Below are 54,951 nucleotides of genomic sequence, written 5' to 3'. Positions count from 1 at the left end.
ACTCCCGCAAGCAGGTGCAAGCCTTCTTCACCGATTGCTTGCCGGGATAGTCCAGGTTGCACGATGCGGACGTCGAACTCGAAGCGGTGATCTTGCCACCCGACCTTGAGTTTTTTGAGCGCGGCGGCCGAGCCTTGTTCAATTCGAGAGCTGAGACCACGGTCCCGGCGCATCTTTTCGCGCCTCAGCATGTGTTGAAGCATGCGGCCTGGCCGGTCGCGCCACCGAGCAGACTTCTGAGACTGGCCGCAAACCTCGTAAAGGTCGCTGAGCCGCGCGCCTGTTGTATCCGCGCCCGAATACTTGCAGTGATACAGGGTCACGGAAACGACGCTGTCGGTTATTCGCAGCGCCACGACATCAGCGATCTCGCCTTTGCCATCATCGTCGAAGATCACATCATAGGGATCGGGGTCCGCCAACAGCGTGTCGATGACGAGACGTTGGACTGAGTCTGGGCGCTTGCTCGCGCCTTGCGACTCGACGCGGATATTGGCCTTCGACCAATCCCAGGCTTCGATCTTGTCGGACGGGTATGGTTCGATCGTTTCGCCTTCGGGCAGGGTGTAGAGGTGGCTGTAGATGAGCAGCGAGCCATCGCCGAAGTCGATCTGTGGCGAATCCTCGCCGAAGGATTCCGAAAGCGTCTGCACCTTGCTGCCGATCTTGATCGTCGCCTTGGGGCCGGCGCGCTGAGGGTAGCGGGCATGCCCGTCGCTGAAGACGATCTCGAACTCGGCCGTGTGGTCATCGCTCCGCACGGCGAAGCGTAGCGGTCCGGAACGAGCGTTATCGAGCAACTCGATATCGCATTCCGCGAAGGTTACGGGCTCATCGCCGAACGAGATCTCGATCCGCTCCTCGAACTGCGTGATCAAAGATTCAGGCCAATGGATCGCCACGGGCGGAACAGCCGGGCGCTGGCTGATCTGGTGGGGGCGCATCGCGCTCTTGAAGACGCCGTCGGTCGTGATGCTGGGATCGTTCACCGTGCGACCCACATCCTGACACCAGTCCACCCAGTCGGTCAGGTCATGGACCTTGGCGCTGGACCAAAACTTGCCCTTCGCCGAGCAGCCGCGTGAGGCCGGCACGCCGTCGAGAAAGCCGGTGGCGAAGATGTTGTTCTTGATCCGCGACTGGGATTTCGCGCTGTCGAGGCCGTCGGCGACGTCCACGCCCATATACATGGAATAGCGGACGCCGCGCCCCTGATGGTGGGTGAGGCCGAGGTTGCGCAGGATGAGCCGCTTGAACCCATGGAGGCTGCGGAACACCTCCTCGCCTTCCACGCGGCGCGTCGTATCGCCGCAAACCGCCTTTGCCAGGCGATCGAACGGTCCCTTGGCGGAACTGCTGACATAGAGCAGGCCACTGGCCTGATCCCAGTGGAGCATGTGCAGATCCCAGGTGACGTTTACCGCCTGCTGCGCCGAGGTCCAGCGCGCCTGTTCCTCGGCCCTAGTCACGAAGATCGCGACCCGTTGATGCGGGTTCAGTTTCATGCCGAGATAGACGCCGGGATTGTAGAGTTCCTCCGCGCGGAACGGATCCCAAGCATCGCAGGACGTCCGGTAAAGGACCGCGTTCATTTTCGGCTCGAGGGTCTGGAGCGGAATGTCGCTCAGATCGCCCGAAAAGCCTTTGAACATCTCGGCGCGGCGAACCTGTCGTTCGATCTTTGCCGAACTGAGCGCCTCCACCAGCGCGTTCCAGTCGGCGTCCTCGGCGTAGAGCTTGGCCAGCGCGCGATCGACATCGTCGATGCCGGTATTGGCGATCACCGTCGCATCACCCAGGGTCGGATCCTGGCGGGTGAAGCGGCCGACGAACTGGATCGTCACCGCCACGCTCTTGTGATGATCGTGCAATGCAGCAATCTTCAGCTCGGGCAGGTCGAAGCCCTCGCCGAGCATATCGACGCATACGATGATCCGGCTCTCAAAGCGGCGTAACGCTGCCAGATTTTCGCGCCGCTCCTTCAGCGATTGCTGGCTGTGGACGATGACAGGCCGGTAGTCCGGATAAGCCGCCGCATAGAGGCTATGCAGGTGTTTGGCGCGTTCGATGGTGCTGCAACGTGATCGGCCCCCACTGAGTGGTCCGGTTAGAAAGTTAGTTCAGGGTTGGTCTTTGCACCAGCGTTAGCTTGGCCGGCGAAGCAGGTCGGGTCAGCGCAGCCGGCCAAGCGGCGAAGGCTGACACGAACACTTCTGGTGCCGGCGGTTTGTAGCCGATCGATCCATGCGGTCGGATCGTATTGTAGTGCCGCCGCCAGCTTTCGATGACGATCTGCGCCTCTTGCAGGCCGTAGAAGATCTCGCCGTTGAGCAGTTCATCGCGAAGGCGAGCGTTGAAGCTTTCGACAAAGCCATTCTCCCACGGTGATCCTGGGGCGATGTAGGCGGTCTTAACGCCAACGGCCGTGATCCAGTCCTGCACGGCTTTCGCGATGAACTCGGGCCCGTTGTCAGAACGAACGTGGCCGGGCACACCGCGCAGGACGAAGAGGTCTGACAGGACGTCGATGACATCCGTCGAGTTGAGCCTGCGAGCGACGCGGATCGAAAGGCATTCGTGCGTGAACTCGTCGATGACGTTGAGCATGCGGATTTTGCGGCCATCATGCGTGCGGTCTTCGACGAAGTCGTAGGACCAGACGTGGTTCGCCCGCTCGGGCCGCAGCCGAACACAGGAGCCATCATTCAGCCAGAGCCGTCCGCGCTTGGGCTGCTTGGCGGGCACCTTCAGACCTTCGCGACGCCAGATCCGCTCGACACGCTTGTCGTTCACCACCCAGCCGGCATCCCGCAGCAGCACGGCGATCTTGCGATACCCGTAACGGCCATACCGGCGGGCCAGTTCGATGAGGTCGGCCGTGAGTTGCTCTTCGTCATCTCGGCCCCGCGGTACCTGGCGCTGTGTCGAACGGTGCTGCCCGAGGGCGCGGCATACTCGCCGCTCGGACAGCTTCGTCATCGTCATGACGTGATCGACACAAGCGCGTCGGCGCGCAGGGCTCAGTAGTTTCCCCGGGCGGCCTCGCTGAGGATCAGCTTGTCCAAGGTCAGATCGGCGACCGCCTTCCGCAGCCGCTGGTTCTCGGTCTCAAGATCCTTCAGCCGCTTCACCTGGTCGACCTTCAGGCCGCCGAACTCCTTGCGCCACCGATAATAGGTGACCTCCGTCACGCCGATCGAGCGCACCGCGTCCGCTACCGTGCGTCCCTGCGACACCAGAACGTCAACCTGCCGCAGCTTCGCGACGATCTCTTCGGGCTTGGGGCGTCTTGCCATATCCGTCCTCCTTCAGGCTCTCAAAGCCATACTTCAGGGCGGACCATTTCAATGGGGGTGGATCAATGATCGGGAACGGCCTCAACCCGGATGGAGACGCCGCCCGCCGAGAAGTCGATCGGCGCTATGCGGTGCGATTTCGAGAGTGAGAAGAGGATAGGCCATGAGATCCTGCGCGTCTCGTGGCGCGAAGTCGCCGGGAAGCGCGCGAAACAGGTCGAGCTGCCCACGCTCCGAAGGGTCACGACGACGCACCACCATGAAAGGGACCAGCCACGATCAGCGTGCGTATCGGCCGGCGAGCTGGCCGGTCGGTAGCGTTTGGCGCTTTGCGGGAAGCACAGAGCCGCGCGGATCGGACGTCGAGGTCACAGCGCCACGCTCGGCCCAGGTCTCCAGATCGTCGACCGAATAGACGACGCGCCCGCCGAGTTTGTGATAGGCTGGACCAGTGCCGTAGGTGCGATGCTTTTCTAGGGTGCGCGCGGACAGGCTGAGAAATTCAGCGGCTTCCTTGGTCCGCAGGTAGCGTGGCGGGAGCGCGGCGGTATCGGGTCGCATGGGGCGGGCCTCCGTGGGGTTGCTGGGGGCCGCTGGCGATCAGCGGCTGACAGCGACAACGGCGGCGGAGAACCTCCGGCGGGATGGATGGGGGACTTGGGATGGCTAAATTCCCCACCCCTGTTGTTGGCGCAGGCTAGGTGCGCCGACGATGCCGAAGCAGGTGCAGATAGCCGCCATTGATGAGGGCCAATCCGGCTTCGGCGAAGGCGATCACGGTATCCCGCAGCGGCGAGGTCTTCCAAGGTTCGGTATCGATGCGCGCCGCGCCATAGATTGCGATGGCGATGTCGCGATAGGTCGCGCCGTTCATGCGGCCGTCGGCAGCTCGAAGTTTGAGGCGAAAGCGGCGGCGCTGCTCGGCGGTCATGCGCGTGTCGCGCAATGGCGGACGCTGGAGCCAGGCGCGCGCGAGGCGTGTCAGCGCATCAATGCGATCGAGGATGTCGTCATCGATGGGGACGACCGCCGCAAGCTGGTCGTTTGCGGATATGCCGGGTAGGAAGAGTAGCTGGAGGTCGTGCTCGGGAAGACCGGCATAGGCTCCTTCAGGGCTATCACGGCCCGCAGCGAACCTGTCGGCGAGGCTGTTTGAGCTGGACGGCAGAAAGGTCGGCCGTGCTGTCAGAAAGAGGACGGCGGGATCGCTCTGCGGCGACCACACCACCTGTTGCTGTAGGGCAGAACGACCTGGTCTTGCAGGGAAATCGCAACCCCCAGCGCTGCTGCCTGTCGTCAGGCAGCGGCTGAGTCTCGGCGCCAGCATCGACCAGATTGGCGTAATCGTCCTGATAAGGGCGGTATCTGCGAAGGCACTCCCAGGCGAGACCTTCGATCGGCAGTGTATCGAAGAAATCGTAGCTGCGGTCGTCTCGCCAGTTCGATGTATCGGGCCTCATCGCATCAACTCTCCCGCTTTGTGCGCGTAAGTCGAGCGTGTGATTTTTCGGGGCGCGACGAGGGTGTTGGAAGCCCGGAGGAGGGCATTGCGTGATGTCGAAAGGGCATCACGCCGGTTCGCAAACCTCTCAGCGGTGAGCCGGTCGCAGGAGGTGCCGATAGCCGGTGTGTGTCATCCAGCGGGCGCGTTCGAGGTGGCTGTCATGGATGCGGCGGCAGCGTTCGGGTTCGCGGGCGGGATCGAGGTCGAACAGCACCCGCACGGCTTCCTCCCAATGCGCGCCGTCAGCGGCCGCATCCAGCAAGCGCATGTATAGTTTGGCGTGCGACTTGTCGTAATCGGTGAGATCTTGCCCCGATGGCGCTAGGTCCTGGAATGGTGCGGTCATGGTGCAGACTCGGCGAATATGCGGTGCCTGTCTATTATCCATGTTTGATCCGAAATGGAGGCAGTGCGAATGATGAGGAACCTGGCTGCCCACAGGTCAGCGTAAGCCTGTAGATCGGTTCGGCTTGTTTCCGCGATCATCGACCAGCAGCACTCCTTGCCCTCGGTCGGTCGACAGGAAGACGATGCCGGCAGCTTCCAAGGCCCTGCGTGCCTGATCGCGCGTCGTCTCGTACACATCGAGCCCGCTTTCGGATTCGAGGCGCTTGAGCGCGGTCAGCGATAGGCGGGCCTTGTCAGCGAGCGTCTCCTGTGTCCAACCCAGCAACGCGCGTGCGGCCCGTGATTGTCGGGCGGTGATCATGCATGATCACCTCCCATCGCAACCGGCGCGCGCTCCAGAACTACGGCTATTTTAGTCGTATTGGCCCGTTTCTGCCAGCTCAAAGAGGTTGACGAAGGGCCGTGTTGGGCTGGCGCCGATTTGCTGATTCGGGCAATCGAGGCGTTGTCGTCAGTGAAGCGAAGGTTCTGCGGGCTGGCTTTTGCAGTAAAGCTGGAAGAGTGCGCCTTCGGTGTGACCCAACTATTTGGGGCACGCATCTGCGATCGGGTGCGATTTGAGCAGGAAGGCGGCCCCGACCTTTCGGCCGGGGCCTCGTGACGCCGCCTCAGTTTGCGCGGCGGCCGTTGGGGCGGGACCAGATCAGCGAGTAACCTTCACCGTCCTCGTCATCGAAGATGTTGGCGTAGATCGGAGCGTTGAAGCTCGGATCGTCGAGCTTGAGGCCCAGATAGTCGCGGCCCTCGTTGGAGCGCTTGGACCAGGCGGCGCCGATCTCGGCGCGGCCGACTAGGACCCGGTGGCTGGGGGCGTTCTCGCCGCTGGCGCGCAGGTCGGAGACGATGCGCACGCCCTTGGCCTGGACGCTGAGGGTGACGATTTCGCCGCCGAATTCGTTCGAGCCGGTCTTCTTGAAGGTGCCGATGGTCGCCATTGTAAGTCTCCATTTTCCGTTTCGAGCCCGCACCATTGCGGCCTCGATGGCGATCGACCGGACGGAGGCGAGCGACGGCACATCGCTTGCGACCGCAGCAAAGCGGAGGATGGCGCAGGCGCGACTTTGTTGTTTCGCGAGGAATGACGGCGCAGCCGGCAGGGGAAGAAAGTCGGGGCCAGCCGTTGTGGCTTAGGCGCTCGAGGCACAGCCGTCCTTCGGCCAGATCAGGCCATTGAAGAGGCCGTTTTGGCGCGGGTGCTGGACGGATCGACGGCGGAGACGGCGGCGACCTTCGCATTGGCCTGGGAAGTCCGACCGGCGATCACAGGCGTAGACCTCCCTTGAACAGGCCTGCGCCGCGCATTTCGCCATTCCGCCAGCTCTGACGAAACGCCTCGACGCTGAGGGGCTGCCGGCCACGATGTCGTTGCCGCCCCGACGCGCTCCATCCTTCCGTGACAGGTGGGCGCAGCCGATGCTTCGCGATGCCGCTTCCTCATCGGGCGACCAGATGGCGTGGAGGGCAAAGGTATGTGCCGCTGGATCCCGCCGCGATGGGCGCTGCGGGTTTAGGCGTGGGACACATGCCCGGCAGATGGGTCGGAGGCCGCCATTCCAGTGATGCGCACGAAGGCGACGATGCCGACCGCGATCGCTCCGATGACGGAGAACACGGTCTGCCATGTCTCCGATGGCATGGTGTGTTTCACGATCCCATGGGTGGCATGGAATCCGGCGACGACGGCGGGGGCGACGAAGGCTGCGGCGATGAGCAGGCGTGCCCAGGTCGGACGGACGGTGGCGAGCAGGAATTGGCCGATGCCGAAGGTCAGCCCGGCGGCGACAAAGCCGACGACAATCGCGCCGAGCCAGCCCGCGCCGGTGCCGTAGGCCCATGTGCCGGCAGTCACGCCCGCGAAGAACGGAAGAGCGAACACCGCAAGCGTGAAGAGGAGCCAGCAGAGGAAACCGATGGCGGCGATGCTGAGGAGAATACCGATGAAGATCATGGTGGTGTCTTTCGTCAAATGTCAGACGGACGCGCCTCCACCACCACCACGGCGCACATGCGAGATTAGCAGAATTCGAGCTGCGGGGGGAGCAGAAGCGTGAAGCGTCCGCCGACTGCGCGACCCGGTTCGCCTCATGAGGCGAAGGGGTCGATTTCGCCGACGATGGCGTTTTCATCGCCGTCATATTCCGACGCCGGGGTGACGGAGAGCGTGCCGTCTCCGGCGCGATAGATGACGATGGCCGCCATCAGGGTGGTGGCGAGGCTGAAGGCGAAGGCGTGAGCGGTTTGGAAGGACATCGACCTGGCTCCTGTTTGAGCGGAGGTCCATCCCCCGCTGACAGGCGCCCGAAGAGTTCGGCCGGTGGCCGCAATCACCGTGCAGGCGAAGCCGGAGCGGCGGCACGCTATGCGTAGTCCGACCCTTTAAGGGTTGATGGCGTCAGGCCATCGGCTGAACCCAAGGATCAGCGTCTTGAAGCGGAGGTAGTCGTCCGATCAGGAGACCGGGTTGTCTGCATGCCGCGTGGACTATTGCTGCCGGCTCGGCTGGCGTCACTTGCGCTGCCGGTGGCCGGATGTCAGCGCCCGGCCTTCCAGGGATCGATGACCGTGACATTCGCGGCCTCGAATGCGCTGCTGTCGCGCGTGGCGACGGCAAACCCCTTGGCGGCTGCGATCGCTGCCATGTAGCCGTCGGGAGTAGGGAAGCCTTTCCCGGCCGTTCGGGCTTTGACGGCGAGATCCGCATAGCGGCGCGCAGCATCGATATCGAACGGGAGGACGCGGTCTGCGAACAGTTCCATCACCCCATCCAGGGCTTCGGTGAGACGCTCCTTGCGCTTGCCCTCGGGGAGCGCGCCGATGCCGAACATCAGCTCGGCGATGGTGACGCTGGAGAGAAAGAGCGTTTCCGCTGCCTGCTCGTCGAGCCAAGCGCGTACGGCCTCGTCGGGAGCGGGCTTCATCGCCTCCGATATGACATTGGTGTCGAGGAGGATCATTCGAAGCTCATCGGCTTGGCGGGCGCCTTGTCACGAGCTTGGTCGAGGGCGTCCACATCCTCATTGGTCAAGCCGAGGCGACGGCTGCGTTCCGCGAGCGCCGTACCGAGCCGGAGGCGCGTATCGGGACGAACAGCCATTTCGAGAATGTCGCGCATTTCCGCTTCGGCGCTGCGGCCGTGCTGCGCCGCCCGCACCTTGAGGGCACGATGCGTTGCGTCGGACAGATTCCTGATCGTCACTGCGGGCATGATAGCGCCTCCTACAAGTTTGATAGCGATGATAGCATCATATAAGAATTGCCATCATTTTTCAAGGCGGCCGGTCCCGGCGGCGCTTACGCGCCGCCCGAGCCGAACCTATAGACCGGGATGCCCATCTTGCGGGCCTTATCGGCTAGGTTGTCCTGAATGCCCGTGCCGGGGAAGATCACGACCCCGATCGGCACGATGCCGAGCATCTGGTCATTGCGTTTGAACGGTGCGGCCTTGGCGTGCTTCGTCCAGTCCGGCTTGAAGGCGACCTGCGGCACCTTGCGGCTGTCGGCCCAGCGGGAAGCGATCTTTTCGGCGCCTTTCGGCGAGCCGCCATGCAGCAGCACCATGTCGGGGTGCTTGGTATGGATCTGATCGAGCTTGGCCCAGATTTGCTTGTGGTCGGCGGTGTCACCGCCCGAGAAGGCGATCTTCGGGCCGGCTGGTACGAGTACCTCGGTATCCGCGCGCCTCCTGGCGGCGAGGAAATCCCAGCTGTCGATCAGCGACGCGGTGAGGTGGCGATGGTTGACCCGTGATCCGGTGCGTTGCGACCAGGGTGAGCCGGTGGCGATACGATAGTGTTCGGCGGCGGCTTCGCGGAAAGCTTCCATGCCGTCGCGGCGGTCGATCAGGTTCATGCCGATGTCGATCAGGCGCTCGAGCTGGAGGGATTTCACCTCGGAGCCATCCTGTTCGCGCTGAAGCTGCTTTTGCGCCTGCTCGTTGTCGTCGAGCTTCTGTTCGATGCGGTCCACGGCGCGGTGGAACATATTGACGGTCGACCAGAGCAGATCGGGGAGATCGAAGTCGAGGCTGGTGTCGGTGATCGTGGCGACCAGGGCGTCGAAGATGTCGGCGACAGCGCCTTCGATGATGCGGTCTTCCGGTGACGGGCGCTGGTCCAACTCGTCCTCTGAGGGACGGTAACCGTGGAGCTGCAAGTCCTGGATCAGATGGTCGGTCGGGGATGACTCGTGGTGTGGTTCGTAGTCGTCGTGCTCGCTCATGGGATGCTCCGTCGGCAAGGACCGCGACCGTCGCGGCCTTCATGGCGACGAAGCCGTCGGGCGGGACGGACCTGCACCCTGAGCGTGGGTCGAAGGGCCGAAGCGTCAGCGGAGGATGGCGAAGGCCGACGATTTTGTTTCGCGATGGAAAGACCCAAAGGGTCGCCGGAAAATCGTCGGCCGCAGCCATTGCCGATCCGGCTCGGCTGATGGCCGATCGCCCTCTCGAAGGCCGAGGCGCGTTCCTCTTGCCGTCACTGGCGCATCGTTGCGGCATGGCGGCTGCGCGCCACCTGTCAGCCCCTGCCGGCTAAGCGGCCACGTCCATGAAGCGTGCGACGTCCTCCGGAGCGAGCTGTACTCGAACGCCTGCCCGAAGCGCATCGATACCGAGCCGCCGGAGATCCTCGTTGAAGTCCCCGAATGCTGGCGACAATGGGATGGCCTCGATTCCCTCGGCGTTCGCCCGTTCGATCAGCATGTCCCGCGCGCCGTCACCGGCCGGATCGTCGTCTCGGACGATATAGAGTCGTCGAAGCGTTGGCGGGAACAGGATGGCGGCCAGATGTGCCGCCGAAAGCGCCGGCGCCATCGCCATATCGGGCAGGACCTGCCGGAGCGACAGCATGGTCTCGATACCTTCGCCTGCCGCCATCACGCTGCCGGGCGCACCGATGCGGACGGCATTGCCGAGGAGATCGCCCATCGCCTTGCGCGGAGTGTCTATGGGGGCTTTGTCGGAGCCGTCAGGCGCAAGCCAGGTGCGGTGCGCGCCGGTGATCTTGCCAGCGAGGTCGGTGACGGCGGCGATCATGGCGGGCCAGGTCTCGGTCGGGCCATCGTCGGGCTTGTAGTAGCAGCGGGGGTGGAAGCGCAGGTTTCCGGTTCCGTGCAAAAGCGCAATGCCGCGTCTGCGCAGATAGGTCTGCACAATGGTCCCGGTGATCGGTTGCGTCATGGCGATGAGACGGCGTGCCGCCTCGGGCGACCCCGATGGCGCTGGTGCCAGTCCGCGGCGTGATGTTGGCTCCGGTTCGGGGTGCGGCAGGCTGAGGAAGGTGCGCGCCTCTTGAGCAACGTCTGCGAAGTCGATGAGGCCGAGCGATTCCCGGATGATGTCGAGAAGGTCGCCATGTTCGCCGGTGGCGGCGTCGGTCCATTTGCCCGCTGGTCCCTTCGGGGTGTCATGCAGGCGCACGAACATGGAGCGGCCTGCGGCATTGCGCACATCGCCAACCTGCCAGTAGTTGCCCTGCCGGTGGCCGTTGGAGAGATGGTGACGGCAGACCGCCTCGGCCTGTCGGCCGAGACGGTCTGCCAGTTCCGAAGCGTCCCGCCGAGCCATCACGCTGCCTCACGCTCGCTGATCCGCTCGACCGGATAGGTGGCGAGCAGCTTGCCGATGATGGCGGGACCAGAGGCATCGACCGGGACGAAGAAGCGCAGCTTCCACGAGATGATCTCGCTGAAGAGGCCATAGGCGCGCAGGCGATCCCGCACGGTGTCGGTGAAGCCGGACAGTTCGATCCGGTTCGCGCCCATGACGCGCGCGCGGCGAAGCTGGAGCCCGCTGGCCAGGTCGAGGATGGTGCGACCATCCACCAGAGCGGCATAGGCATCATCGCTGCTGAGGTTGGCCGTTCCCGTCGAGGCGGCATTCAGGGCCCAGGCGGACGAAACCCGCCGCCCGATGATGCGTTCGCCATCGTCGGTCTGGAGCCGATAGACGCGCGTCGACTCGTTCGGCAGGCGCTTCCACACCGGCAGGAGCAAACCGCTGACCATGTGGATGGCGCCATCGGTATAGGCCGGCACTTCGGCGACTTCCCGTTGCCAGACCGCTGCAAAGCTGTCGCGATCGGCTTCCTGCCAATGGCTGTCTTCCATCATGGCGAGGGTTGCGTGGTGCTGTTCCATCGGCCGGATCAGGCGGACGCGACGTTCGATCTCGCCGTCGTCAAACATGATGGACGGCGCCGGCACCTGGACAGCACCGCGTCCCGAACGCGCGTTGATGAGCAGCCGGGCATGCGGATCGTCGAGCCAGTCGAGCGCCGTATCGAGCGTGGTTGGCTGGTTTCGGCGGCGCTCGGTGATGGTGAGCAGCCGCGTCTGCGCGCCCGTTGCCGGATGGGTGTAGATAGTCGTGCGCTCACTAACGACGAAACTCTCCGCCGTCAGCGTTTCCAGCCCGACATCATAGACGCCGCTGGCGATGGCTCCGGCCACCTTGGCGTCGAGCAATTGCTCGAAGGCGGTGAAGAGGATGCCCTGAAGCTCGATGGTCAGCGCCAGCAGACGGTTGAGGAATGTGGTGATCGGCGGCAATTCGTCCTTGATGCCGCTATCGTCCGTCAGTTTCAGGCCGGTCGCGGACTCGAAGCGCCCCAGCGAGCAGCCCTCGACCTTGCCGCGTACGATCAGGAGATAGAGCTGCCGCAGCGCATCGCGGGCGTAGCTCGATTCCAGATTGTCCTCGGGCCGGAACAGGCCCTGGCCGCCGGTCTGGCGCTGACCGCGCGTGATCGCGCCCAGCGTATCGAGCCGGCGCGCGATCGTGGACAGGAAGCGTTTCTCGGCTTTGACGTTCGTGGCGATCGGGCGGAACAGCGGCGGTTGCGCCTGATTGGTGCGGTTGGTGCGGCCCAGACCCTGAATGGCGGCGTCGGCCTTCCATCCGGGTTCGAGCAGATAATGCACGCGCAGACGCTGGTTCTTCGCCGATAGTTCGGCGTGATAGCTGCGGCCGGTGCCGCCGGCGTCGCTGAACACGAGAATGCGCTTCAGGTCGTCCATGAACGCAGCCGTCTCGGCAAGGTTGGCGGATGGCGCGCGGTTTTCGACCGTGAAGCGTTCCCCCTTGCGGACGATGCGCCGGGAGCGGCCCGTCACCTCGGAGACCATATCTGTGCCGAAGCGCTGTACGATCTGGTCGAGCGCCCCCGGAACGGGTGCTAAAGACGCAAGACGTTCGATCAGCTCGTCACGGCGCGCGACAGCTTCGCGGCTCTCAACGGGGTGGCCGTCGCGATATACCGGGCGCGAGGACAGATTGCCCTCGCCATCCGTGAACGGCTCGTAGAGCTGGACCGGAAAGGAATGGGCCAGATAGTCCAGGACATATTCCCGCGGCGTGATATCGACACGAATATCGTTCCATTCCTCTGTCGGGACTTCCGCCAGCCGGCGCTCCATCAGCGCTTCGCCGGTCGAGACGATCTGGACGACAGCGGCGTGGCCATCATTCAAGTCACGTTCGATGGACCGGATCAGCGTGGGCGTTTTCATCGACGTGAGCAGATGGCCGAAGAAACGCTGCTTGGCGGACTCGAAGGCCGAGCGGGCGGCGGACTTGGCCTGCCGGTTCAGTGTGGCTCCCCCACTATCTGGGCTGCCGGTGATGTTGGCCGCCTGCATCGCGGCGTCGAGATGATTGTGGATGACGGCGAAGGCGCTGGCGTAGGCATCGTAGATGCGCCGCTGCTCGTCGGTCAGGGCGTGCTCTATCAGCTCATATTCGACGCCATCGTAGGAGAGCGATCGGGCGGTATAGAGGCCCAGCGCACGCAGATCGCGGGCGAGCACTTCCATGGCCGCGACACCGCCGTCCTCGATCGCCTCGATAAATTCGGCGCGGGTGGCGAACGGAAAATCCTCACCGCCCCACAGGCCGAGCCGCTGGGCATAAGCGAGATTGTGGACGGTGTTCGCGCCGGTAGCCGACACGTAGACGACGCGCGCGTTGGCCAGGGCGTGCTGAAGCCGAAGGCCCGCGCGTCCCTGCTGTGAGGCGGCAACGTCGCCGCGTTCTCCCTTGCCGCCTGCGGCATTGGCCATGGCGTGGCTCTCGTCGAAGATGATCACTCCATCGAAATCGGAGCCCAACCATTCGACGATCTGCCGGACACGGGAAACCTTCTCACCACGGTCGTCGGACCGTAGCGTGGCATAGGTTGCAAACAGGACGCCTTCCGACAGCGTGATCGGCCGGCCTTGCGGGAAGCGCGACAGCGGCGTGACCAGCAGGCGCTCCATGCCGAGCGCGGACCAATCGCGCTGCGCGTCCTCGATCAGCTTGTCGGATTTGGAGATCCAGACCGCCTTGCGGCGACCGCGCAGCCAGTTGTCGAGGATGATGCCGGCAGATTGACGGCCTTTGCCGGCCCCGGTGCCGTCGCCGAGCATGAAGCCGCGCCGGAAGCGCACGGCATTTTCGGCATCGGGCTTGGCTGCCTGCACGAGATCGCAGGTCGCATCGACGGTCCAGGAGCCGGCGAGGAAGTCCGAATGGGCTTCGCCGGCATAGATGACGGTTTCGAGCTGGGCGTCCGACAGGAGATCGGTGATGTTCGCGGGCAGCATCGGCCGATAGGCGGGCTTGGGCGGTGCAACGCTCGCCATGGCCGCCGATTGCACGAGCTTGGTGGGGTGCGCCTGAGAACTGGCAATACGGATCGACTGCAATCCATATTCTTCATAAATCGCGTCCGTGAGGTGGGCGCCTTCCGGTGGCGTCCAGTCCATCGTGTCGTAGGCGAGTTCAACGCCCTGCGGGTCCATGGTCGAGCATGCGGTCGGACGCTCAGTGGCGGTGCGTGCGAGATAACCCCGCACGGTGCACGGCGCCGAGGCCGACACGGGCGGCGTGATGTCGGGCAGTGCGACCGGCAGGCGCGGTGGAATCTGCGCTTCGATCCATGCGAGCAGCGTGGCGACGTCGGGCGCAACGTCGGCGGAGCCAGGGAACGCGGCCGGGTCTTCGGCCGGTAGCTTGTCGATGACGGTGAGCCGCGTTTCGATGCTCGTACCATGCTTGGCATAGACCGAGCCGTGGATCGCCGCTGTGAAGACGATGCGCCCACGCTCCTGAAGCCGAATGAAAGTGTCGCGCCAGGCCGGTTGCTCGGGCCCGAAGTTCGCGCCGGTGATCGTCACAAGACGCCCACCATCGGCAAGCCGCGCCAGGGCCGAAACAACATGACGCGCAGCGGCGTCGGCGACCCGACCGGAGACGTGCGCCATCACTGAGAAGGGCGGGTTCATCACGATGACGGAAGGGACCGCGCACGCCGGAAGGTGGTCGTCGATCTGGGCGGCGTCACACCGCGTGACGGCAAGGGCTGGAAAGAGCTGGCCAAGCAGATCGGCGCGGGTTTCCGCCAGTTCGTTGAGGAGTAGCGAGCCACCACTGATCTCGGCGAGGATCGCGAGAAGACCCGTGCCTGCCGACGGCTCCAGCACAATGTCGTGCGGTGTGATCGCGGCGGCCGCGATAGCAGCGAGGCCGAGCGGGACCGGCGTCGAGAATTGCTGAAGCGCCTGGGATTCCTCGGAGCGACGGGTGTGCGTCGGCAGAAGGCCGGTGATTTTCGACAGGGCGGACAGCCGTGCAGCCGGAGTGCCGGCTTTACGGAAAAGCGCACGTCCGTATTTGCGCAGGAACAGGACGGTCGCGCCTTCACAGGCTTCGTAGGCCGTCTTCCAGTCCCAGGCGCCACTCGTGTCGGAAGCCTCGAAGGCCGTTTCCATGGCGATGCGAAGATCGGCGTTGTCGATCCGCTGGCCGCGTTCGAGCAGGGTGAGAAGCTGATGGGCGGCGACGATGAGGGCGGACGCGCGGGCAACGGGCGCAGCCGGACCGGCTTCGGGGGACGTGATGTTCATGGATCGGAACCTCGGGAGAGCGGGAACGGGAAGCCCGGACGGTGCTCTCTCTCGACCGCACGGACTCAAACCCGTCCCGGCGGCCCTCTCACTCTCGAACACGTCGCTGCCGACATGAAAAAAGCGCCTCGGCCGAGCGGCAGAGGCGCTTTGAGAGGTCAGGCCCAGTGTCCGTCGGTGATCTCGCGGGCGACGAGCCTGCGCGCCTTGCGGATCAGGTCATCGCCGCAGGTGTCGATGTGCCCGAAGAACCGGGCGCGCGCGCCGTTCGCGGTCCAATCGGCATAGGCGCAATACTCGCGAGCCTCGGCCCGGAAGGCCCGCATGTCGCTGGCCCAATGGGGCTTGGGTTCCACGACGACGGTGATGCCGTCTCTGGTCTCCAGCCAGGGAAGCGAGCGCTCGGCGGGCGGACGCTCGGAATCGGCGGCGAAGATGGCGTCGATGTCCATCATGGCGCTTCTCCCGGCGTGCCCGGATGCATGAAGCCGCGAGGATCGCCGGGGTCGGGCGGCAGGTAGGCGTCATAGGGATCGCCGTCGGCGAGGTGGCCGAAAGGCGTGAAGACGAAATCACCATCGTTTCGTCCCACCGCGCAGATGACGTAACGCGGAGCGCCGGTCACGGCATCGAGGCATTCCATGAGCGCAAGGTTGCCGTCACCGGCAGCGCGCAGCAGCGTCTGAAAATTGCTCTGGGCATAGGACGGGATGCTCATAGCGGGCCTCCCTCGTCGGACAGTGTCTGGTTGAGCCAGCCATCGGTGTAGATCCAGTCCACGGTCTCTCCGGTGGCGAGATCGAGGACATGCGCACCGCCGCCGAAGCCGTCGAGCCGGGGCTTCGAGCAGGTGTTGGCATATTGGAAACCCCAGCGGCCGCTCAGGCGGAATTCCGTGGCGCAGTGCTTCACGAACTGGATCAGACGCTCGGGATCGCCAGTGACGTCGTCGTGCATCCAGAGCTGCGTGCCGCCATGCTCGGGCTGGATCGAGAGGAGGAAGCCCTCGGAAGGCGGTTCCTCCGATGCGCCGGCGTCGGAAAGGCGGTTGTAGAGGTCGAGCTCGCGGGCGGCGTTCTCGGGCGTGCCGACATCGAGCAGGCACGAGAAATGGGTGAAATAGTCGGCCATGACAGGCTCCTGAAACGAGAATGCCCGGCCCGCACGGCACAGCCGTTCGGGCTGCCAGCCGTGGGACCGGGCGGTGTGGAAGATCGGGGTGAGATGCGCGGGACGAACGGCGCCGCCCCGCGCGATCCGCGCTATTCGGCGGCGACGGCGTGCTGGACCTCATCCTCGTCGGTGTCTTCGTCCTCGCCGTCCTCGGTGAGGAAGTCCGGCAAGGCGGTGTCTTCGCCGGTATCGGCCTGATCGTCGGGACCAGACTGATCGCCATCGAAGGACGCCAGGCGTAGCGGTTCGGGCAGCCAGCCGCTGTCGCTCAGCAGTCGCTCGGCTTCCTTGGCCATGTCGCCCTTCTTCATGTGGTCGATGAGCTGCGCAGCCCGCTCGCCGGCGCCTTCGCGGACGGCCTCGAGAATGCGGGGCTTGGTCACGCGGCCGAGATAGTTGCTGACCGTGGGTTTCCAGCCTGCGGCCACCATGTCCATGCCTGTAGCCCGCGCTAGCCGGTCGGCCTGCGCCAGACGCACGTCGAGCCCATGCTGGCTGACGCCCGAGCCGGAATAGGGGTTCGGACGCTCGAACAGCGCATTGACGCCGTAGCTGACGCAAAGCGCCAGAAGCTCCAGGCGCGTGCCGTCATCGAGATCGGTCAGCCAGGCCCAGAGCGCCTGATCGTCAGCGGGGATATGATCCCCCCAGCGTTCGTGGCGATCGTTGACCGCCTGCGCCGATGGGCTGTCCTTCAATTCCTCGGACTGGGCCGAGAAGAAGATGTGGCGGACATTGGCCTCGAGGCAACCGGACGGGTTGGTGTGGATGAAGGTGTCGCTCAGAAGCTTGTGCAGCAACATGGTCATGGCGACGTGCGGATGCTCGGCCAGCGCGTTGCGCAGCGCCAGGGTGCGATGGGCCGTCAGCTCGATCACGAGACGCTCGGGCAAGGGCTTGACGCCGTCTTCCTCATCGTCCTCGGGCTCGGCGGGCTTGCCGCCGATGGTGATGACCGCGCGTTGGACGGCCGGCGTATCGGGCTGGTCGCTCCCGGACGCCTCGCTATCGGGCTCGGCCTGGGGCTCATCCTCGGCGCGGACATAACCGCGGTCGATCGACAGCGAGCCGTCGGAGTCCAGGCTGACGAAGGCGCCGGCGATTACGATGTCGGCCCGATCGTAGCTGACCGGGCGGTTCTCGAAGGCGTCCAGTGCCTGCTCGATCTCGCCGAGACGTTGATCGATCGCGTCGGGCAGTTCATCGGCCTCGGAATATTCCGTTTCGATCCGGTCATATTCCTCGCGCAGCGCTTCGCGGGTCGCACGCTCCTCGTCGGTCAGATCGACCGCAACGCCGGAGAGTTCACGCAGGCCGTGGTCGTGGCCATAGGGGAAGCTCACCGCGACTTCGATCCACTTCCAGCCTTCCTCGGCGATCTGATCGGCGGTGGCTTTCAGCTTCTCCGCCACCATACGGTCGAGCAGGACGGGGTCTTGCAGCCAACCGCCGTCGTCGGACTGGAACAGATCGCGCAGTACGATGCCGCCTGCGGCCTCATAGGCATCGACACCGACGAAAATGGCCCGCTTGTCCGAGGCGCGAACCGCGGTCTCGGTCAGCATGCGCCGGATCTGATAGGGCTCCTTCTGCCAGCTATCCTTGATCGCGTCCCAGACCTGCTCCTGGCGGGCATGGTCGGGGCTGACGGTGAAGGCCATGAGCTGTTCGAGGGTCATGCCGTCATCGGCATAGATTTCGAGCAGGGTCGGCGAGACGGAGGTGAGGCGCAGGCGCTGCTTCACCACGGCGACGTTGACGAAGAAGGCGGCGGCGATGGCCTCCTCGGTCATGCCCTTGTCGCGCATCGCCTGAAAGGCGCGGAACTGGTCGAGTGGATGGAGTGGTGCGCGTTCCATGTTCTCGACCAGCGACACTTCGTCGACGAGGATGTCGCTGTTGGCGTCGCCGATGACGCAGGGCGCCGTCGCCGTCTTGGCCAAACGCTTCTGCTTCACGAGCAGTTCGAGTGCGCGATAGCGGCGACCGCCGGCCGGCACTTCGAACATGCCGGTCTCCGCGCCATCACCATCAAGGACCGGGCGGACATGGAGGCTCTGGATGAGGCCGCGCCTGGCGATGGACTCGGCCAGCTCCTCGATCGAGACGCCGGCCTTGACGCGGCGGACGTTGGACTGGCTTAGCACCAGCTTGTTGAAGGGGATGTCGCGCGCCGACGACAGGGTGATCTTCTGGATGGCTGTTGCCATGTTCGTTACTCCGCGACGGGCGGCCGCGAGACTCTCTCTCGACCTCCAACCCGTCACGAAGCGAAGCGCCGCCCTCTCACTCTAAGGAGGGCAGCGCCAGGCGGGCGGAAAGGCGTAAAGCCGTAAGTCCGCTTCTCCGCCTTTCCGGTGTTCATATTCGATCACGCCGCCTGCCGTTCGTCGCCGGCCATGGTGTCGTCCGGGCCGAGATCGGTGTCGGGCAGGAAACCGAGCAGCCAATCGGCCGCCTTGCTCGCTTGGGAGGCGGCGCGGACGATGGCGCGATTGTCCTCGCGCAGCACCCCCAGCCAGGCGCCGATATAGTCGGCATGGCGGACGGTCGGCACGATGCCGAGAGACGCGCAGCAGAAGGCCGCGTTGATCTCGGCCACCAACTCCTCGAAGGCGTATTTCTTCGTGCCGAAACCGCCGGTCAGATCGCGGCCGAGCCGGGAGGCATGGCCGCTGGCGTGCCCGAGTTCGTGCAGGGCCGTGCGGTGCCAGTTGATCGGCTCGAAATAGGCCTGCGGCGGCGGCACCTGCACATAGTCGTGCGCCGGCACATAGAAGGCGCGATCGCCGCCGATGCGGAAATCGATGCCCGTCGCTTCGATCAGAGCCTCGACGCGCGGCTCGATGAGGACAGGCGGCGGTGGAGCGATGGCGGCGATGTCGTCCGGCAGTCCGTCGCATTGCGCGGCGTTGAAGACGGTGAAGCGTTTGAGGAATGGAATTGCAGCGGCATCCTCGCCGGTCTCGCGAGCGCGGCGCTTCTCGTCCTCCGGCGTGAAGCGGTCGGCATAGACGACGGTCGTGCCATGCTCACCCTTGCGGACATTGCCGCCCAGCGACAGTGCCTGGCGGAAGGTGAGCCAACTCTGGCCGGGGAAGCCGTGCTGGATCACTGCCCCCCAGAGGATGAGCACGTTGATGCCGGAATAGTGCCGTCCGGTCGCAGCGTTGCGGGGCATGGCGAGCGGCGCCTTGGCCGCGGCCGATCCCCATGGCTGGACCCAGGGAGCACGGCCCGCCTCAAGCTCAGCGATGATCTTGTCGGTGATGTCGTCATAGAGGCTCGTCCGGCCTGAACTGGCGCGGCCGCCGTGGTTTTTCCTGAACATCGCGGTTCTCCGCGACGGGCGCCGGAGACCTCTTCTCCAGCCCTCAACCCGTCACGGGAAACCCGTCCGCACTCTCACTCTATGGGGGGCGTTGCGGGGATCTCCCTGCAGAGGGGGTCGGGCGAGACCCAAGGCTCGACCGCAGGGGAAGGCTTTCCCCTTTGTCCCAGCTTTCCGTCCCAGATGTGTTTCCTTGAAAACTGTCAGAAAAATGCGTATATTACTGACAGAAGAAAGACGATGACACGGCTGACCGAACAGATTCTGTCGCATATGGCGGGTTTGCCCGAGGGCGCTTCTGTGTCCGCTAAGGGGCTGCTCCATCTCGGCAATCGCGCAGCGGTGGACCAGGCCTTGTCGCGTCTGGCCGAGCGCGAACAACTCATCCGGGCTGGGCGCGGTGTCTATCTCCGCCCCGTCGTCAGTCGGTTTGGGACGCGAGCGCCGTCGGTGGAACAGGCCGTGGAGGCCCTTGCCAGCCAGCGTGGCGAGACCATTGTCTCGAACGGTGCGGCGGCCGCAAACGCGCTTGGCCTGACAACGCAGGTGCCGGTTCGTTCGGTCTATCTGACCTCTGGGCGCAGCCGGAAGATGAATCTCGGCAAGCAGATCGTGGAATTGCGGCATGCCCCGCGCTGGCAATTGGCCCTGGCCAACCGTCCGGCGGGGGAGGTTGTGAGGGCGCTGGCCTGGCTCGGCCCTGATAAGGCTGAAGCCGCGCTCACGGCGTTGAAGCGCAAGATGCCGCCCGGCGTGTTTGGCGAACTGGTCGCCGCTGCGCCGCAGCTGCCTACCTGGCTTGCCAGGAGCGTGGGCAAGGTCGCGTATGAAACCAGAGAAATGACGAAATGATACCAAAGCAGATCAATGACCGCTCGGGAGGGCGCAATGGCTGAAACCCAAATCGAATGGACTGACGCCACATGGAATCCCGTTGCCGGCTGCTCGATCATCACCGCCGGCTGCACTCATTGCTATGCCATGGAGATGGCTAAGCGCCTTGAGGCCATGCACATCCAGAAATATGCCGGTCTGACCCGCAAGAGCGGGCAGAGGACGGTCTGGAACGGCGTTGTGCGTGAGGACCGGGATGCGCTTGCGATTCCTTATGGCTGGCGCAAGTCGCGCAAGATTTTCGTCAATTCGATGAGCGACCTGTTTCACGAGCAGGTCACGGACGCCTTCATTCTCGATGTCTGGAAGGTGATGCGTGAGACGCCACGCCATAATTATCAGATCCTGACGAAACGGCCCGAGCGCATGGCGGAACTGGTCGCCACCAAGATCGGAGAGGTGCTCCCGAACGTCTGGCTCGGCACGAGTATCGAAGACGGGGACGTGGTGGACCGGATCGATGCCCTTCGTGCTGCGCCGGCCGCGATCCGTTTCATATCGTTCGAACCTTTGATCGGGTCTGTGGGGACCGTCGACCTGCGCGACATCCATTGGGCTATCGTGGGCGGGGAAAGCGGGAAGTCCGCCCGTCCCATCCGGGAGGAATGGATCGACGAGATTTATATCCAGTGCCTGTCGGCTGGCACAGCCTTCTTCTTCAAGCAGTGGGGGACCTGGGGCAAAGACAACAAGAAGCGATCGAAAAAGGCGAACGGCCGCGAATATCGCGGTCAGACCTGGGATGAAATGCCCACGGCGGCGCAAGCGTCCGCGTGATCGTCAGATAGGCTTGGGGGGATGCTATGGTTGAGAAGCGATACGAGTGGGCTGACGGCGCAAAGCTTGAGGAGCATTCGCGGCGCAAACACAAGATTCTCCGTGAATATGTCTTCGATTACCTGACCGTTCGCTGCAAGCTGCCGCAGCAGGAACGTTTTCGGCTGGCCATTGTCGATGGCTTCGCCGGGGGCGGCCGCTACCAGTGCGGGACATCGGGTTCTCCGTTGATCTTCATCGAAGAGTTGAAGCGAGCCACCGAGGCCGTGAACACGCATCGCGCGGCACAGGGCTTGAACGCGATCGAGGTCGAGTGCCTGTTGGTCTTCAACGATGCCAGCCGTGATGCGATCGAACTTCTAAAAACGCATGTGGCGCCGCTCCAGGCCGACATCGTCGCGACCTGCCCGAAGCTCCATCTGCGCGTCGAGTATCTCAACGAGTTTTTCGAAACCGCTTATCCCAAGATCAAGCGCTTCCTGGAGCAAGGACGCTATCGCAGCGTGATCTTCAACCTGGATCAGTGCGGCCACAGCCATGTCGAGCGGAATACGATTCTCGACATCATGCACTCGTATCCTGCGGCCGAGATCTTTTACACCTTCGTCATCAGTTCCTTGCTGGCGTTCCTCCAGAAAGACCAGCCGGAGCGCCTGCGTGCGCAACTCGATCATCTCGGTCTCGCCAGCGGCGATGTCCAGGCACTGGACGGGTTGATGAGCCAGAAGGATTGGCTCGGAACCGCAGAGAAGATCGTCTTCGACGCTTTCCGGCTTTGCGCGCCCTATGTGAGTCCGTTCTCGATCAACAACCCTGGCGGTTGGCGCTATTGGCTGATCCACTTCGCCAACGCTTATCGGGCACGGCAAGTTTACAACAATATCCTCCACGACAATGCCAGCCTTCAGGCCCATTTCGGCCGATCGGGCCTCAACATGTTGTCCTATGACCCGCGCCATGATGAGGGGATGCTCTATCTCTTCGATGACAATGGCCGTGCCTCGGCCAAGACCCAGCTTCTTGATGACGTCCCCCGTCTCGTGTCTGAAGCTGGCGATGCCATGTCGGTGATGGAGTTCTATGAGAGCATCTACAACGTCACGCCGGCGCATGCCGATGACGTCCATGCCGCGATCATCGAGAACCCCGATCTTGAGGTGATCACGCCAGCCGGTGGCGAGAGACGCAAAGCGAATACGATCGGCGTCAATGACATCATCAAGGTGAAGACCCAGCGCAGCTTCTTTCCGATGTTTTTGGATGCCGGAAAAAGCCCGCTGGGGCGGAAGGAATAGTCCTCGCCATCATCCTGAGGCCAGCCGAGGTTGGCCAAGCACGAGTCAGATTTTGCCTCCTACCGGGAGAAGGGTGAGGCCTGTTTCCGATTATTCGGCGTCCACGTGGACACCGCATCCTTGACATAACTTATCAAATATGACAAACATCAATCCGTAATTTATCAGATATGGGGCATTGTCATGGGCTCTCCAAAGGTCAGACCAGCCCTCGAAAGGCTTGGCCAGGACATTCGAAATGCGCGGCTACGGCGCACTATTGCGGTTGCGGACCTGGCCCTGCGCTCCGGAACATCGGCCAGTTCTATCGCGCGGCTCGAAAAGGGCGACCCTGGCGTTGCTATTGGGACGCTTGCGGATGTGCTGGTCGTTCTTGGGCTTGTCGAACGGCTGGCCGATCTGATCGATGTCCGCAAGGATGATCTGGGGCTTGCGCTTTCTAGCGAGCGCCTGCCGCAGCGAGGCAAATCTTTCGCGACCAGGGTCAGAAAGCAAAAGGCCAAGTCGGAGCCGAGGCGCGCGTTCGATGACGTGGTCGATCCTGACGGAGCGTCGTTCTGATGGCGGAGTTCGTTGCCCAGGTTGTTCTTGGCGACAGTCGTGCGCCCGTCGGTCAGCTGCGTTTCACAGCAGCGGGGCCGCGGCAGTTCTCGACCTTTGCCTATGACGCTGCCTGGATAGAAAATCCCCGCGCCTTTGCCGTGCAGCCGGATCTTCCCCTAGAAGGCGGCCCTTTTCATACGTCGGGGCAGCCAGGGAACATGCGTGATGCACTGGCGGGCGTCTTCGCCGATGCCGCGCCGGACAGTTGGGGACGGCGCCTTCTCGAACGTGCCTATGGCAATGGTCTGAGCGAGTTTGAGTATCTGACGCTGTCCGACGACGCCTGTCGTCAGGGCGCACTGCGATTTCAAGGCGACGATGGAGAGATCATCCGCGGTAAAGCGGGTGACGCCGTGCCCCGCCTCGTCGAGCTGGAAGCGATAACGGCCATTGCCCGCGCCTATGAGCAGGGTAAGGAGATCTCTGCCGAAGAGATGCAGGCATTGGCGGGCGCGGGCGGTTCGGGCGGCGCCCGGCCCAAGGCCAATGTCCAGGACGGCGATACGCTCTGGTTGGCCAAATTCACCTCGGTTCACGATCAGCAGCCGATCGAACGGGTCGAGGTCGCGACGCTTCGGCTAGCCCAAGCTTGCGGCATTCGCACGCCTACGGCCAGGCTGGAACTCGCCGACACTCCCTTTCCGGTCGCGCTGATCCAGAGGTTCGACCGGCGAGGCAGTTCCCGGATTCCCTATATCTCGGCGCGCACGGCCCTTGGGAAGACCGGGACGGAGCTGGGCTCTTATACCGAGATCGTCGATTTTATCCGTGCCTATGGCGCCGATCCCAAAGCCGATTTCCGCGAGCTTTTCCTGCGCCTAATTTTCACGATCCTTGTATCCAACAAAGATGACCACCTGAAAAACCACGGCTTCCTCTATGTGGGAGGCGGGCAATGGCGGTTATCTCCGGTGTTCGACGTGAACCCAGCTCCAGATCGAAATCCCCATCTTGAGACGGCGATTTTGGAGGGCGGTGCGCACGACCGCTCCATATCGCTTGCACTCGAGGCTTGTGAGTTTTTCGAAATTCCTCCCGAGGAAGCAAGACGGATGGTTCGCGACACGGTTCGCCGCATATCGGAAGGATGGCGCGAGGCTCTGCGTCAGGTCGGCGTGTCAGGTGCGCTGGCGCGTGACTACGAGCCAGCCTTCGCAAATGCCGAAACTGAAATTGCGATGGTCGCATAATCAAATTTGACCGATAGCGGCTGATAGCGTGTCAGATATGATGAGTTTGGTCTGGAAGATGTCCGTCGACGATCGGTATCGAAGCGGCACTATGCTTCTGAGACGCAATATGGAGAGGTGTCAAAGCCTGAATCCTTCGATGCCGATGGAAAATTCGGTTGCGGATCGGTATGACGGGATTGTTGCGAGCACTTTCGCCGCCCCAGACCCGAATTTGGTCCGGCAACCGTCATCGGCGATAAATGGCGAAATTTGCGACTGGCCATCGAGCCTAAAAAACCCAATGTTTTCATAAGCACTAGCTTGGCGTCGGCGGTTCTGTCGGTATAACGGTTTTTGAAAATATTTTTTTTCTTCTCTTTTCAAATGGTTAGACTATGCGATCGATAATTGAGTGGGAATGAGGCCGCCGGCCGCAAACCGCCTAGCCTGACCATCGGGACCACCGCCGCGAGGCGGTGGTCTTTTTCGTCGGCGTGCCAGTCTCCGGCATGGCAATCGGGCAGCCGTGTCCTTCGGCTCAAATGTTCGTCAATCTTTGCAGGATACAACCTGTGGGACGGGGATGCGTCGGGCTGCGATCCGATCCTCCCAAACGACGCGCATACGGTCCAGGGGACGCAGGAAGCCATGATTCTGCAAGAACTTCAGTCCGAAGGCGAGGCCATCGCGTTCGCCACGCCCGCAGACGCGGCGCACGGCGAGATCACGCTCGCGCCGGTTCTCGACGTGCGGGCGGCCAAGCCCCTGCATGCCCGTCTCCTGGCGCTGCGCGGCGACACGATCATCGTCGACGCCTCCGATGTCGAGCGGATCGGCGCGCAGTGCGCGGCCATCCTTCTCTCCGCAGCGCGGAGCTGGGACGCCGACGGGCAGGAGTTCAGCCTCGTCAATCCGTCCGACGCCTTCCGCAAGGGCATCGAGCTTCTCGGCATCGCGCTGACCGAAGTCGGTGGCGTCCCGTCCGGTTTCGGCGACGCCGAGGGCTGACGCCAGGGAAAGCCGGACCGCGTCCTCGCAGACGGAACGCAACGCATCTTCGAGCCCAAGGAATCGACCAACATGACCAAGTCGCACGAGGCGGAGCGGGCCCGCGAACTGATCGCCTTCCGCGTTGCCGAGCAGGAGTTCTGCGTCGACATCACGTCGGTGCGCGAGATCCGCGGCTTTGCGGCGGCGACGCCCCTGCCGCATACGCCCGGCTTCGTGACGGGCGTCATCAATCTGCGCGGCGCCGTCCTGCCGATCGTCGACCTCTCCCTGCGGCTCGGCTTCGGCCCGACCGAGCCGACCGCCCGCTCGGTCATCATCGTCGTGATGGTGGGCAACCAGCTCGTCGGCCTCCTGGTCGACGCGGTGTCCGACATTCTGACCGTGGTGGACGAGAACCTGCAGCCGACGCCGGACCTCGCGTCCGAAATCGCGCGCAGCTTCGTTCGTGGCGTCATCGCGCTGGAAGGCCGGATGATCTCGCTGATCAGCACGGAAAGCGTGCTGCCGCCGTCCGCCGAGAACCTGGCCGCCTGAGCGGATCGCCCGCACGAGGCTTCGGAGTCCATCGATGTCGCGAATCCTGCCGGGCGCCCCGGCGCAGTCCGAACCGCTCCAGCCGAGCGGCGAGTTCGAGCTGACGCAAAAGGACTTCCTGCGTATCGCCAAGATCCTCTACGAGGACTCCGGCATCGCACTGCCCGACAGCAAGATGGCCCTCGTGTATTCGCGTCTGGCCAAACGCCTTCGGGCGCTCGGCATGCAGAGCTTCCGCGAGTATTGCGAGCATGTCTCGGGCACCGAGGGCAAGGGCGAGCGCATGACGATGCTCGCCGCGCTGACGACCAACGTCACGCATTTCTTCCGCGAGATGCACCACTTCGACCATCTGCGCACCCAACTCCTGCCGCCGCTGCTCGAAGAGGCGAAGCGGGGGGGGCGCGTGCGCATCTGGTCGGCGGGCTGCTCCAACGGCCATGAGCCCTACTCGATCGCCCTCACCATTCTCGGCCTGATGCCGGACGCGGCTAACTACGACGTGCGCATCCTCGCCTCCGACATCGATCCCAACGTCGTCGCCTTCGGGCGGGCCGGCATCTACGACGATGGGGCGCTCCAGCCGGTTCCGTCCGAGCTGCGCCGACGCTGGTTCTCGCGCGCCAACGGCGGACACTCGGTCAGCGACGAGATGCGCACGCTGGTCTCGTTCCGCGAGCTGAACCTGATCGGCGACTGGCCGATGAAGAACGGGTTCCAGGCGATCTTCTGCCGGAACGTGACGATCTACTTCGACGAGCCGACGCGCCAGAAGATCTGGGGCCGCTTCATGAAGTATCTCGAGCCCTCCGGCATGCTCTACATCGGTCATTCCGAACGCCTCACAGGCCCGGCGGCCGACCAGCTGTCCCTCGTGGGAACGACCACATACCGGCGGACCTGACGCCATCCGCGTCGGCCCCGCGCAGCTTCAAGGCCGTGAGAACCCCTTCCATGTCTTCCACGCGTGTTCTCGTCGTCGACGATTCCGCCACCATGCGCGCCCTGATCCGGCATGCGCTGGAAGCCGATCCCCGGATCGAGATCGTGGGCGAGGCCGCCGATCCGATGCAGGCCCGCCAGGCGATCAAGGTGCTGGATCCGGACGTCGTGACGCTCGACATCGAGATGCCGGGCATGAACGGGCTGGAATTCCTTGACAAGATCATGCGGCTGCGGCCGACCCCGGTGATCATGGTCTCGACGCTGACGCAGCCCGGCCAGGCGGCCACGATCGAGGCGCTGCGGCTCGGCGCCTTCGAATGCGTGCCCAAGCCGAGCGCTGCCGGCGGACGCGACACGTTCGCTCTCCTGCCGGCGCTGGTCCACGAGGCGAAGCGCGCGAGGAACCAGATCGCCGGAAGCCGCGACCGCCAGATCTCCGCGCCGCAGACCGCGCAGACCGCCTGGCCCGACCTCATCGGCATCGGCTCCTCCACCGGCGGCGTGGAAGTCCTGATCGCGCTGCTCGCGCAGTTTCCGGCCAACACGCCGCCGGTGATGATCGTGCAGCACCTGCCGGCGAGCTTCACCGCCTCGTTCGCCGCGCGTCTCGACCGCGCGTCTCCCGCCAAGGTGGTCGAAGCGCGTTCGGGCGAGCCGGTGCTGCCGGGCCATGTCTACCTCGCGCCCGGTGGACGGCACCTCAGCGTCCGGCGCAGCGGCACAAAGCTCATCGCCTCCTTGAGCGACGAGGACACGGTCCAGGGCCATCGCCCGTCCGTGGACGTGCTCTTCCATTCCATCGCTAAGACCTGCGAGGGGCGGGTGACCGGCGCGATCCTGACGGGCATGGGGCGCGACGGGGCCGACGGCCTCCTGGCGATGCGCCGCAAGGGGTTCCGCACGCTGGCGCAGGACGAGGCGACCTCGCTCGTCTACGGCATGCCCCGCGTCGCCTGGGAAATCGGCGCGGCGGAGAAGCGGGTACCGATCGGCGGGATGGCCAAGGCCATCTTCAACTGATCTCCCGTCTACTTCGTTTTGAATGAATCCTTCAGCTTTATACGAGATGATCGGTCTCGAAATCTTCGACAAGGGAACGGCCTGCCATGAGTTTCGTACAGCATCTCAAAGTGATGATCGTTGACGACCATCGGACCAGCCGCCTCCTGATCTACGAAGCGCTGACGCAGCTGGGTATCACGCAGGTCGTCTATGCCGTCGACGGCGAGCAGGCGCTGAAGCAGATGATGGCGACGCCCTGCCACATCGTCATCTCCGACTTCAACATGCCCAAGCTCGACGGCATCCAGCTCCTGAAGGCGCTGCGATCCTATGGGCCGACGAAGAAGACCCCCTTCTTCATCCTGACCGGCAAGGGCGACCGCGCCCTCGTCCAGCAGGCGGCCGCCGCGGGCGCCAACAACATCCTCGCCAAGCCCATCACGGTCCCCGTGCTGCGCAAGACGCTGGAAGCGGTGCTCGGCCCGCTTCAATGAGCCAGGCGTTGTCCTCCTCCCTGTCCGGATCGTCGGATCGGCTGCGCATCAACCTTATCCAGGGCGAGGCGCAGGTCGACGACCGGCCCAACGTGGTGTTCACGACACTGCTCGGTTCGTGCATTGCGGCCTGCATTCGCGATCCCGGCGCCGGGGTCGGGGGGATGAACCATTTCCTGCTGCCCGGCGATGGCCTGGGAAGCTCCTCCACCGGCGTGCAGAGCTACGGGCTCTACCTCATGGAGCTTCTGGTCAACGGCCTCCTGAAGAAGGGCGCGCGCAAGCACGCGCTGGAAGCCAAGATCTTCGGCGGCGCTCGCACGATGGAAGGCCTGTCCGACATCGGCGCCAAGAACGCGAGTTTCGCCAAGCGTTTCCTGGACCTCGAAGGCATCTCCTACGTCGGTGGCAGCGTGGGCGGCACGCAGGGGCGGCGCATCGAGTTCTGGCCCGTCAGCGGCCGTGCGCGCCAGATCCTGATGGAGCCGACCGACAAGGCCCTTCCCCGGATCATGGCTCCCGTCCCGGTGGCGCCCCCGCAGGGCGGCGGCGATCTCGAACTCTTCTGAAGGAGCGCGGCGTGACGGCAAGTTCCATGTCTTCGCAACTGCTTCTGGACCGGCTTGCCGACGAACTGGCCCGGCTGACTGCGGCGGCGACGCGCCTCGAAGGCTTGATCGCGCCCGCCGGCCTCGGGCCGGAAGCGATGATCGTCGCGCAGAGCCACGATCTCCTCAGCCAGACCATCGCCGAACTCGAAGGGTTCGTGCGGGCCAGCGCGCCGAGCTTCGCCGGCGGTCCGGACTGCGATCTTCAGGCGCCGCTGGCGGCCATCCGGCTCTCGGCGCTTGCCAACCGGCTTCGTGGCTTGACTGAAGCTGAAGTCATGTCCGGCGAAGTCGATTTGTTTTGAACGACGGCAGATTCGGGCACTAACGTCCAGTCGCGAAATGTCCAGCTTCTTCACGAAGAAGAAATTTCTGCCGGCTACAGTAAACCAATGAGACCGATTTCAGAAAGGAACCGGTAGTGAAGACGATCCTGACCGTAGACGACTCGCGGACGATGCGCGACATGTTGCGCGCCGCGCTCGCGGGCGCCGGCTTCGACGTCGTGCAGGCGGAGGACGGTGTCCATGGCCTCGAGGTCCTGGCCGGCTGCGATCCCGACGTGATCGTGACCGACGTGAACATGCCCCGCATGGACGGCCTGACCTTCATCGAGCAGCTGCGTGCCGACGCCGACAAGCGCGCGATCCCCGTTCTGGTGCTGACCACCGAGAACGACGCGCAGAAGAAGGCGCGCGCCAAGGCCGCCGGCGCCACCGGCTGGATCGTCAAGCCGTTCGATCCCAAGAAGCTCGTCGACGCCATCAACCGCGTCGCGCCGTAAGCTTCCGTCTCGCAACAGAAACTCCTTCGAAGCCGAATTCAAGGGACCCGTCCATGGACACGATGGCCGCCATTCGCGCCACCTTCTTCGAGGAGTGCGCCGAGCAGCTCCAGGAACTGGAGGCGGGCCTTCTCGCCATGGAGGGCGGGCAGACGGACTCCGAAACGGTGAACGCCGTCTTCCGCGCCGTTCATTCGATCAAGGGCGGTGCCGGCGCGTTCAACCTCGACGCGCTCGTCCAGTTCGCCCATGCCTTCGAGACCGTGCTCGATCTCGTGCGCTCCGAGCGGCTCGAGGCCGACCAGGCCGTGGTGCGCGTGCTCCTGCGCTCGGCCGACGTCCTGACCGATCTCGTCACCGCGGCCCGCGACGGCGGCACGGTCGAACCGTCCCGCCCGCAGGGGCTGATGGCCGAGCTTTCCGTCCTGGCGGGGGGCGGCGGTCATGCCGCTGGTGCCCCGGCCGCCCATGCACCGGCCGCCGTCATGGCGCCGGCCGAGGAGGAGGTGGAGTTCGTTCCCGTCGCGGTGGACTTCAGCGACATGTTCTCCGCTGCCGGGCAGGACGTCACGTACCGTGTCCGCGTCCAGCCCAAGCCCTCCCTCTACGAGCACGCCAACGACGCCGCCCGCCTGATCCGCGAGACCCTGGCTCTCGGCACCGGCACGGTCACCTGCCATTCCGACGAGTTGCCGGACCTCGCCGAGCTGGAGCCCGAGGGTGCCGCTCTGTCCTGGACGATCGAGATCACCACCGCGGCCGGCGAGGCCGCGATCCACGAGATCTACGAGTTCGTGGAAGGCGACTGCGACATCACGGTGGAGCACGCCGACGACGACACGCCGCAGCTCAGCGGCGACGATCTCGACGCGCAGATGGCAGCGCTGCTCGGCTCGATCGGGGGAGGCAACTCCGTCCCTTTCGTCGATGAGCTTGCCCAGGCGGATACGCCCGAGCAGGCTCGCCCCGACGTCGTCGCCCTAACGCCGGCCGCCCCCGTCGCGCCCGCAGCGTCGGCCCCCACCGCCGCCGCCGGCGACGGCGCGGCCGACAAGGGTGTGCCCGCCGGACCGGTTCCCACCATCCGCGTCGATCTGGAGCGTGTCGATCGCCTGATCGATCTCGTGGGCGAGCTGGTGATCCACCAGGTGATGCTCTCGCAGCGCGTCATGCAGGCGGGCCTCACCCGCGCTTCCGACATCGCGATCGGCCTCGACGAGCTCGAGCAGCTGACCCGCGAGATGCAGGACAGCGTCATGGCGATCCGGGCGCAGCCCGTGAAGTCCGTGTTCCAGAAGCTGCCGCGCCTCGTGCGCGAAGTCGCCGAGCGCACGGGCAAGAGCGTGCGTCTCGTGACGGAAGGCGAGTACACCGAAGTCGACAAGACGGTGATCGAGCGTCTCTCCGACCCGCTCACCCACATGATCCGCAACGCGATCGACCACGGACTGGAGACGCCCGAGGGCCGCATCGCCGCAGGCAAGCCGACCGAGGGCGTGGTGCGCGTGGCCGCCATGCACCGTTCGGGCCGCATCGTGATCGAGATCTCCGACGACGGCGCCGGCATCAACCGCAAGGCCGTCTTCGACATCGCCGTGTCCAAGGGCCTCGTGCCTGCCGATGCGCAGCTGTCGGACGACGAACTCGACAACCTCGTGTTCCTCCCGGGCTTCTCGACGAAGAAGGAAGTCTCCGAACTGTCCGGTCGCGGCGTCGGCATGGACGTCGTCAAGCGGTCGATCCAGGCGCTCGGCGGCCGGGTGACGATCACATCGCGTCCGGGCAAGGGGTCGCTCTTCTCCATGAGCCTGCCGCTGACGCTGGCGGTGCTCGACGGCATGATCGTCTCGTGCGGCGAGCACACGCTGGTCGTCCCGATGACCGCCATCATCGAGACGCTGCGTCCCAAGCAGAACGAGGTGAAGCCGTTCGGCGGCGACCAGCGCGTCATCAACGTGCGCGACAGCTTCCTGCCGCTGATCGACGTGTCGCGCCAGCTCGGCTACCGGCGCGAACCGACCGACGCACTGGCCGGCGTCGCGATCCTCGTCGAGGCGGAGAACGGCCAGCGTTCCGCGCTCCTCGTCGACAGCATCCAGGGGCAGCGCCAGGTCGTCATCAAGAGCCTGGAGGCGAACTACGGCCGGGTGGCGGGCATCGCCGCCGCCACGATCCTCGGCGACGGCCGGGTGGCCCTCATTCTCGACATCGACGCCGTGGCCGCCTCCACGCGCTTCGAGAACGGGATTGCTGCGATGGCCGCGGAATAGTCGCAAGACCCTATACGGCCTACAACCTTGAAGCGCCGCTGGCACACGCTGGCGGCGTTTTTGCGTGTTGCTCGCGATCGACTTGAAGGACACATCCGTACGCAAGGTTCGGAACCGAAGAATGCGCGACCGGAACGCTGCGATATTTAGCATTTACTATGGATTGCGTGTTTCCTTCAAAGGAGCCGGCTGTCGCCGGTCCGCCAGCCGTCGGTATCCCTCCTGCTTCGAGCCAATCCCATGATGCTTTCCCATATTTCCATCGGCAAGAAGATCATGGCGAGCTTCGCGGCCATGGTGGTCGGCTCCGCCGTCATGGGCGCCGTCGTCTACGGAACGATGACGAGGATCGAGGACGCACGCCAGGCGCGCATGGTCGTCAGCGACGGCGCCAACGACGCCATTCTCCTGCGCATGCTCGTCACGCGCCAGGAACTGTCGATGCGCGGCTACATCCTCGTGCCGTCCGACGACATGATCAAGAAGGTCGCGACCCACTACGAGAACTTCCGCAAGACGGCCGCCAAGCTCGACGGCACGGCCCTTGATCCGACTGTCAAGGACATGATCCGGACGGCCGTCGCCGGCATGGACGTCTGGCAGGCGCAAGTCGCCCAGGTCGCGATCCGGCTCGCGAGCAATCCCGCCACCATCGCCCAGGCCGGTCCGTTCGTGCGGTCCGACAAGGCGGACGCCTTCATCGATCCGATCGAGACCGCCATCGATTCCGCCGTCGCGGCTTTGCGCGATCGGGCTGCGGCGCTGGCGAGCGAGCAGCGCAGCGCCTACGAGCGCGGCATCACCGAGATACTGACCGCCCTCGGACTGCTGCTGGCGGCGGGCTGCCTTTTCGGCTGGCTGCTGATCCGCGCGATCTCCTCGCCGGTGGTCAGTCTGCGCGACGTGATGGGTCGGCTCGCGCGCGGCGAGCGTGAGGTCACGGTGCCTTCGCTCGATCGGGGCGACGAGATCGGCCAGATGGCCGGTGCCGTCGAGACCTTCCGCATGGCGGCCGTCGAACAGGCGCGGCTCGAGGCCGAATCGTCCGCGATGCGCGAGGCCCAGACGGCCGAACGCGAGCGCGTCGTCGCCGCCGAGCGCGCGGCCAAGGCCGAGCTTCAGGTCTTCGTCGACAGCGTGCAGGGAGGCTTCGCCCGCCTGTCGAACGGCGATCTCACCGTTCGGCTCGACGGGGATGTCGCCGAGCAGTACCGCCCGATCCGCGACCAGTTCAATGCGTCCGTCGAGCGGCTGGAGGGCACGCTGGGTTCGGTCGTCACCGCGATCGGATCGCTGCGCAACGGCCTCGGCGAGATCAACGTCGCCTCCAACGATCTCGCCCAGCGCACCGAGCAGCAGGCGGCAAGCCTCGAGCAGACGGTCGCCGCGCTCGCCGAGGTGACCCGTGCCGTCAACGAGACGGCGGACGGAGCCGGACGCGCGTTGAAATCGGCCGAAAGCGCCAACCGCAACGCGGCCAAAGGCGGCGAGATCGTCGGACGCGCGGTCACCGCCATGCGCGCGATCGAGGAGTCGTCCGAGAAGATCGGCCGCATCATTGGCGTGATCGACGAGATCGCCTTCCAGACCAACCTCCTGGCGCTGAACGCCGGCGTCGAGGCCGCGCGCGCCGGCGAGGCGGGCCGAGGCTTCGCCGTGGTGGCACAGGAGGTGCGGGGTCTCGCCCAGCGCTCGGCCGAGGCCGCCAAGGAGATCAAGGACCTGATCCAGGCCTCCGGCACGCAGGTGGAAGCGGGCGTCTCGCTCGTCACTGCGTCCGGCAAGAGCCTCGACGACATCATCGCCGAGGTCGGCGAGGTCAGCCGTACGGTGGCCGAGATCGCCACGCGCACCCGCGAGCAGGCCGTCTCGCTTCGCGAAGTGCAGACGGCGGCCGACCAGATGGACAAGGTCACGCAGCAGAACGCCGCGATGGTGGAAGAGGCGACCGCGGCCGCCCAGACCCTGGCCGCCGAGACGGACGAACTCGCCCGCCTCATCGGCGAGTTCAAGCTCTTCTCGAACCAGGGCCATTCCGGCCAGCTCCAGCGCGCCACCCGCCGCGAGGCGCCTCGCGCCGCCGCTGTGCAGCCCACCCGACCCGTGGTCCAGATGCGTTCTGCGGGCCGGGGCGGCGCCGCACCGCTCGCCTCCGCCGCGACCGACGGCTGGGAAGAGTTCTGATCCCTTTCGCGGGAGATGCCGAACGACAGGCGCCGGACGGTCCCCCCGTCCGGCGTTTCGCGTCATGGGGAGGCCGCGCCCCGTGACGCCACGAAATCGGCACGAAACGAAGGCAGGTCAGATAGGGGCGACCGCCGCGCCATCGGTCGGTCCCGCCAGCCCGTGTCCGAGTTCGAAGGGTCGAGATGACATCCGCCTGCCGCTTCGCAGCGTTCGTTGCCCTGGCTCTCCTTGCTCTTGCCATGCCCGATCGGTCTCGGGCCGCCGCGCCGCCGACCAGTTGCGGCAAGGTGCGCATCGCCGCGATGAACTGGGGCTCGGCCGAGGTGATGGCAGCCATCGATCGCTTCATCCTGCGCTACGGATTCGGCTGCGACGCGGTGCTCGTGCCCGGCGACACGATGAGCACGTTCGAATCGATGACCACGCGCGGCGAGCCTGACGTCGCGCCCGAGGTCTTCGTCAACCAGTTTCGCGGCGAGCTCGACGAGGCGGCCGGTCGCGGCCGCATCGACTACGGCGCCAAGGTCCTGTCGGACGGTTCGCAGGAAGGCTTCTGGATCCCGCAATACCTCGCGGACGCCCATCCCGAGATCCGCACCCTGTCGGACGCGCTGGCCCGGCCCGAACTGTTCCGGTCCGGCGAGGCGTCGGGGCCGGAGGCGGGGCAGGGGGTCATGCACAATTGTCCGCTCGGCTGGGGCTGCCAGATCATGGTGGAGAACCTCTTCCAGGCCAACCGGGCCGCGGAAAAGGGTTTCCGGCTCGCGCCGAGCGACAGCTCCGCCGCCCTCGACGCGTCGATCGCGGACGCCTTTGCCGAGCGACGGGGGTGGATCGGCTACTATTGGTCGCCGACTGGGATCCTGGCGCGCTATCCGATGAAGCGGCTCGCCTTCGACGTGCCGTTCGACCGCGACGAATGGCTGCGCTGCACCACGCAGCCCGACTGCGCCGACCCCAAGCCCAACGCCTGGACGCCGGCCGACGTCTATACGCTCGTGTCCGGCCGCTTCGAACGCACCGCCCCCGAGGCCATGCGCTATCTGTCGGCCCGGTCCTGGAACAACGCCACGGTGAACCGGGTCCTCCTGTGGAAGGAGGACAACGCCGCCGACGGCGAGACGACGGCGCGTCATTTCCTGCGATCCTACCCTTCGATCTGGCGTGGCTGGCTGCCGCCTGCCGCCGCCGAACGCGTCGCGCGCGCCCTGTAAAGGGTCCCGGCGGAGCCCATGGCTTCCGCTGGCGGCAAAAATCGTTCAAAAGCGCAAGCTGATCCGGCCCGGCCATGCCGGCCTTCCCTCGCAGTGCCAAGGTTGAGCGTCCATGAGCAATGACACATTCGTTCGCGAGGTGAACGAGGAGCTTCGCCAGGAGCGTGTCCGCGCCTTGTGGGTCCGCTACGGCACCGCCGCGGTGATCGCCTCCGTCCTCATCGTCCTCGGCGTCGCGGGCTATGTCCTGTGGCAGCGTTACCAGGCGAGCGTCGCCGCGGCCGACGGTGATCGCCTCCTCCAGGCGACCGCACTTTACTCCGAGGGCAAGACGGACGAGGCCAACGCCATCCTCGACGCCCTGGCGACCAACGGCGTCAACGCCTATCCGGCGCTGGCGAAGCTGCGCCTGGCCGAAGCGCGGGAGGCCGGCGACCCGGCCGCCGCCGTCGCCGCCTTCGACGAGGTGGCCAACACGAACGGCGCTCCGCAGGGCCTTCGCGACATGGCGGCGGTGCGCGCCGCCTATATCCTCGTCGATCACGGCTCGCTCGCCGACGTGCGCGGCCGCGTCGAGCGCCTGACCGGCGACGCCGAGCCCCTGCGCTTTCCCGCCCGCGAGGCGTTGGGTCTGGCGGCGTGGAAGGCCGGCGACCTCGAGACCGCGCGCACGATGTTCGATCAACTGCAAGAGGACCTCGGCGCCCCGGCCGGCATCCGCCGCCGCGCCGGACTGATGGGAGAGCTGATCGCGGCCTCCACGCCCGCAGCGCCTGCTGCTGCCGCGCCCGCGACCCCAGTGACGGAAACGCCTGCGACATCCACCCCCGCGGCCCCGGCCGCCGAGCCCGCAACGCCGGCACCCGCCGCGCCGGCTGAAACGCCCGCTCCTTCGCCGGCGACGCCCCCTTCGGCACCCGCGCCCGCGCCTGCCCAGCCCCCGGCCTGACGGGAGCTTCGAGGAACACATGGTCACCATCGCCATCATCGGACGGCCGAACGTCGGCAAGTCCACCCTGTTCAACCGCCTCGTCGGCCGCAAGCTCGCGCTGGTGGACGACCGTCCGGGCGTCACGCGCGACCGGCGCGAGGGCGAGGCGCGCCTTCTCGACCTCGACTTCCGGGTGATCGACACGGCCGGTCTCGAGGAAGCCGGTGTCGAAACCCTGGAAGGGCGCATGCGTGCCCAGACGGAGCTGGCGATCCAGGACGCCGACCTGTCGCTCTTCGTCGTCGACGCCAAGTCGGGCGTCACGCCGCAGGACGAGACCTTCGGCGATCTCCTGCGCCGGCGTGGCAAGCCGGTGGTGCTGGTGGCCAACAAGTCCGAGGCGCGGGGCTCCGATACCGGCTTCTACGACTCCTACTCGCTCGGCCTCGGCCAGCCCTGCGCCATCTCGGCCGAACACGGCGAAGGCATGGGCGACCTGCGCGATGCCATCGTCGAGGCTCTGGGCATCGAGGCCTTCGAGGACCCCGACGCCGCCGATGCCGACCCCGAGGCCGCCATCGAGTTCGACGAGGACGGCGAGCCGATCGAGCGCTACGACGCCACGAAGCCGCTCAACATCGCCATCGTCGGCCGTCCCAACGCCGGCAAGTCGACGCTGGTCAACCGCTTCCTCGGCGAGGACCGGCTGCTGACCGGACCCGAGGCCGGCATCACGCGCGATTCGATTTCGGTCGAGTGGGAATGGCGCGGCCGCCGGGTGAAGATGTTCGACACGGCCGGCATGCGCCGCCGCGCCCGCGTGCAGGAGAAGCTGGAGAAGCTCTCCGTTGCCGATGCGCTGCGCGCCATCCGCTTCGCCGAGGTGGTGGTGATCGTCTTCGACGTCACCATTCCCTTCGAGAAGCAGGACCTGACGCTGGTCGACCTCATCGCGCGCGAGGGGCGCGCGCCGGTCCTCGCCTTCAACAAGTGGGACCTCGTGGAGGACCGACAGGCGGTGCTCGCCGACCTTCGCGAGAAGACAGAGCGCCTCCTGCCGCAGGTGCGCGGCGTCAAGGCCGTCACCGTCGCGGGCGCGACGGGGGAGGGGCTCGACCGCCTGATGAAGGCGATCACCGAGACGCACGAGACTTGGAACCGGCGCATCTCGACGGCCAAGCTCAACCAGTGGCTGGAGCGCATGGTCTCGCACCATCCGCCCCCCGCCGTGTCCGGCCGGCGCGTCAACATCAAGTACATGACCCAGATCAAGACCCGGCCGCCGACCTTTATCCTCCACACCTCGCGCCCCGAGGCCGTCGGCACCGCTTACACGCGCTACCTCGTGAACGGCCTTCGCGAGCAGTTCGGCCTGACGGGCATCCCGATCCGGATGACCATGCGCAAGTCGGACAACCCCTATGCGCACAAGGCCAAGAAGTTCTGAGGAACCCCGCTTCTCCCGCTCATTAACCGATCGATAAGGTTAATGGGTGATGTTCGACTTCCGATGGAACCTTGCGGAAGCCGATCATGACGAATGCGAAGCGTGGCGCCCGCCGGGGGGCAAGGACATCCCTAGCCCGCCACGCCGCGTTCCGTCGTCTGGTGCTGTCGCTCGGTGCGGCGCTTGCCGCGCTGCCGGCGCTGCCGACCACCTTGACCAACACGAGCCTTGCCCTCTTCGATTCGGCGTCCGATCTCGCGTCGCCGCTGCTGACGCTCTCCGCCTTCGCGAGCGATCCCGCGTTCGAGGACGCCGAGCCCGATATCGCCATGATTCCCGCCGACGGCGCGGTGTATGTGCGCGACGACGCGGGGCGTGTCCCGGCGCAAAGGGGAGGGCGCGTCGGCCCGCGTCCGCTCGCTGCGGTCCAGCCGAAGTTCGCCGCCGGCGCGATCTTGTCGCCGAACGGTCTCCTGCGCCCCGGCCTCGCGCTCGGCGACGACGAGATGCGCACGGCGCTCGCCGGCCCGATGCCGGCCGGTGGCCCCATCCGCATCGCCGCCTTCCGTCGCTCCGGCGACGACGTGCGCCTTCCGTCCGCGTCGGATGCGGTGCAGGTCGCGGCGCTCGCGCCTGCGGCGGCGTCGAAGACGATCCCCGCCGGCAAGGCCGACGCGCTGCAGACGCTCGCGGCCTATGCGCCGGCAGCCGCTCCCGGCAGTTCCAGCCTGTTCGACGCGGTGCTCCATCCGACGGGGCGCGACTTCGTGCCGCCGATCGGCGAGAAGGACCATTCCTGGGCCGCGTCCATCCTCCCGGCGTCTTCCTTCACCGAGAAGGAACAGACCTGCCTTGCCAAGGGAATCTACTTCGAGGCGCGCGGCGAAAGCGAGAAGGGGCAGGCCGCGGTGGCGCAGGTCATTCTCAACCGCGTCCGCAACCCCGCCTATCCCAAGACCATCTGCGGCGTCGTCTACCAGAACCAGGACTGGAAGAATCGCTGCCAGTTCTCCTTCGCCTGCGACGGCATCAAGGACGTCATCTGGAGCAAGCGCGCCTACGGCACTGCCAAGCGCATCGCCGGCGAGACAACGCGCGGCGAAACCTGGTTGCCCGAGGTCGGCTCGGCCACGCACTATCATGCGACCTATGTGAAGCCGCGCTGGGCGGCGACCATGCAGAAGGTCGACAAGATCGGCCTTCATATCTTCTACCGCACCTTTGGCGGCGGCTGGCGCTGACGAACCGCCTACCGCTCGCACCTCGCCTGCCATACATGCAGAAGAGCGCCGACGATTCCGTCGGCACACGATGATGTGAAGGGCGCCCGACCACGGGCGAAGAGGCGATGGACGACCGCACGGACAAGACCGATGCCGAACTCGCCGAGGACCGCGCCCGCCTCAAGGCCCGGCTCGACCATTTCAAGGCGACGCAGAAGACGATCCTTCCCGAGACGGACGGCAAGCCCGGCTCGATGCAGGGCATGGCGCAGGGGCTCAAGATCGCCAGCGAGTTCATCGCGGGCGTCGTGGTGGGGGCGGTGATCGGCTACGGCATCGACCAACTCTTTGGAACGACGCCGTTCGGCCTGATCGTCTTTCTGATGCTGGGCTTTGCGGCCGGCGTCATGAACGTCATCCGCTCCGCCAGCCAGCCGACGCCGCCGGCGGATCCGAATTCACGTTAAAGAGAGTATGTCGGACGCCGCGGGCGACGCCCCGGAGAGGCGTTTCGGGACCGAACGACGTGCCGAACGCGGTCGACCCCGGCCCCACCGGCGCCTATCGGCAACGACGGCGGTGGCGGAAAGCACCGCCGGACCGACCCGGCGGACTTTCGAAGCACTCTCGCAAACGATCGGACGGGGACAGAGCCGGCATTTCGCCCTGCAGGGTGTTGCGAAGCGCGGTTGAGGACGCTATGGCAGTCTCGCTCCGAGAGGGCGAGCATAAGAGGACCAAGCGTTTGGCGAACGATCCCCTTCATCAGTTTCAGATTTCTCGGCTGGTTCCGATCGAAATCGGCGGGGTCGATTTCTCGTTCACCAATTCTTCGCTCTTCATGGTCGCGACTGTCGCGGTAGCGACGGGCTTCCTGTATTGGTCGACGCGCGGCCGCGGCCTCGTGCCCAGCCGCTCGCAGTCGGTCTCGGAACTCTCCTACGAATTCATCGCCAGCATGCTGCGCGACGCTGCGGGATCGAAGGGGATGAAGTTCTTTCCCCTCGTGTTCTCGCTGTTCATGTTCATCCTGGTGGCGAACCTCCTCGGGATGTTCCCGTACTTCTTCACCGTCACCAGCCATCTGATCGTCACCTTCGCGCTGGCGCTCCTCGTCATCGGCACGGTGGTGGTCGCCGGCATCAAGGGCCACGGGCTCGGCTGGTTCAAGGTGTTCGTTCCCTCCGGCGTTCCGGCGGCGGTGGTGCCCTTCGTGGTGCTGATCGAGATCATCTCGTTCCTCTCGCGCCCCGTTTCGCTCTCGGTTCGTCTCTTCGCCAACATGCTGGCGGGCCACATCACGCTCAAGGTCTTCGCCGGCTTCGTCACCTCGCTCGGCGCACTCGGCGCCGTGGGTGTCGGCGGCGCCATCCTGCCACTCCTGATGACGGTCGGCATCACGGCGCTCGAGTTCCTCGTGGCGTTCCTGCAGGCCTACGTCTTCGCGGTGCTGACCTGCATGTACCTCAACGACGCGGTCCACGTTCACCACTGACCGTTTCGCCCTCGTCACGCGGCCGTCTCGGTCGCGGGCCTCAATCCCCGCACGATCCACTAAAGGAGTTTCTCATGGACGCGGAAGCTGCACGTTACATCGGCGCTGGTCTGGCTTGCTTCGGCATGGCCGGCACGGCCCTCGCTCTCGGCAACATCTTCTCGAGCTTCCTCACCGGCGCGCTGCGCAACCCGTCGGCTGCCGACGGTCAGTTCGGCCGCCTGATCTTCGGCTTCGCCGTCACGGAAGCTCTGGGCATCTTCTCGCTGCTCATCGCGCTGCTGCTGCTCTTCGTCTAATCGACGTTTTTCGGGATTGTGCAGCCGGCCGCCCCGGACGGGGCGGCCGGACCCGTATCATCTGAGGTGGACATGTTCGTCACGGAAGCTTTCGCGCAGACAGAGGGTGCGCCTGATGGGCATGGAACGCCTTTGACGACCGCACCCACTCCCGGAACCTCCGAAGCCATCGGCGTGCCGGAAGGCGCGCACGAAGCGGGCGGAACCTTTCCGCCGCTGAACCCTGAATTCTTCGCCTCGCAGATCCTGTGGCTGGCGATCACCTTCGGCGTCTTCTACTACATCCTGTCGAAGACGATCGTTCCGCGCATCGCCGCCGTTCTCGAGAACCGCCGCGAGCGCATCGCCGCCGACCTCGAGGCCGCCGAGCGCATGCGCGCCGATGCCGACGAGGCGCAGGCCGCCTACGAGCAGGAACTCGCGAGCGCCCGCGCCAACTCGCAGAAGATCGCCGGCGAAGCCCGCGATTCGGCTCGCTCGGGCGCCGACGCCGAGCGCAAGCGCATCGAGGGCGAACTCGATGCGAGGCTCGACGCCGCGCAGAGCCGCATTGCCGAGATCAAGGCCCGCGCGCTCGCCGACGTCGACACCATCGCGACGGAAGCCGCCGAGGCCATTCTGACCGAGCTGACGGGCACGGACGTGCCGCAGCAGGATGTGGCCGCGGCCGTTCGCGCCGTCCGAGCCTGAGGAGCTGAACCATGCATTTCGATGCAACCTTCTGGGCGCTGATCGGCCTCATCCTGTTCCTCGCCATCGTCGCCTACTTCAAGGCGCCGGCCATGGCCGCCCGCTCGCTCGACAACCGCGCCAAGCGGATCGAGAACGAGATGGAAGAGGCGCGTGAACTCAAGGAAGAGTCCAAGCGCCAGCTGGCCGACTACCAGCGCCGCCGTCGCGAGGCCGAGGCCGAGGCGCGCGAGATCGTCGCCAGCGCCCAGCGCGAGGCCCAGGCCCTCGTCGAGGAGGCCCGCGTCAAGAGCGAGGAATACGTCGCTCGCCGCACGCAGGTCGCCGAGCAGAAGATCGCCCAGGCCGAGGCCGACGCGATCGCCGAGGTTCGCGCCTCGGCCGTGAACATCGCGATCGACGCCGCAACGCGCATCATCACCGAGCGCAACCTCGGCGGCGACGGCCGGATGACGGACCAGTCCATCGAGGAAGTGCGCCGTCGGCTCAACTGAGCCCGTCCGTTCTTTTGAAGCAATCGAGCCGCCCTCCTGGGCGGCTTTTTTGTTGCCTCAAAACCCGTGAAGCACGATTGGCGTCTGCGTCCGGACAATGCGTTGGACAACCGCCGAGACTACGTCCGGTGGACCCATAACACCGGTTGGGCAGCCGGGCATGCGCGGTCGGGATTGCGCTTCCCTTAGGATGTCCCGACAAAAGCCGGTCGGGGAATTCGGTCCCGGATGCCGGTCATCCCAGCGCTACCGATATTCGTCATAGCGGCTCATGGGTTCCCCGCGGCAAGGGCAGGAAGCCATCGTGTCTTTGAGGCACGATCGAGAGAATGTTATCGATCGGGTGAAGGCGAAGCGCTCGCGGGAGCCGCAGTCTGCGCCTCAGCTGCCTCGCGACAGCCTCGCGGCGATCGGCGCGAAGCTGCGGCGGTGATGTGCGCAAGGTCCGTCCGTCTCGATCACTGCCATATGTGCAGCCGTGCCGTAGCCCATGTGGCGGCCGAAACCGTAGGCGGGATGCGCCGTGCAGAGCCGCGTCATCATGCGGTCGCGCGTGACCTTCGCGACGATGGATGCCGCGGCGATCGAGAGCGACTGTGCGTCCCCGCCGATCACGGCCGCCGCCGGACAACCAAGCCGCGGCGGCACGTCGCGCCCGTCGATCAGCGCGTGCGCGGGCGGAACGGCAAGTCCCGCCAGGGCGCGCCGCATCGCGTTCAGCGTCGCCTGCCGGATGTTGACCCGGTCGATCTCCGCTGCGCCGGCCGTCCCGACACCGACCTGCGCGGTCGCCAGGATTTCCACGAACAGTCGTTCGCGCTCGTGCGCTTTCAGCTTCTTCGAGTCGTTGAGACCTTTTGGGACATGGCTGAGATCGAGGATCACAGCCGCCGCCACCACCGGCCCGGCAAGAGGCCCCCGGCCGGCCTCGTCGATCCCCGCGATCCGCTCGAAGCCGAGCGCCCGGAGGCCACGCTCCAGCGCGTCGCTCGGCGAGCCGATGTCGGAGCGCGGAAGCACGGTGGCGAAAAGGGAAGGGAGCGAAGGATCGGAGATGCGGCTGGTCATGGTGCGGCGACCCTGACGCATTCTCCGATCCTTCTCAAGCGCGACGGCGGGTTGGCGAGCCGTTGCGCTCGTGGCGGCGGCGGAACGGGGAAGACCGCCGGCGCCGTTCGCCCGGGTGCGGCTCCGGGCGATCCGTCAGGCCGCGTTCAGAGCAGCGACAGCTGAACGCCGCCGCCCCTCGGCGCGCGGAATAGATCGGTCCGCAGCTTGGAGCGTTCGATGTTCAGCTCCAGCCGCTTGGCCGCCAGCTCGAAGCGGCGCTTGATCTGCTGGGCATAGGGTCCCTTGCCGGTCATCCGCTGACCCCATTCGGGATCATAGTCCTTGCCGTCTCGCATCGAACGCAGAAGCGTCATCACGTGCCGGTAGCGGTTGGGATAGTGGCGCAGCAGCCATTCCTTGAAGAGCGGCGAGACCTCAAGCGGCAGGCGCAGGAGCACGTAGCCGACCTCCCGGGCGCCGGCTTCAGCCGCCGCCTCCAGAAGCCGCTCGATCTCCGAATCCGTCAGTCCCGGAATGATCGGCGCCGTCATCACCATGGTCGGGATCCCCGCCTCGGTGAGCTGGCGCACGGCGTCGAAGCGCTTGGCGGGCGTTGCCGCGCGAGGCTCCATCAGCCGCGCCAGCTGCCGATCCATCGTGGTGACGGAAACCGCCACGCGCGCCAGCCCCTTGGCCGCCATGCGCCCGAGGATATCGATGTCGCGTGTCACAAGCGCCGATTTGGTGACGATGCCGACCGGATGGTTGGCGCGCTCCAGGACTTCGAGGATCTCGCGCATGATGCGCCGGGTCTTCTCGATCGGCTGGTAGGGATCGGTGTTGGTGCCGATCGCGATGGAGCGCGGCTCGTAGCCCGGCTTCGACAGCTCGTCCTCGAGAAGCTGCGCCGCGTTCGGCTTGGCGAAGAGCTTGGATTCGAAATCGAGGCCAGGCGACAGGCCCATATAGGCATGGCTCGGCCGCGCGAAGCAGTAGACGCAGCCGTGCTCGCAGCCGCGATACGGGTTCACCGAGCGGTCGAAGGAGATGTCGGGCGACTGGTTGCGCGTGATGATCGTGCGCGCCGTCTCGTTCTGCACCTCCGTGCGGAAGGGCGGCAGCTCGTCGATGGTCGCCCAGCCGTCGTCGAAGGCGGCGCGCGAGAACGGCTCGAAGCGACCGGACGGGTTCAGCCCCGCGCCGCGCCCGCGCCGACGGTCAAAGCCGACGCGCAGGCCCGACTGGTTCAGCATGTGGTTTGCCATATCGACGCCGCGGGCGGGGCCCAGCGCTGCGCGATCGATGCTGCGGATCTCGGACATGGGATTGAGTTCTCTTCGGATGCGATCCCGTTATGACCAGGATCCTAATCTCGGTGGAAGAACAATACAAGAACAAAGAAGAACGAAGGTGGAAGCTGGCGGCTCGCGCTGCCTTGGGCTAACGCAGGGGTATGCTGACCGTGCTGATCCATCATGCCGACGACCCCGCCGCCTTCGCGCAGACCCTCACGCCGCTCGTCTCTGGCGCTGTCGAGGGCATCCTGCGGGATGTGGTGGTGCTGGACGCGCAGGACGAGTCCGTGCGACGTGTCGCCGATCATGCCGGCTGCCGTCTGGCTGCGACGGTCGACGTGCTCGCCGCCCCGGACCGTTTGAAGGGCGAATGGATCCTGATCGTGCGTTCGGGGGTCCATCTGCCGGACAACTGGATCGACCGCGTCGCGCGCCACGCCGCGGGGCGGCCCGGCGCGGCGGCTGCCCGCCTGCCAGTCCCGCAGGCCGGCGTCTTCGATTGCCTGTTCGGCCGCCCCCGAGGCGCAGTGCTGGTGTCCCGCGCGGCTCTTGCGGCGGCGGCGCCCGCGAGCGGCGGCCAGATCGATCGCCTGCTGCGCGCCTTGCGACCGCGGCGGATGCCGCGGGGGTGACGGGTCTCTACGCCGAACGACCGCCGCGGCGCAGGTGCTCGTCGAGGCGCGGCATGATCTCGACGAAGTTGCAGGGGCGGTGCCGGTAGTCGAGCTGCGCGCCGAGGATGCCGTCCCAGCCGTCGCGGCAGGCGCCGGGCGATCCCGGCAGCGCGAAGACGAAGGTCGCATTGACGACGCCCGCCGTCGCCCGGGACTGGATGGTGGATACCCCGATCTTCTCGAAGGAAATGCGGTGAAAGACGGCGGAGAAGCCGTCCATCCGCTTGTCGAAGATCGGCTCCAGGGCTTCCGGCGTCACGTCGCGCCCGGTGAAGCCCGTGCCGCCCGTCGTGATCACGACATCGACGGCAGGATCGCGCGACCAGCCGAGCACCACGTCGCGGATCGCTTCGATGTCGTCGGGCACGATGCGCCGGTCCGCGAGCGCATGGCCCGCGGCTTCCAGCCGTTCCGCCAGGGTGTCGCCCGATCGGTCGTCGGCGGCCGTTCGCGTGTCGGACACGGTGAGAACGGCGATCGAAAGGGGAACGAAGGTCCGCTCGGTCATCGGCTCTGCTCCGTCAGCCTGGAGGCCATCACCCACCAGCGGGGATGGGCGGCGGCGATGGCCCGTTCGGCCGCTCGACATGCGGCGTCGGTCTCGAAGAGGCCGAACACGGTCGCGCCCGAGCCCGACATCCGCGCAAAGCGCGCGCCGCCGGTCGTTACGGCGCGAACGGCGTCCTCGATCGCGGGGGCGAGCGCGATGGCGGGCGGCTCCAGGTCGTTCCGCGTGGCTGCGAGATACCGGGCAAGGCTTTCAAGATCGGGAAAGCCCTCGGCGGGCGGAGCCGGGAGGAGGGGATTGTCGCGTCGGGACAGACCTGCGAAGACGGACGGCGTCGAGACCGGTACGCCCGGGTTGACGAGCAGGACGGGCAGGGCCGGCAGCGCCCCGAGCCGCTCGCCGCGCTCGCCGATGCCGCGCACCACGGCCGCTTCGCCCGCGAGGCACATCGGAACATCGGCGCCGAGCGCGACGCAGCGCTCGGACAGAAGGCGCCGGAGCGCGGGATTGCGCGCGGCGATCCATGCGAGCAGCGCCCCGGCGTCGGCCGAGCCGCCCCCGATGCCGGCCGCATGCGGCAGGTGCTTCGTCAGCCGGATCGACAGCGGCGACAGGCGCACCCCGGCGGTCGGGGCCAGTTCCTGCGCCAGTGCCAGCGCCTTGAGGACGAGGTTGTTCGCGTCGGTCGGCACGCCCGCGCCGAGCGGCCCGTCGACGATCAAAGCGTCGCGAAACCCCGGCGCGATCTCCAGCCGGTCGCCGAAATTTGCGAAGGCGACGAGGCTTTCCAACTCGTGGTAGCCGTCGGCCCGGCGCCCGACGACGTGCAGCGCCAGGTTGATCTTGGCGCGCGCCGTGACGGTGCCGAGGAAGGGGACGTGGACGAAGGCGTCCATGCCCCGGTCAGTTCGACGCCTTGGGCTCGGAGGTCTCCCCGGCGGCCGCGGTCGGCGCCGGCTCGGCTTTCGCCGTGTCGGCTACGGGTCCGAGACCCTCGGCCAGCTTGCGCTTGATCTTCTCGACCTCGGTCGCTTCGGGCGCGGGATCGCCCACCAGCGCGCGGTTCCACTGGAAGCGCGCCTCGCGGCTGCGGCCGACGCGCCAGTAGGCGTCACCGAGGTGGTCGTTCAGCGTCGGGTCGGCGGGCATGATAAGGACCGCGCGCTCCAGCTGCTCCACCGCCTCGTCGAACCGGCCGAGGCGATAATAGGCCCAGCCGAGCGAATCGATGATGTAGCCGTCGTTGGGACGCAGGTCGACGGCGGTGCGGATCATGTTCAACCCCTCGTCGAGGTTGCGGTTCATGTCGACCCAGGAATAGCCGAGATAGTTGAGGACCTGCGGCTGGTTGGGTTCGAGTTCCAAGGCCTTGCGGAAGTCCGGCTCGGCCTTGTCCCATTGCTTCTGCCGCTCGAAGGCGATGCCGCGCTGGTAGTAGATGTTCCAGATGTTCGGGGCGTCGGCGGGCGCCAGCGTCAGCGCCTTGTCGAGCATGGTGACGGCTGCGGCATATTCCTTGTCGGCGGCGAGCACGTCGGCCAGCGCCAGATGAGCCTGCAGGTCGTTGGGATAGCTTTCCACGGCCTTGCGAAGGTGCACCTTCGCCTCGTCCTTGCGTTCGGCCTGCCAGAGGTCGAGGCCCATCTGCAGCTCGGCCGTGCGCCGGTAGGGCGAGCCCTCCGGGATCTGCTGGTAATAGGAGATCGCGAGGTCGATCTGCTTGGAACGGTCGGCGACACCCGCGAGCGCCGTCAGCAGTTTCGGATCGGCCTTGTTGGCCACCGCCTTGGCGAACTGGAAGTAGAGGAGGGCGACATCCTGCCCGTCGCCGCGGTTGATCGCCTGGCCGAGGATGTAGAGCGTCTCGGCGGCGCCCGCCTGCGCGTCCGCCACCGGCGCGGCGACTTCCTTGTCCCCGCGGATCGCCGCCTCGAGCTGCGTCAGGGGCTCGTAGGAAGGCGCGAGCTCCAGGCCCTTGGCCACGGCGTCCAGCGCCTGCTGCTTGCGTCCCGCACGCGCCTCCAGCCGCGCGAGGGCCTCGGCGCCGGCGAGATAGGCGTCGACGGAGGTCTGAGCCGTGCTCTGGTCCGAGATCAGCGCGCCCAGCGACGAGCGCGCACGGTCGAGATCGCCGCTGAGCCCGGCGATCAACCCGGTCTGGTACTGGTTGAAGGCGGCGAACCAGGTGGCGCCGCGCAGGTCGTCGATGCGGCGGATCGCTTCGGCCGCGCGCCCGGCGCCGACATCGGCCCAGGCCGAGAGATGGGCGACGAGCAGCGCGTCGAGGTCGCTGGTGTCGCGCAGCTTGAGGGACTCGATGGCGGCGTCGAAGCGGCCGGCGTGCAGTGCATCCAGCGCCACCGCGATCTGCGCCACCTTGCCGACGGTCTCGTCGTCCACGAGCTTGGCGGCCAGATCCACGCCGTCCCGGAACCGCCCGTCGGCCAGATAGGCGAACATGGCTTCCTGCTGCAGGACGTCGGAGGTCGGGTCGAGCCGCAGCGCCTCGTCGTAGTAGTCGGCGGCGATGCCCGGCTGGCGGTTTTCACGCGCCAGCTTGGCGGCGAGATAGGCGCCCGACAGGGACTGCACGTTGACGCTCGCCCGCTCGGTGCCGGTGGCCGGCTTGTCCTGCGCGGCGGGCTCCGCCGTCTGTGCGCTGGCGGGTGCGGCCAGGACGGTGGCGGCCAGGGCGGCGGCCATGGCGATCCGCGAGATCAGCGTTCTATCCACGTCGAACTTCCTCTTTCCCGACCCCCGCCGGCGCCACGGCGCTGGCATCAGCGCGCTCGTTCGCCCGGTGGCATGCGCCCAAGTGACGGGCGTTCACCCGTGTCCGCGTTCAGAATGTCTAATTTGCGACCGCGCGCGTGGCCAGCCGCTTCGGGGGATCAACGGATCCGCTCGACCGAAAAGGCCACCACCGCGTCCAGCGCGTCGCGATACGGCCCGTCGGGCAGCACGCCGAGGGCGCCCGACGCGCGCCGCCCGTGCTCGCGCGCCCGCGCCTTCGTCGCCTCCAGGGCGCCGTGCCGCGTCAAAAGCTCGCGGGCCCGAGCCAGCGCCGCTTCGTCGTTGCGACCGTCTTCCATGGCCGAACGCCAGAACGCCCGCTCGGCCTCGTCGCCGGCGGCATGGGCGAGGATCACCGGCAGAGTGATCTTTCCTTCGCGGAAATCGTCGCCAACGTTCTTTCCGAGATCGTCGGCCGAGCCGCCGTAGTCGAGGACGTCGTCGACGAGCTGGAAGGCGAGGCCGAGATGCAGGCCGTAGTCGCGCATGGCCGCCTCGAAGTCCGCGCCTGCACCGGCGATCACCGGGCCGACTTCAGCGGCCGCCGCGAAAAGCGCCGCCGTCTTGGCACCGATCACCGCCATGTAATCGGCTTCGGTGGTGGTCATCTGCTTGGCGGCCGACAACTGCCAGACCTCGCCCTCGGCGATGACCGCAGAGGCGTTGGAGAGGATGGCCAGCGCCCGCATCGAGCCGACCTCGACCATCATCTTGAACGCCTGGCCGAGGAGGTAGTCGCCCACCAGCACGCTCGCCTGGTTGCCCCAGATCGTGCGCGCGGTCTTGCGCCCGCGCCGCAGGTCGCTCTCGTCTACCACGTCGTCGTGCAGCAGCGTCGCGGTGTGGAGGAACTCGACGCTGGCGGCCAGCTTCACGTGGTTCTCGCCGCGGTAGCCGAAGGCGAGCGCGGAGGCGAGCGTCAGGATCGGCCGCAGCCGCTTGCCGCCCGAGGAGATCAGATGCTCGGCGATCTCGGGGATCAGTTCGACGTTCGACCCCGCCATGGACAGGATCAACGCGTTGACGCGATCCATGTCCGCGCGCGTCAGGCCGAGGATCGGGTCGATCGAGGCGACCGCACTCGTCTGATCCAGGGGGCGGGCAAGGGTCACTGGACATCTCCGTATCGCTGCGCGCGCAATAGCCGGGTGGGCGTTGGGCGGCAAGTGCGTAAAGTGGTGCGCCGGCCCGATCGGGCGACCAATGCTGTCGCGCGGCTTGCGCGCCACGGCGGTTTGAGGGCACTGAAGGGAGCCATGATCGAACTCCTGCGCTCCAACGATCCCGTCCTTCTATCCTTCACGCAGGCGCTACTGCGCGATTCCGGGATCGTCCATCTCCTGGCCGACAGCCACATGAGCGTCCTCGATGGCTCGATCGGCATCCTGCCGCGCCGCCTGCTCGTCGACGGCGACGAGATCGACCAGGCCCGCCGCCTCCTCACCGATGCCGGACTGGCGCACGAACTCTCCGACCGTGCCTGAACCCTTCCACGCCGAAGACGTCACCTGCGACGCCTTTCTCGGCGGGGCGTTCCATCTTCTTCAGCCCGCGCGGGGCGGCCTGCGCTCCGGCGACGACGCCCTGCTTCTGGCCGCCACCGTTCCGCCGGGGCAGGGGGGGCACGCGACCGACCTCGGCTCCGGCTCCGGCGCGGTGGCGCTGACGCTGGCCTTCCGCGCGCCCTCCTTGAGCGTCACGCTGGCCGAGCGCGACCCAGTCATGGCGGATCTTGCCCGCCGCACCCTCGCCCTGCCGGAGAACGCGCACCTCGCCCCGCGGCTCGCGGTCGCCGAACTCGATGTCCTGTCCCCGCGCAGCGTCCGCGAGGCGGCCGGCCTGGCCGACGCCGCCTTCGATCTCGTCGTCACCAATCCGCCGTTCCACCCGGCCGGCGGGCGCGTCTCGCCGGATGCGATGCGGGCGGGCGCCAAGGGGGTGCCGGACGCCGCCTTCACCATCCGCTGGATCATGGTCGCCGCCGCGCTTCTGCGGCATGGCGGCGCATTCCGGATGATCGGCCGCCCGGAGCAGATTCCCGCCATCGCCGAGGCCTGCCGCAACCGCCTGGGCGGCCTCGCCGTGCGCGCCGTCCATGCCCGGGCCGACGCCGCGGCCGTCCGGATCCTAGTCGCTGCCACCCGCGGCTCGCGCGCGCCCCTGCGCCTCCTGCCGCCCGTGGTGCTCGAACCGCCCACACGCGATGCCCTGTCGGCGGGCCATCTCGCCATCGCGATGGCGTGAGGCGCCTTGGCGCGAGCCGCCCGCAATCCCTACATGCCGGGCGACACGTTCTCCAGGAAAGCCGCCCCCTTGCCCAACCCGATCGCCCGACTGATCCCGAAGCGTTTCCGCAAGACCGACACCGTCATTCCCGTGGTGCGGCTGAACGGGGTGATCATGGCCGGCGGCTCGCCGCTCCGTTCCTCGATCAACCTCGCCTCCGTCGCCCCGCTTCTCGAGAAGGCCTTCGCCCACAAGGACGCGCCGGCGGTCGCCATTTCGGTGAACTCGCCGGGCGGCTCGCCTGTCCAGTCCCGGCTCGTGTTCCAGCGCATCCGAGATCTCGCCGAGGAGAAGAACAAGCGGGTGATCGTCGCCTGCGAGGATCTGGCGGCGTCGGGCGGCTACATGATCGCCTGCGCGGGCGACGAGATCGTCGCCGACCCGTCGTCCGTCGTCGGCTCGATCGGCGTCGTCTCCGGCGGCTTCGGTTTCGTCGATCTAATCGGCAAGCTCGGCATCGAGCGCCGCGTCCACACGGCCGGCCAGAACAAGGCGACCCTCGACCCCTTCCGCCCCGAGCGGCCGGAGGACGTGGAGCACCTGAAGGCCCTGCAACTCGACGTCCACCGCACGTTCATCGATCTCGTCCAGTCGCGGCGCGGAGCCAAGCTCGCCGACCACCCCGACCTCTTCACCGGCCTCTTCTGGTCCGGCACGCGCGGTCTGGATCTCGGACTCGTCGATCGGCTCGGCGACCTGCGCACCGTTCTGCGGGAAACCTACGGCCCCAAGGTCAAGCTTGCGGTGATTCAGCCGAAGCGCGGGATTCTCGCACGGGGCCGGGGCGGAGCCGCCGCGTCGTTCGCGAGCGCCGCAGTCGAGGCCGCCTTCTCCGCTGCCGAGGAGCGAGCCCTCTGGGCCCGCTACGGCCTCTGAGCCTGTCTGCCGCCTTGCCTTGGCCCGAAAGCGCCGAAATACTGGGGAACAGGTGAATCATGGTCGATCCGATGCCCATCCTCCTTTTCGGCCTCGTCGGGGCCGCCGCCCTCTTCGGCTACCGCCAGCTCCGCCAGGAGACGGCGCGCGTGGTCGAGCGCAACCGCCGTGCGGAAGCCGAGACCCGCACCGGTGCGCACGGCACCTTGGAGCGCGGCACCGACGGTGTCTACCGCATCCGCCGCGACGACTGAGCGCGAAGGCTTGACCCCGGAAAGCGGAGCATGGCAACTCGCGCGGCATAAGAGTGCCGCGTCGAAAACAGCCAGGGTCCGCCGCCGATGTCCGAACTCGCCGATCACATGCGGCCCGAACGCTCTTTCCAGGGGCTGATCCTCGCGCTTCACCGCTACTGGGCGGACTACGGCTGCGTCGTGCTGCAGCCCTACGACATGGAGGTCGGCGCCGGCACTTTCCATCCCGCCACCACCTTGCGCGCGCTCGGCCCCCGCCCGTGGAACGCGGCTTATGTCCAGCCATCGCGCCGACCCAAGGACGGCCGCTACGGCGAGAACCCCAACCGCCTGCAGCACTACTACCAGTATCAGGTCATCCTGAAGCCCAACCCGCCCAACCTCCAGGAACTCTATCTCGGCTCCCTGAAGGCGATCGGCGTCGACATGGCGCTGCACGACATCCGCTTCGTCGAGGACGACTGGGAGTCGCCGACGCTCGGCGCCTGGGGCCTCGGCTGGGAGTGCTGGTGCGACGGGATGGAGGTCTCGCAGTTCACCTACTTCCAGCAGGTCTGCGGCATCGAATGCGCCCCCGTGGCAGGCGAGCTGACCTACGGCCTCGAGCGCCTCGCCATGTACGTGCAGAACGTCGACAACGTCTACGACCTCAACTTCAACGGCCGCGAGGGCGCCGAGAAGGTGACCTACGGCGACGTCTTCCTCCAGGCCGAGCGCGAATACTCCCGCTTCAACTTCGAGATCGCCGACACGAAGATGCTGCTCCAGCACTTCGACGACGCCGAGCGCGAATGCGCCGCGATCCTGAAGGCCGGCGCGCCCGACGCCCTCGGCGCCCTCCACCGCTGCGTCCTCCCGGCCTACGACCAGGCCATCAAGGCCTCCCACGCCTTCAACCTCCTCGACGCCCGTGGCGTCATCTCCGTCACCGAACGCCAGAGCTACATCCTGCGCGTGCGCACGCTCGCCAAGGCCTGCGGCGAGGCGTTTTTGGCTACGGAAGCCGGCGGGGCGGGGTGGAAGGCGGCGGCCTGACCTAGCGATTTGCGAAATCGGACCCAGTAGCACCTTCCTGAGCGGCGGCGAGGCCTGCCGCCATCCGATGCTCGGTCGCCGGTCAACCTATTCACAGCGGATCGTCGGGATCGCCTGATAGGTTCCTGCGGAGAAAGAACCGCTCGTCTTCGTCGCCGTCAAGGCGAGATCGATCGTCTGCGTGCCGTTCAGGATGATGGCCGACAAGAGGTTGAGGAGCGACGCGTTGCCCTGCGGCAGAACCTGCCCCGTGAACACCACGTTCGCGTCGCTGTTCGGCGGGGCGGACGAAAAGTTCGTCGGCGGCACGAACGTCACGTGAAAGCAGTTCACCTGTGCCACGAGACTGCATGTCAGATGGGGGAAGGAACCGTTGATCAGCGTCGTGACGCTTGCTCGGGCCGCTCGTCCACCGGGGTTCGTCGACGACAAGGTTCGAAGGTCGGCCGAGGCCGTCAGGACACCCGGCGAGGTGACGACGATGGTGCAGGAGCCGATGCGCACATCCACAAGGGCGGACGCCGGCAGCGCCATCGTCACAAGCCACGTCAGCGCAACCATGGTCAGCCGTAGCGCAGCCATCGGCGGACGCTCACTTGCTTTTCTGCTTGCCATCGGTCCACCCCGTATCCGCCCAGCGCACTTCCTGTGCCGTCGGTCCGGCAGAGGCCGTCGAGGTTGCGACGGCGTCGGATTGTCCACCGGTGACGCCCATCTGCAGAAGCTTCAACTCTGCCCGCAGCCGAGCGATTTCGAGGTCGTAGAGTTCCGCACAGTTCACGCGTCTGCCTCCGCCGCCCAGCGGGATGACCACACGCCCGTAGGTTGCGACATCGCCGTTGCGATTGTTCGATCCGTTGATCGCGCCGACGTCGAGGTAGGCTCCCGATCCTCCGACCGCGGAGCGGCACGTGGTGCCGTCAGCTGCCCGCACCTCGTCCTGCCCCTGGGGGAGTGAGACGCCCGGAAGGTTGAATCCGCTCTGGCTCTGGTTGAGATAGTAGATGTCTTCGGCCAACGACGGGGTGGAAACGAGGCCTGCTAGAAGCGTTGCGATCAGGACGCGCGCTTGCCGAGGAACTTGCCACATATCTGTGCCCTCACTTGAGTCTGCGAATTGGGGAAGGGAATGCTTTCGGCGCACACGCGAACCTTTCGCTCGCGGCGTCCGTCGAACGGAATGGCGACGATGACCGGTCGCGAGGCGCCCGAAGCCAGCATCACGGGACTGGCCGAGATGCGTACTCCACCAACCGGCGCGAAGTCCTGATCGTAGACGCGCACGTCCACGCGGATCGGGCGATCGTAGGGGTTCGACGGGAAGATCCGGACCGCAAAGGCGTCGCTGACGCTGACGACCTCGCCGCGCATCGGTGTCATGGACTGCGCGAGGGCGGCGCCGGATACGACGGACGCCGCAAGCGCCCCCGCGACGGCGGAAAGGAGCGCTCCCGTCACTCGCATCGCACCGTCACCGTCGCTGCGTAGGCACCGCCCATGAACGTGTCGATCCCCGACTTCGTGCCGGTGAGGTTGATATCGACGTTGCGGGTGCCTGCCCCGGTCATCAGTGTCGAGACGCCGGTCTCGGTCACCACCTGCGCCCCGCTCATTGAATAGGTCGGCGTCCAGATCGTCGTGCTGGTGTCCGTCGAAGGAGCGGTTGCCGATGAAACGGCGTCCAGGCTGACGCGTACGCCACCCGTCGTCGTGACGTCCACCTTTGCCGGAGTGCCGCCCGGATTCTTCGAACTCAAATTACTCAGCGAACCGTTGGCGGTCAGTGTTCCCGTTCCGTTGACGACGTTCACGGCGCAGGTCGTCGCGACGTTCCCGGTGAAGGTCACTGTGTTTGTCGCCGACTGCGCGTCGAAGGGGAGGAGTCCGCCGGCCAAGGCGGTGGTGATGAGGATGGCTTGCCGGTTGGATGACATTTGGTCGCTCGGTCGTTGCGTTAACGACCTAAACGTCACACGCGAGGCGTGTCTGTAACTTGCGGTTGATATCTAACCACGTATGGTTATCATCACTTAGGTATAGCTGTGACCTTTTCGTGGGTATACGGCGCCCTATTTCGGCACCTATCCGAAGGCATCGATTTTCGGTCCCGTCGCGTGATGACGCAACAGGCTCCTCGCTTCCGTCGTATCCGAAGGGAAATAATCCCCCCGGATCAGCTCATCACTCCACACGTTCTACCCGTCCTTTCGCACCTCG

Annotated in this window: 60 protein-coding genes and 1 pseudogene (1 of these 61 only partly in view); 30 read left to right on the top strand and 31 right to left on the bottom strand. The window is 66.1% G+C overall.

What is annotated here, in order from left to right; all coding sequences use genetic code 11:
• The 21 genes and pseudogenes from AUL34_RS00790 to AUL34_RS00695 form a co-directional block, all read right to left on the bottom strand.
• Positions 1-2,069, bottom strand: the 5' portion of a protein-coding gene (locus AUL34_RS00790; RefSeq protein WP_274532644.1) for a DEAD/DEAH box helicase. Its footprint begins 58 nt before the window's first position; 2,069 of the gene's 2,127 nt are visible here — the first part of the coding sequence; its start codon is at positions 2,067-2,069; its stop codon lies off the left edge, out of view.
• Positions 2,070-2,115: 46 nt separating this feature from the next.
• A protein-coding gene (locus AUL34_RS00785; protein ID WP_156420718.1) for an IS3 family transposase occupies positions 2,116-3,296 on the bottom strand; the annotation gives its coding sequence in 2 pieces (ribosomal slippage) (positions 2,116-3,035 and positions 3,035-3,296; 1,182 coding nt in all).
• Between the two features lie 65 nt (positions 3,297-3,361).
• Positions 3,362-3,557: pseudogene (locus AUL34_RS22765) on the bottom strand (replication protein); the annotation flags it as partial.
• An 18-nt stretch (positions 3,558-3,575) separates the two neighbouring features.
• The gene (locus tag AUL34_RS00770; protein ID WP_061929720.1) at positions 3,576-3,857 is read right to left on the bottom strand and encodes an AlpA family transcriptional regulator; all 282 of its coding nucleotides are present in this window, start codon (positions 3,855-3,857) and stop codon (positions 3,576-3,578) included.
• Positions 3,858-3,993: 136 nt separating this feature from the next.
• Positions 3,994-4,521, bottom strand: coding sequence for a DUF2285 domain-containing protein (locus AUL34_RS00765; RefSeq protein WP_370539013.1), 528 nt, complete (start codon positions 4,519-4,521; stop codon positions 3,994-3,996).
• Positions 4,415-4,756: a transcriptional regulator domain-containing protein gene (locus AUL34_RS22760; RefSeq protein WP_244492399.1), complete on the bottom strand. Its 342-nt coding sequence runs from the start codon at positions 4,754-4,756 to the stop codon at positions 4,415-4,417. Before AUL34_RS22760 ends, AUL34_RS00765 begins: the two co-directional genes overlap by 107 nt.
• Before the next feature lie 129 nt (positions 4,757-4,885).
• A complete protein-coding gene (locus tag AUL34_RS00760) occupies positions 4,886-5,146 on the bottom strand; it encodes a DNA -binding domain-containing protein (protein WP_047167743.1) in 261 nt (86 codons plus the stop codon).
• Positions 5,147-5,242: 96 nt separating this feature from the next.
• The gene (locus AUL34_RS00755; protein ID WP_045811379.1) at positions 5,243-5,509 is read right to left on the bottom strand and encodes a helix-turn-helix transcriptional regulator; all 267 of its coding nucleotides are present in this window, start codon (positions 5,507-5,509) and stop codon (positions 5,243-5,245) included.
• A gap of 307 nt (positions 5,510-5,816) precedes the next feature.
• On the bottom strand, positions 5,817-6,143 hold the full coding sequence (locus AUL34_RS00750; protein WP_061929715.1) for a DUF736 domain-containing protein: 327 nt from the start codon (positions 6,141-6,143) through the stop codon (positions 5,817-5,819).
• Between the two features lie 572 nt (positions 6,144-6,715).
• Positions 6,716-7,156 (bottom strand): hypothetical protein, encoded by a 441-nt coding sequence (locus AUL34_RS00745; protein ID WP_061929712.1) that lies wholly within the window; start codon positions 7,154-7,156, stop codon positions 6,716-6,718.
• Positions 7,157-7,290: 134 nt separating this feature from the next.
• Positions 7,291-7,458: a hypothetical protein gene (locus tag AUL34_RS22475; protein ID WP_012110101.1), complete on the bottom strand. Its 168-nt coding sequence runs from the start codon at positions 7,456-7,458 to the stop codon at positions 7,291-7,293.
• Positions 7,459-7,739: 281 nt separating this feature from the next.
• Complete coding sequence (locus tag AUL34_RS00740; protein WP_061929709.1) at positions 7,740-8,162, bottom strand: type II toxin-antitoxin system VapC family toxin; 423 nt, start codon at positions 8,160-8,162, stop codon at positions 7,740-7,742.
• Positions 8,159-8,413 (bottom strand): hypothetical protein, encoded by a 255-nt coding sequence (locus AUL34_RS00735; protein WP_061929706.1) that lies wholly within the window; start codon positions 8,411-8,413, stop codon positions 8,159-8,161. Before AUL34_RS00735 ends, AUL34_RS00740 begins: the two co-directional genes overlap by 4 nt.
• An 86-nt stretch (positions 8,414-8,499) precedes the next feature.
• On the bottom strand, positions 8,500-9,426 hold the full coding sequence (locus tag AUL34_RS00730; protein WP_061929703.1) for a DUF2493 domain-containing protein: 927 nt from the start codon (positions 9,424-9,426) through the stop codon (positions 8,500-8,502).
• A gap of 310 nt (positions 9,427-9,736) precedes the next feature.
• Complete coding sequence (locus AUL34_RS00725) at positions 9,737-10,771, bottom strand: toprim domain-containing protein (protein WP_061929700.1); 1,035 nt, start codon at positions 10,769-10,771, stop codon at positions 9,737-9,739.
• Positions 10,771-15,090 (bottom strand): strawberry notch family protein, encoded by a 4,320-nt coding sequence (locus tag AUL34_RS00720; protein ID WP_061929696.1) that lies wholly within the window; start codon positions 15,088-15,090, stop codon positions 10,771-10,773. Before AUL34_RS00720 ends, AUL34_RS00725 begins: the two co-directional genes overlap by 1 nt.
• A 158-nt stretch (positions 15,091-15,248) precedes the next feature.
• Positions 15,249-15,545: a hypothetical protein gene (locus AUL34_RS00715; RefSeq protein ID WP_061929693.1), complete on the bottom strand. Its 297-nt coding sequence runs from the start codon at positions 15,543-15,545 to the stop codon at positions 15,249-15,251.
• Positions 15,542-15,808 (bottom strand): DUF6117 family protein, encoded by a 267-nt coding sequence (locus AUL34_RS00710; protein ID WP_061929690.1) that lies wholly within the window; start codon positions 15,806-15,808, stop codon positions 15,542-15,544. Before AUL34_RS00710 ends, AUL34_RS00715 begins: the two co-directional genes overlap by 4 nt.
• Positions 15,805-16,221 carry a hypothetical protein gene (locus AUL34_RS00705; RefSeq protein ID WP_061929687.1) on the bottom strand — a complete coding sequence of 139 codons (417 nt, stop codon included), beginning with the start codon at positions 16,219-16,221 and terminating at the stop codon, positions 15,805-15,807. Before AUL34_RS00705 ends, AUL34_RS00710 begins: the two co-directional genes overlap by 4 nt.
• 131 nt (positions 16,222-16,352) lie before the next feature.
• A complete protein-coding gene (locus AUL34_RS00700; protein WP_061929684.1) occupies positions 16,353-18,473 on the bottom strand; it encodes a ParB/RepB/Spo0J family partition protein in 2,121 nt (706 codons plus the stop codon).
• Between the two features lie 161 nt (positions 18,474-18,634).
• The gene (locus AUL34_RS00695; RefSeq protein ID WP_061929681.1) at positions 18,635-19,594 is read right to left on the bottom strand and encodes an ArdC family protein; all 960 of its coding nucleotides are present in this window, start codon (positions 19,592-19,594) and stop codon (positions 18,635-18,637) included.
• A 240-nt stretch (positions 19,595-19,834) separates the two neighbouring features.
• Between AUL34_RS00695 and AUL34_RS00690 the strand changes: the two genes are divergently transcribed.
• From AUL34_RS00690 to AUL34_RS00575, 24 genes are all read left to right on the top strand, one after another.
• Positions 19,835-20,446 carry a DUF6088 family protein gene (locus AUL34_RS00690; protein WP_061929678.1) on the top strand — a complete coding sequence of 204 codons (612 nt, stop codon included), beginning with the start codon at positions 19,835-19,837 and terminating at the stop codon, positions 20,444-20,446.
• A 36-nt stretch (positions 20,447-20,482) separates the two neighbouring features.
• Positions 20,483-21,265 (top strand): DUF5131 family protein, encoded by a 783-nt coding sequence (locus AUL34_RS00685; RefSeq protein ID WP_061929675.1) that lies wholly within the window; start codon positions 20,483-20,485, stop codon positions 21,263-21,265.
• Between the two features lie 26 nt (positions 21,266-21,291).
• Positions 21,292-22,560, top strand: coding sequence for a three-Cys-motif partner protein TcmP (locus AUL34_RS00680; RefSeq protein WP_061929672.1), 1,269 nt, complete (start codon positions 21,292-21,294; stop codon positions 22,558-22,560).
• A 183-nt stretch (positions 22,561-22,743) separates the two neighbouring features.
• Positions 22,744-23,121 carry a helix-turn-helix domain-containing protein gene (locus AUL34_RS00675; protein WP_061929669.1) on the top strand — a complete coding sequence of 126 codons (378 nt, stop codon included), beginning with the start codon at positions 22,744-22,746 and terminating at the stop codon, positions 23,119-23,121.
• The gene (locus tag AUL34_RS00670; RefSeq protein WP_061929666.1) at positions 23,121-24,353 is read left to right on the top strand and encodes a type II toxin-antitoxin system HipA family toxin; all 1,233 of its coding nucleotides are present in this window, start codon (positions 23,121-23,123) and stop codon (positions 24,351-24,353) included. The genes AUL34_RS00675 and AUL34_RS00670 overlap by 1 nt, the downstream gene beginning before the upstream one ends.
• A 630-nt stretch (positions 24,354-24,983) precedes the next feature.
• The gene (locus AUL34_RS00665; RefSeq protein ID WP_061929663.1) at positions 24,984-25,343 is read left to right on the top strand and encodes an STAS domain-containing protein; all 360 of its coding nucleotides are present in this window, start codon (positions 24,984-24,986) and stop codon (positions 25,341-25,343) included.
• 72 nt (positions 25,344-25,415) lie between these two features.
• Entirely contained in the window at positions 25,416-25,880 is a 465-nt protein-coding gene (locus tag AUL34_RS00660; RefSeq protein ID WP_061929661.1) for a chemotaxis protein CheW, read from the top strand.
• A 34-nt stretch (positions 25,881-25,914) separates the two neighbouring features.
• The gene (locus tag AUL34_RS00655) at positions 25,915-26,784 is read left to right on the top strand and encodes a protein-glutamate O-methyltransferase CheR (protein ID WP_061929658.1); all 870 of its coding nucleotides are present in this window, start codon (positions 25,915-25,917) and stop codon (positions 26,782-26,784) included.
• Between the two features lie 50 nt (positions 26,785-26,834).
• Positions 26,835-27,845 (top strand): chemotaxis response regulator protein-glutamate methylesterase, encoded by a 1,011-nt coding sequence (locus AUL34_RS00650; RefSeq protein ID WP_061929654.1) that lies wholly within the window; start codon positions 26,835-26,837, stop codon positions 27,843-27,845.
• A gap of 86 nt (positions 27,846-27,931) precedes the next feature.
• A complete protein-coding gene (locus AUL34_RS00645; protein ID WP_055888569.1) occupies positions 27,932-28,321 on the top strand; it encodes a response regulator in 390 nt (129 codons plus the stop codon).
• Positions 28,318-28,890: a chemotaxis protein CheD gene (locus AUL34_RS00640; protein ID WP_061929651.1), complete on the top strand. Its 573-nt coding sequence runs from the start codon at positions 28,318-28,320 to the stop codon at positions 28,888-28,890. The genes AUL34_RS00645 and AUL34_RS00640 overlap by 4 nt, the downstream gene beginning before the upstream one ends.
• Before the next feature lie 26 nt (positions 28,891-28,916).
• Positions 28,917-29,234 (top strand): hypothetical protein, encoded by a 318-nt coding sequence (locus AUL34_RS00635; protein ID WP_061929648.1) that lies wholly within the window; start codon positions 28,917-28,919, stop codon positions 29,232-29,234.
• 116 nt (positions 29,235-29,350) lie between these two features.
• Positions 29,351-29,713: a response regulator gene (locus AUL34_RS00630; RefSeq protein ID WP_274532641.1), complete on the top strand. Its 363-nt coding sequence runs from the start codon at positions 29,351-29,353 to the stop codon at positions 29,711-29,713.
• Positions 29,714-29,766: 53 nt separating this feature from the next.
• A complete protein-coding gene (locus AUL34_RS00625) occupies positions 29,767-31,983 on the top strand; it encodes a chemotaxis protein CheA (RefSeq protein ID WP_061929645.1) in 2,217 nt (738 codons plus the stop codon).
• 240 nt (positions 31,984-32,223) lie between these two features.
• Positions 32,224-34,167 carry a methyl-accepting chemotaxis protein gene (locus AUL34_RS00620; RefSeq protein WP_061929642.1) on the top strand — a complete coding sequence of 648 codons (1,944 nt, stop codon included), beginning with the start codon at positions 32,224-32,226 and terminating at the stop codon, positions 34,165-34,167.
• A gap of 185 nt (positions 34,168-34,352) precedes the next feature.
• Positions 34,353-35,384: a glycine betaine ABC transporter substrate-binding protein gene (locus AUL34_RS00615; protein WP_061929639.1), complete on the top strand. Its 1,032-nt coding sequence runs from the start codon at positions 34,353-34,355 to the stop codon at positions 35,382-35,384.
• A gap of 112 nt (positions 35,385-35,496) precedes the next feature.
• Positions 35,497-36,333, top strand: a complete 837-nt coding sequence (locus AUL34_RS00610) for a tetratricopeptide repeat protein (RefSeq protein WP_082653053.1) — start codon at positions 35,497-35,499, stop codon at positions 36,331-36,333.
• 19 nt (positions 36,334-36,352) lie between these two features.
• The gene (gene der / locus AUL34_RS00605) at positions 36,353-37,762 is read left to right on the top strand and encodes a ribosome biogenesis GTPase Der (RefSeq protein ID WP_061929636.1); all 1,410 of its coding nucleotides are present in this window, start codon (positions 36,353-36,355) and stop codon (positions 37,760-37,762) included.
• Positions 37,763-37,848: 86 nt separating this feature from the next.
• Positions 37,849-39,003, top strand: a complete 1,155-nt coding sequence (locus tag AUL34_RS00600; protein ID WP_156420717.1) for a cell wall hydrolase — start codon at positions 37,849-37,851, stop codon at positions 39,001-39,003.
• Positions 39,004-39,110: 107 nt separating this feature from the next.
• Complete coding sequence (locus tag AUL34_RS00595) at positions 39,111-39,452, top strand: AtpZ/AtpI family protein (protein ID WP_061929630.1); 342 nt, start codon at positions 39,111-39,113, stop codon at positions 39,450-39,452.
• Positions 39,453-39,730: 278 nt separating this feature from the next.
• Entirely contained in the window at positions 39,731-40,480 is a 750-nt protein-coding gene (locus AUL34_RS00590) for a F0F1 ATP synthase subunit A (protein ID WP_055888552.1), read from the top strand.
• Between the two features lie 74 nt (positions 40,481-40,554).
• Positions 40,555-40,779, top strand: coding sequence for a F0F1 ATP synthase subunit C (locus AUL34_RS00585; protein ID WP_055888550.1), 225 nt, complete (start codon positions 40,555-40,557; stop codon positions 40,777-40,779).
• Positions 40,780-40,851: 72 nt separating this feature from the next.
• Positions 40,852-41,469, top strand: coding sequence for a F0F1 ATP synthase subunit B (locus AUL34_RS00580; protein ID WP_061929627.1), 618 nt, complete (start codon positions 40,852-40,854; stop codon positions 41,467-41,469).
• Between the two features lie 11 nt (positions 41,470-41,480).
• Entirely contained in the window at positions 41,481-41,963 is a 483-nt protein-coding gene (locus AUL34_RS00575; protein WP_061929625.1) for a F0F1 ATP synthase subunit B, read from the top strand.
• 381 nt (positions 41,964-42,344) lie between these two features.
• Here the strand turns inward: AUL34_RS00575 and AUL34_RS00570 are convergent, their stop codons facing one another.
• Both AUL34_RS00570 and AUL34_RS00565 read right to left on the bottom strand, forming a co-directional pair.
• The gene (locus tag AUL34_RS00570) at positions 42,345-43,052 is read right to left on the bottom strand and encodes a ribonuclease HII (RefSeq protein ID WP_082653052.1); all 708 of its coding nucleotides are present in this window, start codon (positions 43,050-43,052) and stop codon (positions 42,345-42,347) included.
• Between the two features lie 125 nt (positions 43,053-43,177).
• Positions 43,178-44,335 (bottom strand): PA0069 family radical SAM protein, encoded by a 1,158-nt coding sequence (locus AUL34_RS00565; protein ID WP_061929622.1) that lies wholly within the window; start codon positions 44,333-44,335, stop codon positions 43,178-43,180.
• A 131-nt stretch (positions 44,336-44,466) separates the two neighbouring features.
• On the opposite strand from AUL34_RS00565, the gene AUL34_RS00560 reads away from it, so the two are divergent.
• On the top strand, positions 44,467-44,940 hold the full coding sequence (locus AUL34_RS00560) for a hypothetical protein (RefSeq protein ID WP_061929619.1): 474 nt from the start codon (positions 44,467-44,469) through the stop codon (positions 44,938-44,940).
• Between the two features lie 7 nt (positions 44,941-44,947).
• Here the strand turns inward: AUL34_RS00560 and moaB are convergent, their stop codons facing one another.
• The 4 genes from moaB to AUL34_RS00540 form a co-directional block, all read right to left on the bottom strand.
• The gene (moaB, locus tag AUL34_RS00555) at positions 44,948-45,490 is read right to left on the bottom strand and encodes a molybdenum cofactor biosynthesis protein B (protein WP_061929616.1); all 543 of its coding nucleotides are present in this window, start codon (positions 45,488-45,490) and stop codon (positions 44,948-44,950) included.
• Positions 45,487-46,386 (bottom strand): 4-(cytidine 5'-diphospho)-2-C-methyl-D-erythritol kinase, encoded by a 900-nt coding sequence (locus AUL34_RS00550; RefSeq protein WP_061929613.1) that lies wholly within the window; start codon positions 46,384-46,386, stop codon positions 45,487-45,489. Before AUL34_RS00550 ends, moaB begins: the two co-directional genes overlap by 4 nt.
• A 7-nt stretch (positions 46,387-46,393) precedes the next feature.
• Positions 46,394-48,223 carry a tetratricopeptide repeat protein gene (locus AUL34_RS00545; protein ID WP_061929610.1) on the bottom strand — a complete coding sequence of 610 codons (1,830 nt, stop codon included), beginning with the start codon at positions 48,221-48,223 and terminating at the stop codon, positions 46,394-46,396.
• Positions 48,224-48,381: 158 nt separating this feature from the next.
• The gene (locus tag AUL34_RS00540; protein ID WP_061929607.1) at positions 48,382-49,395 is read right to left on the bottom strand and encodes a polyprenyl synthetase family protein; all 1,014 of its coding nucleotides are present in this window, start codon (positions 49,393-49,395) and stop codon (positions 48,382-48,384) included.
• Between the two features lie 144 nt (positions 49,396-49,539).
• Here AUL34_RS00540 and AUL34_RS00535 point away from each other — a divergent pair, with 144 nt between their 5' ends.
• The 5 genes from AUL34_RS00535 (at position 49,540) to AUL34_RS00515 (ending at position 52,734) form a co-directional block, all read left to right on the top strand.
• The gene (locus tag AUL34_RS00535; RefSeq protein ID WP_061929605.1) at positions 49,540-49,767 is read left to right on the top strand and encodes a DUF2007 domain-containing protein; all 228 of its coding nucleotides are present in this window, start codon (positions 49,540-49,542) and stop codon (positions 49,765-49,767) included.
• Positions 49,760-50,527, top strand: a complete 768-nt coding sequence (locus AUL34_RS00530) for a tRNA1(Val) (adenine(37)-N6)-methyltransferase (RefSeq protein ID WP_061929603.1) — start codon at positions 49,760-49,762, stop codon at positions 50,525-50,527. Before AUL34_RS00535 ends, AUL34_RS00530 begins: the two co-directional genes overlap by 8 nt.
• A 33-nt stretch (positions 50,528-50,560) precedes the next feature.
• Positions 50,561-51,445: a S49 family peptidase gene (locus AUL34_RS00525; RefSeq protein ID WP_061930529.1), complete on the top strand. Its 885-nt coding sequence runs from the start codon at positions 50,561-50,563 to the stop codon at positions 51,443-51,445.
• Between the two features lie 71 nt (positions 51,446-51,516).
• Positions 51,517-51,699, top strand: a complete 183-nt coding sequence (locus tag AUL34_RS00520) for a hypothetical protein (RefSeq protein WP_244492398.1) — start codon at positions 51,517-51,519, stop codon at positions 51,697-51,699.
• Between the two features lie 87 nt (positions 51,700-51,786).
• On the top strand, positions 51,787-52,734 hold the full coding sequence (locus AUL34_RS00515; RefSeq protein ID WP_061929597.1) for a glycine--tRNA ligase subunit alpha: 948 nt from the start codon (positions 51,787-51,789) through the stop codon (positions 52,732-52,734).
• A gap of 87 nt (positions 52,735-52,821) precedes the next feature.
• Here the strand turns inward: AUL34_RS00515 and AUL34_RS00510 are convergent, their stop codons facing one another.
• The 4 genes from AUL34_RS00510 to AUL34_RS00495 are packed head-to-tail and all read right to left on the bottom strand — an operon-like array spanning position 52,822 to position 54,668.
• Positions 52,822-53,316: a hypothetical protein gene (locus AUL34_RS00510; RefSeq protein WP_061929593.1), complete on the bottom strand. Its 495-nt coding sequence runs from the start codon at positions 53,314-53,316 to the stop codon at positions 52,822-52,824.
• Positions 53,317-53,326: 10 nt separating this feature from the next.
• The gene (locus AUL34_RS00505) at positions 53,327-53,824 is read right to left on the bottom strand and encodes a hypothetical protein (protein ID WP_061929590.1); all 498 of its coding nucleotides are present in this window, start codon (positions 53,822-53,824) and stop codon (positions 53,327-53,329) included.
• Positions 53,791-54,198, bottom strand: coding sequence for a hypothetical protein (locus AUL34_RS00500; protein WP_061929586.1), 408 nt, complete (start codon positions 54,196-54,198; stop codon positions 53,791-53,793). Before AUL34_RS00500 ends, AUL34_RS00505 begins: the two co-directional genes overlap by 34 nt.
• Positions 54,189-54,668 carry a hypothetical protein gene (locus AUL34_RS00495; RefSeq protein WP_061929583.1) on the bottom strand — a complete coding sequence of 160 codons (480 nt, stop codon included), beginning with the start codon at positions 54,666-54,668 and terminating at the stop codon, positions 54,189-54,191. Before AUL34_RS00495 ends, AUL34_RS00500 begins: the two co-directional genes overlap by 10 nt.
• Positions 54,669-54,951 lie beyond the last annotated feature (283 nt).

It is taken from the genome of Aureimonas sp. AU22 (assembly GCF_001463745.1).
GTDB lineage: Bacteria > Pseudomonadota > Alphaproteobacteria > Rhizobiales > Rhizobiaceae > Aureimonas.
The sequence above is the reverse complement of the archived record's forward strand: the minus strand, read 5'-3'. Positions and strand labels throughout refer to the sequence as shown.

Coding starts and splice junctions, on each gene's coding strand:
- AUL34_RS00515 (WP_061929597.1), top strand. CDS start 51,787: ATGTCCGAACTCGCCGATCACATGCGGCCCGAACGCTCTTTCCAGGGG.
- AUL34_RS00770 (WP_061929720.1), bottom strand. CDS start 3,857: ATGCGACCCGATACCGCCGCGCTCCCGCCACGCTACCTGCGGACCAAG.
- AUL34_RS00580 (WP_061929627.1), top strand. CDS start 40,852: ATGTTCGTCACGGAAGCTTTCGCGCAGACAGAGGGTGCGCCTGATGGG.
- AUL34_RS00675 (WP_061929669.1), top strand. CDS start 22,744: ATGGGCTCTCCAAAGGTCAGACCAGCCCTCGAAAGGCTTGGCCAGGAC.
- AUL34_RS00585 (WP_055888550.1), top strand. CDS start 40,555: ATGGACGCGGAAGCTGCACGTTACATCGGCGCTGGTCTGGCTTGCTTC.
- AUL34_RS00655 (WP_061929658.1), top strand. CDS start 25,915: ATGTCGCGAATCCTGCCGGGCGCCCCGGCGCAGTCCGAACCGCTCCAG.
- AUL34_RS00665 (WP_061929663.1), top strand. CDS start 24,984: ATGATTCTGCAAGAACTTCAGTCCGAAGGCGAGGCCATCGCGTTCGCC.
- AUL34_RS00680 (WP_061929672.1), top strand. CDS start 21,292: ATGGTTGAGAAGCGATACGAGTGGGCTGACGGCGCAAAGCTTGAGGAG.
- AUL34_RS00645 (WP_055888569.1), top strand. CDS start 27,932: ATGAGTTTCGTACAGCATCTCAAAGTGATGATCGTTGACGACCATCGG.
- AUL34_RS00570 (WP_082653052.1), bottom strand. CDS start 43,052: ATGCGTCAGGGTCGCCGCACCATGACCAGCCGCATCTCCGATCCTTCG.
- AUL34_RS00715 (WP_061929693.1), bottom strand. CDS start 15,545: ATGATGGACATCGACGCCATCTTCGCCGCCGATTCCGAGCGTCCGCCC.
- AUL34_RS22475 (WP_012110101.1), bottom strand. CDS start 7,458: ATGTCCTTCCAAACCGCTCACGCCTTCGCCTTCAGCCTCGCCACCACC.
- AUL34_RS00720 (WP_061929696.1), bottom strand. CDS start 15,090: ATGAACATCACGTCCCCCGAAGCCGGTCCGGCTGCGCCCGTTGCCCGC.
- AUL34_RS00745 (WP_061929712.1), bottom strand. CDS start 7,156: ATGATCTTCATCGGTATTCTCCTCAGCATCGCCGCCATCGGTTTCCTC.
- AUL34_RS00600 (WP_156420717.1), top strand. CDS start 37,849: ATGACGAATGCGAAGCGTGGCGCCCGCCGGGGGGCAAGGACATCCCTA.
- AUL34_RS00625 (WP_061929645.1), top strand. CDS start 29,767: ATGGACACGATGGCCGCCATTCGCGCCACCTTCTTCGAGGAGTGCGCC.
- AUL34_RS00595 (WP_061929630.1), top strand. CDS start 39,111: ATGGACGACCGCACGGACAAGACCGATGCCGAACTCGCCGAGGACCGC.
- AUL34_RS00510 (WP_061929593.1), bottom strand. CDS start 53,316: ATGGCTGCGCTACGGCTGACCATGGTTGCGCTGACGTGGCTTGTGACG.
- AUL34_RS00710 (WP_061929690.1), bottom strand. CDS start 15,808: ATGAGCATCCCGTCCTATGCCCAGAGCAATTTTCAGACGCTGCTGCGC.
- AUL34_RS00760 (WP_047167743.1), bottom strand. CDS start 5,146: ATGACCGCACCATTCCAGGACCTAGCGCCATCGGGGCAAGATCTCACC.
- AUL34_RS00755 (WP_045811379.1), bottom strand. CDS start 5,509: ATGATCACCGCCCGACAATCACGGGCCGCACGCGCGTTGCTGGGTTGG.
- AUL34_RS00735 (WP_061929706.1), bottom strand. CDS start 8,413: ATGCCCGCAGTGACGATCAGGAATCTGTCCGACGCAACGCATCGTGCC.
- AUL34_RS00640 (WP_061929651.1), top strand. CDS start 28,318: ATGAGCCAGGCGTTGTCCTCCTCCCTGTCCGGATCGTCGGATCGGCTG.
- AUL34_RS00520 (WP_244492398.1), top strand. CDS start 51,517: ATGCCCATCCTCCTTTTCGGCCTCGTCGGGGCCGCCGCCCTCTTCGGC.
- AUL34_RS00495 (WP_061929583.1), bottom strand. CDS start 54,668: ATGTCATCCAACCGGCAAGCCATCCTCATCACCACCGCCTTGGCCGGC.
- AUL34_RS00700 (WP_061929684.1), bottom strand. CDS start 18,473: ATGGCAACAGCCATCCAGAAGATCACCCTGTCGTCGGCGCGCGACATC.
- AUL34_RS00535 (WP_061929605.1), top strand. CDS start 49,540: ATGATCGAACTCCTGCGCTCCAACGATCCCGTCCTTCTATCCTTCACG.
- AUL34_RS00620 (WP_061929642.1), top strand. CDS start 32,224: ATGATGCTTTCCCATATTTCCATCGGCAAGAAGATCATGGCGAGCTTC.
- AUL34_RS22760 (WP_244492399.1), bottom strand. CDS start 4,756: ATGAGGCCCGATACATCGAACTGGCGAGACGACCGCAGCTACGATTTC.
- der (WP_061929636.1), top strand. CDS start 36,353: ATGGTCACCATCGCCATCATCGGACGGCCGAACGTCGGCAAGTCCACC.
- AUL34_RS00750 (WP_061929715.1), bottom strand. CDS start 6,143: ATGGCGACCATCGGCACCTTCAAGAAGACCGGCTCGAACGAATTCGGC.
- AUL34_RS00650 (WP_061929654.1), top strand. CDS start 26,835: ATGTCTTCCACGCGTGTTCTCGTCGTCGACGATTCCGCCACCATGCGC.
- AUL34_RS00695 (WP_061929681.1), bottom strand. CDS start 19,594: ATGTTCAGGAAAAACCACGGCGGCCGCGCCAGTTCAGGCCGGACGAGC.
- AUL34_RS00685 (WP_061929675.1), top strand. CDS start 20,483: ATGGCTGAAACCCAAATCGAATGGACTGACGCCACATGGAATCCCGTT.
- AUL34_RS00705 (WP_061929687.1), bottom strand. CDS start 16,221: ATGGCCGACTATTTCACCCATTTCTCGTGCCTGCTCGATGTCGGCACG.
- moaB (WP_061929616.1), bottom strand. CDS start 45,490: ATGACCGAGCGGACCTTCGTTCCCCTTTCGATCGCCGTTCTCACCGTG.
- AUL34_RS00725 (WP_061929700.1), bottom strand. CDS start 10,771: ATGGCTCGGCGGGACGCTTCGGAACTGGCAGACCGTCTCGGCCGACAG.
- AUL34_RS00730 (WP_061929703.1), bottom strand. CDS start 9,426: ATGAGCGAGCACGACGACTACGAACCACACCACGAGTCATCCCCGACC.
- AUL34_RS00690 (WP_061929678.1), top strand. CDS start 19,835: ATGACACGGCTGACCGAACAGATTCTGTCGCATATGGCGGGTTTGCCC.
- AUL34_RS00660 (WP_061929661.1), top strand. CDS start 25,416: ATGACCAAGTCGCACGAGGCGGAGCGGGCCCGCGAACTGATCGCCTTC.
- AUL34_RS00615 (WP_061929639.1), top strand. CDS start 34,353: ATGACATCCGCCTGCCGCTTCGCAGCGTTCGTTGCCCTGGCTCTCCTT.
- AUL34_RS00565 (WP_061929622.1), bottom strand. CDS start 44,335: ATGTCCGAGATCCGCAGCATCGATCGCGCAGCGCTGGGCCCCGCCCGC.
- AUL34_RS00575 (WP_061929625.1), top strand. CDS start 41,481: ATGCATTTCGATGCAACCTTCTGGGCGCTGATCGGCCTCATCCTGTTC.
- AUL34_RS00560 (WP_061929619.1), top strand. CDS start 44,467: ATGCTGACCGTGCTGATCCATCATGCCGACGACCCCGCCGCCTTCGCG.
- AUL34_RS00550 (WP_061929613.1), bottom strand. CDS start 46,386: ATGGACGCCTTCGTCCACGTCCCCTTCCTCGGCACCGTCACGGCGCGC.
- AUL34_RS00740 (WP_061929709.1), bottom strand. CDS start 8,162: ATGATCCTCCTCGACACCAATGTCATATCGGAGGCGATGAAGCCCGCT.
- AUL34_RS00500 (WP_061929586.1), bottom strand. CDS start 54,198: ATGCGAGTGACGGGAGCGCTCCTTTCCGCCGTCGCGGGGGCGCTTGCG.
- AUL34_RS00635 (WP_061929648.1), top strand. CDS start 28,917: ATGTCTTCGCAACTGCTTCTGGACCGGCTTGCCGACGAACTGGCCCGG.
- AUL34_RS00610 (WP_082653053.1), top strand. CDS start 35,497: ATGAGCAATGACACATTCGTTCGCGAGGTGAACGAGGAGCTTCGCCAG.
- AUL34_RS00505 (WP_061929590.1), bottom strand. CDS start 53,824: ATGTGGCAAGTTCCTCGGCAAGCGCGCGTCCTGATCGCAACGCTTCTA.
- AUL34_RS00670 (WP_061929666.1), top strand. CDS start 23,121: ATGGCGGAGTTCGTTGCCCAGGTTGTTCTTGGCGACAGTCGTGCGCCC.
- AUL34_RS00525 (WP_061930529.1), top strand. CDS start 50,561: ATGCCGGGCGACACGTTCTCCAGGAAAGCCGCCCCCTTGCCCAACCCG.